The 57,671-nt window shown below is 58.1% G+C and carries 50 protein-coding genes and 1 rRNA gene (1 of these 51 running past the window's edge); 16 read left to right on the top strand and 35 right to left on the bottom strand.

What is annotated here, in order from left to right; all coding sequences use genetic code 11:
- The 4 genes in view from HW452_RS09720 to HW452_RS09705 are tightly spaced (each overlapping or abutting the next) and all read right to left on the bottom strand, a layout consistent with a single transcriptional unit that may run on beyond the window.
- A protein-coding gene (locus tag HW452_RS09720; RefSeq protein WP_224105909.1) for a hypothetical protein crosses the window boundary here: on the bottom strand, positions 1 to 389 show its 5' end (the start). Its footprint begins 1,000 nt before the window's first position; only the first 389 of its 1,389 coding nucleotides appear in the window; it begins with the start codon at positions 387 to 389; the stop codon falls past the left edge of the window.
- Positions 386 to 856 carry a PaaI family thioesterase gene (locus HW452_RS09715; RefSeq protein WP_224105908.1) on the bottom strand — a complete coding sequence of 157 codons (471 nt, stop codon included), beginning with the start codon at positions 854 to 856 and terminating at the stop codon, positions 386 to 388. Before HW452_RS09715 ends, HW452_RS09720 begins: the two co-directional genes overlap by 4 nt.
- Positions 856 to 2,454: a class I adenylate-forming enzyme family protein gene (locus HW452_RS09710; protein WP_224105907.1), complete on the bottom strand. Its 1,599-nt coding sequence runs from the start codon at positions 2,452 to 2,454 to the stop codon at positions 856 to 858. The genes HW452_RS09715 and HW452_RS09710 overlap by 1 nt, the downstream gene beginning before the upstream one ends.
- Positions 2,454 to 3,605, bottom strand: a complete 1,152-nt coding sequence (locus tag HW452_RS09705; protein ID WP_224105906.1) for an acyl-CoA dehydrogenase family protein — start codon at positions 3,603 to 3,605, stop codon at positions 2,454 to 2,456. Before HW452_RS09705 ends, HW452_RS09710 begins: the two co-directional genes overlap by 1 nt.
- A gap of 191 nt (positions 3,606 to 3,796) precedes the next feature.
- Here HW452_RS09705 and HW452_RS09700 point away from each other — a divergent pair, with 191 nt between their 5' ends.
- From HW452_RS09700 to HW452_RS09670, 7 genes are all read left to right on the top strand, one after another.
- Entirely contained in the window at positions 3,797 to 5,320 is a 1,524-nt protein-coding gene (locus HW452_RS09700) for a 3-hydroxyacyl-CoA dehydrogenase (protein ID WP_224105905.1), read from the top strand.
- A gap of 19 nt (positions 5,321 to 5,339) precedes the next feature.
- A complete protein-coding gene (locus HW452_RS09695) occupies positions 5,340 to 6,548 on the top strand; it encodes a 3-oxoadipyl-CoA thiolase (RefSeq protein WP_224105904.1) in 1,209 nt (402 codons plus the stop codon).
- Positions 6,549 to 6,646: 98 nt separating this feature from the next.
- Positions 6,647 to 7,468 carry an IclR family transcriptional regulator gene (locus tag HW452_RS09690; RefSeq protein ID WP_224105903.1) on the top strand — a complete coding sequence of 274 codons (822 nt, stop codon included), beginning with the start codon at positions 6,647 to 6,649 and terminating at the stop codon, positions 7,466 to 7,468.
- Positions 7,469 to 7,548: 80 nt separating this feature from the next.
- The gene (locus tag HW452_RS09685; RefSeq protein ID WP_224105902.1) at positions 7,549 to 8,661 is read left to right on the top strand and encodes an MlaE family ABC transporter permease; all 1,113 of its coding nucleotides are present in this window, start codon (positions 7,549 to 7,551) and stop codon (positions 8,659 to 8,661) included.
- Positions 8,655 to 9,494 (top strand): ABC transporter ATP-binding protein, encoded by an 840-nt coding sequence (locus HW452_RS09680; RefSeq protein ID WP_425348102.1) that lies wholly within the window; start codon positions 8,655 to 8,657, stop codon positions 9,492 to 9,494. The genes HW452_RS09685 and HW452_RS09680 overlap by 7 nt, the downstream gene beginning before the upstream one ends.
- Before the next feature lie 7 nt (positions 9,495 to 9,501).
- Entirely contained in the window at positions 9,502 to 10,443 is a 942-nt protein-coding gene (locus tag HW452_RS09675; protein WP_224105900.1) for an MlaD family protein, read from the top strand.
- On the top strand, positions 10,440 to 11,087 hold the full coding sequence (locus HW452_RS09670) for an ABC-type transport auxiliary lipoprotein family protein (protein ID WP_224105899.1): 648 nt from the start codon (positions 10,440 to 10,442) through the stop codon (positions 11,085 to 11,087). Before HW452_RS09675 ends, HW452_RS09670 begins: the two co-directional genes overlap by 4 nt.
- Before the next feature lie 9 nt (positions 11,088 to 11,096).
- Here HW452_RS09670 and HW452_RS09665 read toward each other — a convergent pair whose 3' ends face one another.
- The 10 genes from HW452_RS09665 to HW452_RS09620 all read right to left on the bottom strand — a co-directional run bounded on the left by HW452_RS09665 (position 11,097) and on the right by HW452_RS09620 (position 23,645).
- Complete coding sequence (locus tag HW452_RS09665; RefSeq protein WP_224105898.1) at positions 11,097 to 12,956, bottom strand: protein kinase domain-containing protein; 1,860 nt, start codon at positions 12,954 to 12,956, stop codon at positions 11,097 to 11,099.
- Between the two features lie 5 nt (positions 12,957 to 12,961).
- Positions 12,962 to 14,218 carry a 2-oxo acid dehydrogenase subunit E2 gene (locus HW452_RS09660; protein WP_224105897.1) on the bottom strand — a complete coding sequence of 419 codons (1,257 nt, stop codon included), beginning with the start codon at positions 14,216 to 14,218 and terminating at the stop codon, positions 12,962 to 12,964.
- Between the two features lie 16 nt (positions 14,219 to 14,234).
- The gene (locus tag HW452_RS09655) at positions 14,235 to 15,212 is read right to left on the bottom strand and encodes an alpha-ketoacid dehydrogenase subunit beta (protein WP_224105896.1); all 978 of its coding nucleotides are present in this window, start codon (positions 15,210 to 15,212) and stop codon (positions 14,235 to 14,237) included.
- 1 nt (position 15,213) lies between these two features.
- Positions 15,214 to 16,416: a thiamine pyrophosphate-dependent dehydrogenase E1 component subunit alpha gene (locus tag HW452_RS09650; protein ID WP_224105895.1), complete on the bottom strand. Its 1,203-nt coding sequence runs from the start codon at positions 16,414 to 16,416 to the stop codon at positions 15,214 to 15,216.
- A gap of 199 nt (positions 16,417 to 16,615) precedes the next feature.
- Positions 16,616 to 17,407: an ABC transporter permease gene (locus tag HW452_RS09645; RefSeq protein WP_425348101.1), complete on the bottom strand. Its 792-nt coding sequence runs from the start codon at positions 17,405 to 17,407 to the stop codon at positions 16,616 to 16,618.
- The gene (locus tag HW452_RS09640; protein WP_224105894.1) at positions 17,397 to 18,362 is read right to left on the bottom strand and encodes an ABC transporter ATP-binding protein; all 966 of its coding nucleotides are present in this window, start codon (positions 18,360 to 18,362) and stop codon (positions 17,397 to 17,399) included. Before HW452_RS09640 ends, HW452_RS09645 begins: the two co-directional genes overlap by 11 nt.
- Positions 18,359 to 19,555 (bottom strand): ABC transporter permease, encoded by a 1,197-nt coding sequence (locus tag HW452_RS09635; protein ID WP_224105893.1) that lies wholly within the window; start codon positions 19,553 to 19,555, stop codon positions 18,359 to 18,361. Before HW452_RS09635 ends, HW452_RS09640 begins: the two co-directional genes overlap by 4 nt.
- A gap of 3 nt (positions 19,556 to 19,558) precedes the next feature.
- On the bottom strand, positions 19,559 to 20,470 hold the full coding sequence (gene osmF, locus HW452_RS09630; protein WP_224105892.1) for a glycine betaine ABC transporter substrate-binding protein OsmF: 912 nt from the start codon (positions 20,468 to 20,470) through the stop codon (positions 19,559 to 19,561).
- Between the two features lie 146 nt (positions 20,471 to 20,616).
- Complete coding sequence (gene cysS / locus HW452_RS09625) at positions 20,617 to 22,011, bottom strand: cysteine--tRNA ligase (RefSeq protein ID WP_224105891.1); 1,395 nt, start codon at positions 22,009 to 22,011, stop codon at positions 20,617 to 20,619.
- An 11-nt stretch (positions 22,012 to 22,022) separates the two neighbouring features.
- Entirely contained in the window at positions 22,023 to 23,645 is a 1,623-nt protein-coding gene (locus HW452_RS09620; protein ID WP_317986343.1) for a glutamine--tRNA ligase/YqeY domain fusion protein, read from the bottom strand.
- On the opposite strand from HW452_RS09620, the gene HW452_RS17650 reads away from it, so the two are divergent.
- The 3 genes from HW452_RS17650 to HW452_RS09605 are packed head-to-tail and all read left to right on the top strand — an operon-like array spanning position 23,571 to position 25,144.
- Entirely contained in the window at positions 23,571 to 23,885 is a 315-nt protein-coding gene (locus HW452_RS17650; RefSeq protein ID WP_224106100.1) for a hypothetical protein, read from the top strand. The two genes, HW452_RS09620 and HW452_RS17650, sit on opposite strands and share 75 nt — an antisense overlap.
- Positions 23,857 to 24,357 carry a peptidylprolyl isomerase gene (locus HW452_RS09610; RefSeq protein WP_224105890.1) on the top strand — a complete coding sequence of 167 codons (501 nt, stop codon included), beginning with the start codon at positions 23,857 to 23,859 and terminating at the stop codon, positions 24,355 to 24,357. Before HW452_RS17650 ends, HW452_RS09610 begins: the two co-directional genes overlap by 29 nt.
- Before the next feature lie 13 nt (positions 24,358 to 24,370).
- On the top strand, positions 24,371 to 25,144 hold the full coding sequence (locus HW452_RS09605) for a UDP-2,3-diacylglucosamine diphosphatase (protein WP_224105889.1): 774 nt from the start codon (positions 24,371 to 24,373) through the stop codon (positions 25,142 to 25,144).
- A gap of 76 nt (positions 25,145 to 25,220) precedes the next feature.
- On the opposite strand, the gene HW452_RS09600 is transcribed toward HW452_RS09605, so the two are convergent.
- The 6 genes from HW452_RS09600 to tig all read right to left on the bottom strand — a co-directional run bounded on the left by HW452_RS09600 (position 25,221) and on the right by tig (position 33,632).
- Positions 25,221 to 27,038 carry a SurA N-terminal domain-containing protein gene (locus HW452_RS09600; RefSeq protein WP_224105888.1) on the bottom strand — a complete coding sequence of 606 codons (1,818 nt, stop codon included), beginning with the start codon at positions 27,036 to 27,038 and terminating at the stop codon, positions 25,221 to 25,223.
- Positions 27,039 to 27,185: 147 nt separating this feature from the next.
- Complete coding sequence (locus HW452_RS09595; RefSeq protein WP_087111465.1) at positions 27,186 to 27,458, bottom strand: HU family DNA-binding protein; 273 nt, start codon at positions 27,456 to 27,458, stop codon at positions 27,186 to 27,188.
- Between the two features lie 190 nt (positions 27,459 to 27,648).
- Positions 27,649 to 30,051 carry an endopeptidase La gene (lon, locus tag HW452_RS09590; RefSeq protein ID WP_224105887.1) on the bottom strand — a complete coding sequence of 801 codons (2,403 nt, stop codon included), beginning with the start codon at positions 30,049 to 30,051 and terminating at the stop codon, positions 27,649 to 27,651.
- A 190-nt stretch (positions 30,052 to 30,241) separates the two neighbouring features.
- Positions 30,242 to 31,522, bottom strand: coding sequence for an ATP-dependent Clp protease ATP-binding subunit ClpX (gene clpX, locus HW452_RS09585; RefSeq protein WP_224105886.1), 1,281 nt, complete (start codon positions 31,520 to 31,522; stop codon positions 30,242 to 30,244).
- A 74-nt stretch (positions 31,523 to 31,596) separates the two neighbouring features.
- Positions 31,597 to 32,214, bottom strand: a complete 618-nt coding sequence (clpP, locus tag HW452_RS09580) for an ATP-dependent Clp endopeptidase proteolytic subunit ClpP (RefSeq protein ID WP_106373911.1) — start codon at positions 32,212 to 32,214, stop codon at positions 31,597 to 31,599.
- 65 nt (positions 32,215 to 32,279) lie between these two features.
- A complete protein-coding gene (gene tig, locus HW452_RS09575) occupies positions 32,280 to 33,632 on the bottom strand; it encodes a trigger factor (RefSeq protein WP_224105885.1) in 1,353 nt (450 codons plus the stop codon).
- A gap of 186 nt (positions 33,633 to 33,818) precedes the next feature.
- On the opposite strand from tig, the gene HW452_RS09570 reads away from it, so the two are divergent.
- The gene (locus tag HW452_RS09570; RefSeq protein ID WP_317986339.1) at positions 33,819 to 36,383 is read left to right on the top strand and encodes an EAL domain-containing protein; all 2,565 of its coding nucleotides are present in this window, start codon (positions 33,819 to 33,821) and stop codon (positions 36,381 to 36,383) included.
- 2 nt (positions 36,384 to 36,385) lie between these two features.
- On the opposite strand, the gene HW452_RS09565 is transcribed toward HW452_RS09570, so the two are convergent.
- The 12 genes from HW452_RS09565 to HW452_RS09510 all read right to left on the bottom strand — a co-directional run bounded on the left by HW452_RS09565 (position 36,386) and on the right by HW452_RS09510 (position 47,590).
- Positions 36,386 to 36,760, bottom strand: coding sequence for a hypothetical protein (locus HW452_RS09565; RefSeq protein ID WP_224105883.1), 375 nt, complete (start codon positions 36,758 to 36,760; stop codon positions 36,386 to 36,388).
- 1 nt (position 36,761) lies between these two features.
- The gene (locus HW452_RS09560; protein ID WP_224105882.1) at positions 36,762 to 37,223 is read right to left on the bottom strand and encodes a flavodoxin; all 462 of its coding nucleotides are present in this window, start codon (positions 37,221 to 37,223) and stop codon (positions 36,762 to 36,764) included.
- A 240-nt stretch (positions 37,224 to 37,463) separates the two neighbouring features.
- Positions 37,464 to 37,763: an integration host factor subunit alpha gene (locus tag HW452_RS09555; protein WP_224105881.1), complete on the bottom strand. Its 300-nt coding sequence runs from the start codon at positions 37,761 to 37,763 to the stop codon at positions 37,464 to 37,466.
- A gap of 63 nt (positions 37,764 to 37,826) precedes the next feature.
- Complete coding sequence (pheT, locus tag HW452_RS09550) at positions 37,827 to 40,208, bottom strand: phenylalanine--tRNA ligase subunit beta (protein ID WP_224105880.1); 2,382 nt, start codon at positions 40,206 to 40,208, stop codon at positions 37,827 to 37,829.
- A 26-nt stretch (positions 40,209 to 40,234) separates the two neighbouring features.
- A complete protein-coding gene (pheS, locus tag HW452_RS09545) occupies positions 40,235 to 41,254 on the bottom strand; it encodes a phenylalanine--tRNA ligase subunit alpha (RefSeq protein ID WP_224105879.1) in 1,020 nt (339 codons plus the stop codon).
- Positions 41,255 to 41,410: 156 nt separating this feature from the next.
- The gene (gene rplT, locus HW452_RS09540) at positions 41,411 to 41,764 is read right to left on the bottom strand and encodes a 50S ribosomal protein L20 (RefSeq protein ID WP_009097607.1); all 354 of its coding nucleotides are present in this window, start codon (positions 41,762 to 41,764) and stop codon (positions 41,411 to 41,413) included.
- A 57-nt stretch (positions 41,765 to 41,821) separates the two neighbouring features.
- Positions 41,822 to 42,016: a 50S ribosomal protein L35 gene (gene rpmI / locus HW452_RS09535; protein ID WP_009724291.1), complete on the bottom strand. Its 195-nt coding sequence runs from the start codon at positions 42,014 to 42,016 to the stop codon at positions 41,822 to 41,824.
- Positions 42,017 to 42,097: 81 nt separating this feature from the next.
- Complete coding sequence (gene infC, locus HW452_RS09530; RefSeq protein ID WP_126951428.1) at positions 42,098 to 42,589, bottom strand: translation initiation factor IF-3; 492 nt, start codon at positions 42,587 to 42,589, stop codon at positions 42,098 to 42,100.
- 60 nt (positions 42,590 to 42,649) lie between these two features.
- Positions 42,650 to 44,572, bottom strand: a complete 1,923-nt coding sequence (thrS, locus tag HW452_RS09525; RefSeq protein ID WP_224105878.1) for a threonine--tRNA ligase — start codon at positions 44,570 to 44,572, stop codon at positions 42,650 to 42,652.
- Positions 44,573 to 44,782: 210 nt separating this feature from the next.
- Positions 44,783 to 45,658: an OmpA family protein gene (locus tag HW452_RS09520; protein ID WP_224105877.1), complete on the bottom strand. Its 876-nt coding sequence runs from the start codon at positions 45,656 to 45,658 to the stop codon at positions 44,783 to 44,785.
- A gap of 292 nt (positions 45,659 to 45,950) precedes the next feature.
- The gene (locus HW452_RS09515; RefSeq protein WP_224105876.1) at positions 45,951 to 46,418 is read right to left on the bottom strand and encodes a DUF2489 domain-containing protein; all 468 of its coding nucleotides are present in this window, start codon (positions 46,416 to 46,418) and stop codon (positions 45,951 to 45,953) included.
- Positions 46,419 to 46,525: 107 nt separating this feature from the next.
- The gene (locus HW452_RS09510; RefSeq protein WP_224105875.1) at positions 46,526 to 47,590 is read right to left on the bottom strand and encodes a COX15/CtaA family protein; all 1,065 of its coding nucleotides are present in this window, start codon (positions 47,588 to 47,590) and stop codon (positions 46,526 to 46,528) included.
- A 280-nt stretch (positions 47,591 to 47,870) separates the two neighbouring features.
- Here HW452_RS09510 and HW452_RS09505 point away from each other — a divergent pair, with 280 nt between their 5' ends.
- Positions 47,871 to 48,086, top strand: coding sequence for a hypothetical protein (locus tag HW452_RS09505; RefSeq protein WP_224105874.1), 216 nt, complete (start codon positions 47,871 to 47,873; stop codon positions 48,084 to 48,086).
- Here HW452_RS09505 and hrpB read toward each other — a convergent pair.
- On the bottom strand, positions 48,083 to 50,515 hold the full coding sequence (hrpB, locus tag HW452_RS09500) for an ATP-dependent helicase HrpB (RefSeq protein ID WP_224105873.1): 2,433 nt from the start codon (positions 50,513 to 50,515) through the stop codon (positions 48,083 to 48,085). The genes HW452_RS09505 and hrpB overlap by 4 nt on opposite strands.
- The gene (locus tag HW452_RS09495) at positions 50,512 to 51,180 is read right to left on the bottom strand and encodes a TetR family transcriptional regulator C-terminal domain-containing protein (RefSeq protein ID WP_224105872.1); all 669 of its coding nucleotides are present in this window, start codon (positions 51,178 to 51,180) and stop codon (positions 50,512 to 50,514) included. Before HW452_RS09495 ends, hrpB begins: the two co-directional genes overlap by 4 nt.
- Positions 51,181 to 51,378: 198 nt before the next feature.
- Between HW452_RS09495 and xdhA the strand changes: the two genes are divergently transcribed.
- Genes xdhA through guaD form a run of 4 tightly spaced genes read left to right on the top strand, consistent with a single transcriptional unit; the run spans position 51,379 to position 57,436 of the window.
- Positions 51,379 to 52,836, top strand: coding sequence for a xanthine dehydrogenase small subunit (gene xdhA / locus HW452_RS09490; RefSeq protein ID WP_224105871.1), 1,458 nt, complete (start codon positions 51,379 to 51,381; stop codon positions 52,834 to 52,836).
- Entirely contained in the window at positions 52,820 to 55,243 is a 2,424-nt protein-coding gene (xdhB, locus tag HW452_RS09485; protein ID WP_224105870.1) for a xanthine dehydrogenase molybdopterin binding subunit, read from the top strand. The genes xdhA and xdhB overlap by 17 nt, the downstream gene beginning before the upstream one ends.
- The gene (xdhC, locus tag HW452_RS09480; protein ID WP_224105869.1) at positions 55,240 to 56,115 is read left to right on the top strand and encodes a xanthine dehydrogenase accessory protein XdhC; all 876 of its coding nucleotides are present in this window, start codon (positions 55,240 to 55,242) and stop codon (positions 56,113 to 56,115) included. Before xdhB ends, xdhC begins: the two co-directional genes overlap by 4 nt.
- A gap of 1 nt (position 56,116) precedes the next feature.
- Complete coding sequence (gene guaD / locus HW452_RS09475; protein ID WP_224105868.1) at positions 56,117 to 57,436, top strand: guanine deaminase; 1,320 nt, start codon at positions 56,117 to 56,119, stop codon at positions 57,434 to 57,436.
- 135 nt (positions 57,437 to 57,571) lie between these two features.
- Here the strand turns inward: guaD and rrf are convergent.
- Positions 57,572 to 57,671 (bottom strand): 5S ribosomal RNA (rrf, locus tag HW452_RS09470); the annotation flags it as partial.

Genomic DNA, 57,671 nt, shown 5'->3' with positions numbered 1-57,671 from the left:
GAGCCAAGCGATAGAATCGGATAGCGGCGGCTTGGAGGCTGCAGCAGCATGCTCTGTCCGCAGCGGCGCACCAGGCGCGAGCGATAGGCCGGCAGGCGCAGCATGCTTAGCGCCACCACAAAGGTGGCGAAGAAGGAAAAGCGGCCTCCGGCCTCAAACAGCAACTGTCCAGGGGCGGGCGAGCGCCAGAGCGCGAGCAGTGTCAGTAGTCCTGCGGCTATCAGCAGCCCCCTGGCCATACGGCTTAACTGCCCGGCCAGGGTAGCCAGGTAGCCTGCGAGCGCGACAATGCCGATGCCTTGGGCGACACTACTGCCAACGACCAGATGGATCAGCGTAGCGCTTGTAACCAGCAGCAGTAGCGAAACCCGCAGGCGGGCCAGGGTCACTCGCGAAACGCCCGCAGCTGCGCAATGGGCAACCCCTCAGGAGATTCGCTGCCCGGGCGGCGCTTGAACGAGCCTTCACCCATGGCGACAAGGTTGCCCTGAGCGTCGACGATATCCGCACTTGCCATGAAGATCTTGCGCCCACCGCCGCGCAACACGCCAGTTGCCCGCAGCACGCCGTACCTGGCCGGGCCCACGAAGGTGGTGCTGAGCGAGAGAGTCACGGCGCGCCGGGCGTTACCCGCCACCGGGCAGTAAAGCCCGGCCAGGCTTAGCGCGTTATCCAGCATTGAGGCGAGCACCCCGCCATGAACGTTGCCGCTGCGGTTCAGGTGCTTCTCGTTCAGTGCAAGCTCGACCACGGCGCGCGCCTCGCTCCACTCGACCACGTAAAAGCCCAGCAGGTCATTGAAACCGCCGGGCTCATCGGTCTGATCGCCGGTTTGTGTCTCATCGGTCAAGCGCATCACTCGCCCTCCTGCTGGGCCAGATCCCGCAGCCGCCCCTTGAGAATCTTGCCGCTGGCGGTCGAAGGCAGCGCGTCCATGAGCACAATCTGCGTGGGACGTTTATAAGGCGCCAGCCGCTCAGCGATAAAGGCTCTGAGTTCAGACATATCGATCTCCACGCCGGGCTCGCACTGCACGAATGCCACGACCTCCTCGTTTCCGGCAATCTGACGGCCTACCACGGCGGTAAGCGTGACCGCCGGGTGTTCGTTGATCACCGCCTCGACATCCGGCGGATAGATATTGAATCCCGAGCGAATGATCAGCTCTTTACTTCGCCCGACGATATACAGCTGGTCGTCGTGATCGATGCGCGCGATATCCCCGGTATTGAGCCAGCCATCCTCGGTCAGGGTGACACGCGTGGCCTCGGGCTGGCGAAAGTAGCCTTTCATGACGTTGGGGCCGCGCACCCACAGCTCGCCCACTTCATCGCCGGACTGCTCGCTCGTGCCGCTATCGCCAAGCGGCTCCAGACGGTACTCGAGTAGCGGCAGCACGCGGCCTACGGTACTGCTGGTGTGGCGGTCATCGATACGCGTCTGGCTGATCGTCGGGCTGGCTTCGGTAAGCCCGTAACCGTTATGCAGCGTCAGCCCGAACGCCGCTTCCACACGGGTCTTGGTGTCGCTATCCAAGGGTGAGCCGCCAGCAGAGATATAAATCAGTTCCGGAGCCTCGAGCGTGCATCGTTCACGCTTGAGAAACTCAAGCGCACGGGCATACATGGCCGGTACGCCCTGAAGAACGGTAATTCGCTCCTTCTTGAGAGTGCTAAGTAGGTGGCTAGCATCAAAGCGCGGCACGGTGTACAGGCAGGCGCCGTTGTACAGCGAGCCCATGCACACCGAGGAGAGCCCGAACACGTGCGACATCGGCAGTACGCCGTACACCCGCTGGCCTTCGCTCAAGTGGCGCATGCCGCCGGAAATCGAGGCAATGTACAGGATGCCACGGTGAGTCAGCATGACGCCCTTGGGCGTGCCGGTGGTGCCCGAGGTATAGATCATCGCCGCTACTTGCTCGGCACCGCCTGCGTATACCGGCTCAGGGTCGGTTTCATAAAGAGATGAAATGGCCAGCCCGCCCAGCCGAGGGTGCTGGTAGCGGCCCGCCCCATGACGCTCGGCGTGTGCACACGCTTCCGGCGAGGCATCGCAGGTATAGAACACCCGCCGGGGCAGGCAGTTGGCTTGAATCAGATCGACTTCCTGGGCAGAAAGGCGCGAATTGACGATCGCCACCCAGACATCCATTCCGCTGGCCGCCAGCAGCAGAACCACCAGGGCGCGGCAATTTTCGCTCACCGTCATTATCCGGTCGCCGGGACGAATATCCATTCCCCGCAGCCAATCGCAAGCGGCGCATATCTCCTGACCAAGTTCTGCGTAACTCCAGCGCACGCTACCGTCGACGAGGGCGGGTTGATCAGCCAGGCGCTGGGCGTTCTCCAGCACTCGAGTGCTTAGTCGTTCGGGCAACTGGGCGATGAGTTCACTGGCCAGGTGCCCGAAGATCGCTTCATCCGGCGCCTGGTAGGTAACCGACAGAGCCATCAGGACGCCTCCCGCACCATGTTCCGGGCAATCACGATCTGCTGAATCTGTGTGGTGCCTTCATAGATACGGAACAAGCGCACGTCGCGGTAGAAACGCTCGACAGCATATTCGGACATGTAGCCCGCCCCGCCGTGCACCTGCACCGCACGGTCTGCCACCCGGCCCACCATCTCGGCGCAGAAGAGCTTGCAGCAGGAGGCCAGCGTCGAGACGTTTTCGCCGGCATCCTTGCGCCTTGCGGCATCCATCACCATGGTCTTGCCGGCGTAGGCTTCGGTCTTGCTGTCGGCAAGCATGGCCTGAATCAGCTGGTGCTCGGCCAGGGCCGCGCCAAACTGCTTGCGCTCCATGGTATAGCGCAGCGACTCCTCCACCAGACGCTCGGCCACCCCCACGCATACTGCCGAGATATGCAGCCGGCCGCGGTCGAGTACCTTCATGGCGGTCTTGAAGCCCTGCCCCTCCTTGCCGCCAATGATGTTCTCGGCCGGCACTCGGCAGTTCTCGAAAATGATGTCGCAGGTATGCGCCCCCTTCTGGCCCATCTTGTTATCCGCCGGGCCACGATGAAGCCCCGGCGTGTCGCCTTCCACGATAAAGGCAGAGATACCGCCAGCGCCTTTATTATCCGGGTTGGTACGCGCCATGACGGTATAGAGATCAGCTTCAGGGCCGTTGGTGATGTAGCGCTTGGTGCCGTTCAGGATGTAGTGGTCGCCATCGCGCACCGCGGTGGTACGCAGGCTGGCCGCGTCGGAGCCGGAGTCAGGCTCGGTCAGGCAGAACGAGCTCAAGATCTCGCCAGTCGCCAGGCGCGGTACGTACTTCGCTTTCTGCTCCTCGGTGCCGTCAATCAGAATGCCCTGAGCGCCGATACCATTATTGGTGCCAAATACCGAGCGAAACGCCGGCGAGGTCTTGCCGATCTCCATGGCAACCAGCGCTTCTTCTTCCATGGTCAGACCAAGGCCGCCGTACTCTTCGGGAATCGAGAGTCCGAAAAGGCCCATCTCTTTCATCTCGGCGAGAATCTCCGGCGGCACGGCGTCCTCTTCGGCAAGCCGTGCCTCGTTGGGAATCAGGCGCTCGCGAACGAAACGGGCAATGGTATCGACTAGCTGGCTGATCAGTTCGGGGTCACGAATCATGGCGGCTCCTGGTGGCAAGGAATGGTTATAATGGGTTGCGAACCGCTATATTCCGCTTTGCGAAATCAGCGTCCACATTACTTGTCAGGCACTTTTGCATAGCCTAGGATGGCAGTCAATAATCGGAATACTATTTTGCAATGCAAAACCACAACGTATAAAAGACATTAATGGCTGCGAGGATCCAGCTTATGGCGTTTGAATCGACCCCCTTTCCCTTTACCACACTCGGCGTTGTAGGCACCGGCGCCATGGGCCGGGGTATTGCTCAGCTTGCCGCTCAGGCAGGGCTCGACGTCGTTCTATTCGATGTCCAGCTGGGTGCTGTCAAAGAGGCTAAAGCCTTCATAGAAGGCTTGTGGGAGCGAAGCGCGGAAAAGCAGCGCATTACTTTTGAAAAGGCGCAGCAGTACAGCAATCAGTTGCGCGAAGCCAATGCGCTGACCGAGCTTGCCGATTGCGATATCGTCGTTGAGGCGATCGTGGAAAAGCTGGAGGTCAAGCAGGGGCTTTTCAGCGAACTGGAAGGCATCGTGAGCACGCAGGCGGTGCTTGCTACCAACACCTCTTCGCTTTCGGTCACGGCGATTGCCGCGGCCTGTCAGCATCCAGAGCGCGTGATCGGCTTTCACTTCTTCAACCCCGTACCGTTGATGAAGATTGTCGAGGTCATCCCCGGCCTGCGCACGCACAGCGATGTTACCCATCGCGTTACTGCACTCGGTGAGGCCATGGGCCACTTTACTGCCCTGACCACCGATACCCCGGGGTTTCTGGTCAACCACGCCGGGCGCGCCTTTGGTACCGAGGCGCTGCGTATTCTGGGTGAAAGCGTGACCGACCCGGCCACTATCGACCGCATCATGGTGGATCAGGGCGGGTTTCGCATGGGGCCATTCACACTGCTGGATCTGACCGGGCTGGATGTCTCCCACGCGGTGATGGAGTCCATCTACCACCAGTTTTATGAGGAGCCGCGTTTTCGCCCTTCTCCGCTCACGCGCCAGCGTTTGAGCGCCAACCTTCTGGGCCGCAAGACCGGCGAGGGCTTCTACCTCTATGTAGATGGCCAGCAGCAGATGCCCGTCGAGCCTGAAATTGCTTCAGTGCCAGCCTGCCCGGTATGGATCAGCCAGGACGACCCGCAAAGCGCGAAGCTGCTCGCCGAACTCGTCGAAAGTGCTGGCTGGACGCTGGAAAGTGGTGAAAAGCCCTCCGCCGAAGCGCTTTGTCTGTTGACCCCCTTTGGTGAAGATGCCACCGGCTGCGCCCTGCGCCAGGGTCTCGACGCCAGGCGGTGCGTCGCCGTGGACATGCTCGCCGGGCTCGAGAAGCGCCGCAGCCTGATGGGCACGCCCATCACCCAACCTGAATACGTGCAAGCCGCCGCACACCTGCTCCACCAAGACGGCACACCGGTAAGCACCCTTTCGGACAGCAACGGCTTCGTTTTGCAGCGCATTACCGCGTGTATCGTCAATGTGGGCGCCGAAATCGCCCAGCAAGGCGTGGCCGACCCTGCCACCATCGACCGCGCCGTGGAGCTTGGCCTGGGCTACCCCTTTGGCCCGCTGAAAATGGGTGACCACTACGGGGCAGCGCGCATCATGACGATCTTGAACAACTTGCTTGAGGCGACCGGCGACCCGCGCTACCGCCCAAGCCCCTGGCTACGCCGCCGTGCCGAGCTTTCGATGTCACTGACAGCGGCTTGATGACAACAAGGAGCCTTACATGCAAGACGCCTACATTTATGACGGTATCCGCACACCCTTTGGCCGCCATGGCGGCAGCCTTGCCGCCATTCGTCCGGATGAACTTCTGGGTCTGACGCTCAAGGCGCTGGTGGCACGTAACCCCTTCGCGCCGGAAAGCTATGAAGAGGTACTGGCCGGCTGCACCAACCAGGCCGGCGAGGATTCGCGCAACGTGGCCCGCCACGGTGGCCTGTTGGCCGGCCTGCCCATTGATATTGCCGCGCAGACCGTCAACCGTCTGTGCGGCAGCGGCCTTTCAGCCATGATGGACGCCGCCCGCGCCGCGCGCCTGAATGAGGGCGAGCTGTTTCTGGCCGGTGGCGTGGAATCCATGTCCCGGGCGCCCTTCGTGCTGGGCAAGGCAGAGTCGCCCTACGCCCGCCACCAGCCCATGTTCGATACCGTCATCGGCTCGCGCTTTCCTAACCCCTGGATTGCCCAAGAGTTCGGCAGCCACAGCATGCCGGAAACGGCTGACAACATAGCCCATGATCTGAACATTGGCCGCGAAGCAAGCGACGCCTTCGCCGCGCGCTCCCAGGCCCGCTACGCGAAAGCGCTGGCCGGCGGCTTTTTTGAGGGCGAAATAGTTGGCGTCGAAGTCCCACAGGGGCGCAAGCAGCCGCCGCTGCTGGTAGACAAGGATGAACACCCGCGCCCGCAGAGTACCGAGGACAAGCTTGCCAAGCTGAGCGCGCTGTTCGAGGGCGGCGTGGTGACCGCCGGTAACGCTTCGGGCCTGAACGACGGCGCCGCAGCGCTGATCGTGGGAAGCAAGGCCGCTGGCGACAAGGTCGGCCTGGCCCCGCGGGGACGCATTGTGGCAAGCGCTGTCGCAGGCGTAGCCCCGCGTGTCATGGGGCTGGGCCCGGTACCCGCTTCGAAGAAGGCGTTGACACGTGCGGGCCTTACGCTTGACCAGATGGACGTGATCGAGATCAACGAAGCGTTTGCGGTTCAGGTGCTGGGCTGCGTGCAGCAGCTTGGCCTTTCATCCGACGACAGCCGGCTGAATGCCAACGGCGGCGCCATAGCCATCGGCCATCCGCTGGGTGCTTCCGGGGCCCGCCTGGCGCTCACGGCGCTTCGGCACCTGGAAGCCAGCGGCGGGCGCTATGCGCTGGTCACCATGTGCATTGGCGTTGGGCAAGGCATCGCGACGATCATCGAGCGCCTGGACAGTTAACGCTTGTTGACGATGTTGTTCGTTGAAGGCGAAAACAGCTGCCCGGATACAGGTATGCGATAATGGACGTCATAAGTCACCTCTTGTTGGAAGATTGAATGCACCCCATCGACACTGAAGCCGATGATTCGCAACTACCTGGAAAAGATCGCAACTTCGTGACCGCGCTTGCGCGCGGTCTCGAGCTTTTGCGTGCTTTTGGCACGGGTGAAGAGTATCTGGGCAACGCCGAGCTTTCCAAACGCACGAGCATTCCCCGCCCTACGGTTTCCAGGCTGACCTACACACTGACCCAGCTGGGTTACCTTCAGCACAATACCCACCTGGAAAAATACCGCCTGGGCCCGGGTGTGCTGGCGCTTGGCTATCGCTTTCTGGCCAACATGGGCATTCGTGAGGTTGCCCGCCCGCATCTGCAGACGTTTGCCGACTCCACCGATTGCAACGTAAGCCTGGGCAGTGCGGACCGTCACGACATGGTGTATCTGGAGACCTGCCACGGTAGCGGCCCCTTGATAATTCGCCTGGATGTCGGCTCACGGTTGCCCATCGCCACGTCCGCCATCGGCCGAGCCTGGCTGTGCGGTCTACCCGCTCCCCGGCGCCAGCAGGTACTTCAGGAGTTGGCAGCGTTTCATGGCAGCGACTGGCCTGCTCTGGAAAAGGGTATTCAGCGCAGCATGGAGGATTACGCCAAGCATGGCTTCTGCTTCTCTGAACAGGATTGGCAACGTGACATCAGCGCCGTTGCCATGCCCCTGATTCTTGAAGATGGCGCAGAAATCATGGCGATCAACTGTGGCGGTTCCAGCCTGCGCCTGAACCATGACCGGCTGGTCAATAGCCTGGGCCCTCGGCTCAAGGAGGTCGCCACCCAGATCAAGCAGGAGTTGGCACCGAGGAGCCGATTGATCGGCTAACTCGCCAAGGCAGCCTTTCCCTAACGCTTGTTTGAATGCATCATAGAGACCAATCGAGGAACAGGCGTATAGGAGCAGGGATGCCGAGCGAATGGATTACGCGCCAGGATGACAAGCTAGTGCTGCAGGGCGAGTGGACACTTGCCCACTTCCCGCAGTTGAAAGATGCGGTTAAACCCTATCTTGAAACCCGGGCCGAGGCTATCTCGCTGGTGGATATCGAGCGCCTGGATACCGCCGGCGCCATGCTGGTCATCGATATCATCGGGCTTGAAAACGCGCAAACGGTCGATGACTGGGCAAGCGAGCTACCCAAGGAGCAGCAGGCGCTTTTACTGCGCGTTGCCGAGGCCATGGGTGCGCCGCTGGATGTCGAGACGCAGTCTGCCAAGCGCCTTACCGACATGCTGGCCAATATCGGTGAGCACATGGCCGGCCTCTGGTCCCAACAGCGTCAGTTGCTGGCCTTTATCGGCCTGGTGCTCACCACTTTATCGCAGATCCTTTTGAAGCCGCGCCACTGGCGTTTGACCGCCACGGTTGCTCACATTCAACAAAGCGGCCTGAACGCGGTACCTATCGTCATGCTGCTGACTTTCATGGTCGGCGCGGTAGTAGCCTTTCTGGGCGCCACTGTGCTGGAAGACTTTGGTGCCACCGTTTATACCATTGATCTTGTGGCCTTTTCGTTTCTTCGTGAATTCGGCGTTCTGCTGGCGGCGATTCTGCTGGCCGGCCGTACGGCCAGCGCCTTCACTGCCCAGTTGGGAGCGATGAAATCCAACGAAGAGATCGATGCGCTCAAAGCCCAAGGGCTCGACCCCATTGAGCTTCTGGTGCTGCCCCGGGTCATGGCGCTGCTGGTCAGCCTGCCGCTGCTCGCCTTTATCGGTATGCTCAGTGGGCTTGTGGGTGGCGCGCTGGTCGCCGTGCTTTCGCTGGATATTTCTGCAGGCCAGTTTTTGAATACGCTGCAAAAGGATGTCTCGGTGGTGCATTTTCTGGTGGGCTTGAGCAAGGCGCCGGTATTTGCCTTCGTGATTGCCGTTATCGGCTGCCTGGAAGGCTTCAAGGTCAGTGGCAGCGCTCAGTCAGTAGGGGCGCATACGACCTCCAGCGTGGTTCAATCCATCTTCATGGTGATCCTGATCGATGCGCTGGCCGCGCTCTTTTTCATGGAGATGGGTTGGTGAGCACTGAACATTCCCCAAAGGACGCGGCAACTGACGACGCCTCATCGACAGCAGCCATCAAGGTGCGTGATCTGGAAAACCGCTTTGGCGATCATGTCGTGCACGAATCGCTGGATCTTGACTTGTTGAGCGGTGAAATACTCGGCGTGGTGGGTGGCTCAGGCACCGGTAAATCGGTACTGCTGCGCAGCATCGTGGGGCTCAAGCGCCCCGATGCGGGCCAGGTCGAGGTGCTGGGCAATGACTTGAGCGAACTGGACGATAAAGAGCGTAGCCAGATCGAGCGCCGTTTTGGCGTTCTGTTTCAGCAAGGGGCGCTGTTCAGCTCGCTCAACCTTCAGGAAAACGTGGCGCTGCCGTTGATCGAACACGCCAAGCTTGAAAGAGAGGATGCCGAACGCATCGCCCGGGTGAAACTTTCCCTGGTCGGCCTGGAGCCGGAAGCGGCCTTGCAGTACCCGGAGTCGCTTTCTGGCGGGATGATCAAGCGCGCCGCTCTCGCCCGCGCGCTGGCACTCGACCCGGACATCCTGTTTCTTGACGAACCCACGGCGGGCCTTGACCCGATCGGTGCGGCCGCCTTTGACCAGCTGCTGGTTACCCTGCGCGATGCACTGGGCTTTAGCGTGTTTCTGGTGACCCACGACCTGGATACGCTGTACGCCGCCTGCGATCGCGTCGCGGTGCTTTCGCAAAAGCGCGTGCTGGTGGTAGACACCATCGACAAGGTGGCCGACACCGACGATGAGTGGGTTCAGGATTACTTTCATGGCCCCCGCGGCCGGGCGGCGGAACAGTCTGCCACCTCTTCAACGTCTCAGCCCAAGGAGTGAGTAGCACATGGAAACGCGCGCTCATCACGTTTTAATTGGCTTGTTCACGGTCATTATCGCCGCGGCCGCGCTGCTGTTTGCGCTCTGGATGAGCCAGGCCGCCGGCCAACGCGACTACCAAGCCTATCGTATTCTGTTTGAACGCAGCGTCAGCGGCCTCGCTGAGGGCAGCACGGTGCAATATAACGGTATCGAAGTAGGTGACGTTACCGAACTTACCCTCAACCCGGCGGACCCGCGCCAGGTCATTGCCAGAATTCGTGTGGTAGAGGATGCCCCGGTCAAGGTAGATACTCGCGCAAAACTGGCATTTGCCAATATTACCGGCAGCATGTCGGTTCAGCTTCACGGCGGCACACCGGAAAGTCCCCGGCTGATTGACCAAAGCGATGAAGACGAGCCATTCATTCGCGCCGACCCATCTCCCATCGCTACATTGTTCGAAGAAGGCGAAGAGCTGATCGAGAACGTCACCGCCGTCATGGAAAACGTCAATCAGCTGTTCAACGACGATAACCGCGAGCAGGCGGGCAACATACTGACCAACGTGGCGCAGATTACCGAGATGATTGCCTCGCAGCAGCAGGCGCTGGATGAGAACATGGCGTTGTTTGGCGACGTGTCGCGTCAGGCAACGGCCACGCTTGAAAGCATCGACGAGCTAAGCCGCGAGGCCAACGAGCTGCTCAGACAAGACGGCCAGCAGGTCATGCAAAGTGCCGCCGATGCCAGCCGCGATGTCGCACGTGCCGCCCAGCGAATGGAGCAGTTGATCGATCAGAACGCCGGTGCCGTTGAAAGCACCCTGCAGGGTACCCGTGACATTGCCCCGGCACTTTCCGCACTGCGCTCAACGCTCAATACACTTGACCGCATTACCCGCCAGCTGGAAGAGAGCCCCAGAGACTTTTTATTGGGCCGTGATCAGATAGAGGAGTTTCGCCCATGAAAGTACGCCATCTTGCCATCGTGTTGACGTCGCTTGCGCTCATGCTGAGCGCAGGCTGCTCGATACTGCCTGAAAACGATCCGCCGACGCTCTATCGCTTGCCTGCCTTAGATGAAGCTCACGCTAGCACGTCTACTGCCTCTAGCCGAATGGACGCCACACAATCGGCTACCAAACGTCTGGGAGTGGCCGCCCCGGAAGCGGGTTACCTGTTGAGCAGCAGTCGGATCGTGGTCTACCCCGAGAACACACAGGTGAAGGTATACGAAGGTGCCCGCTGGCATGAAGACACGCCGGAACTTCTTCAGGCCCGATTGATCGATGGTCTTCAGCAGAGCGGCCTGTATGCCGGCGTAGGCAGTGATCACTTGCCATCGGACCTTTTACTGCTCAGCGAGCTGCGCCATTTTCAGAGCGTGTATGAAAACGGTCGGCCAAGCGCGGTCATCCAACTGGATGTACAGCTGGTGGAAGCCGACTCCCGCGCCAGCATTGGTTCGCAGAGCTTTCGTACCTCGAGCCAGGCGGCAGACGTCGAGATACCCGCGGTGGTCGATGCCTTCGGGCGCGCCAGCGATACCCTGGTCGAGCAGTTGACCGCGTGGCTCTCGGAGCAGCGTACCGGCGTTGAAGCACGCAATTAAATCACGCGGCTAAGATACGCTCGCTTTCCTGGCCTGCTCTCGTGGGTCGCGTGGATAGTAGCGTTCGGGCTGGTTTTCCAGGTGAGTGAAAAAGCGCGTGTCCTTGTAGGGCATTTTCATGAATCCGGATACGCCAAGCCCTTCTATCTGGCACACGGATGCCAGAATACTGGCCAGCAGTGCGCGAAATTCCTGCTCTTTTGCAGGGTCCAGCAGGCGGTAGTAGCTGTGAATCTTGAGGTGCTGGGGCAGCGCCTCGAAGATGATCATACCGGTATGGTGAATCTCGTTGAGCGCCTGTAGCCCGCGCATGATGGCCGCGGGCAGTATCAACAGCTCCTCCGGGTCGGGTCCATCCTCGAAGTAGCTATGCTGGCGGGTGCGGTTTTCAAGCTCGGGCATGGCGCTCAGCTCGTAGCCGATGGCCAAGGTGGGGTCAGGAATGAAAGCCTTCTCCGGTGAAGCGCGCTCCAGATGCAGGGTTTGCCGGGCGTTGAACAGGCAACTCTTGAAGACTCCTTGGCGGTGAATGGCCCTGGCCAGATGCACCGTGTTGTTGACGGCTTCGATGAAGGCAGGCTTCAGGTCCGGGTCGTGCAGGTTGAGCGATGAGTCGATATACACGCCGTCGCGCTCCCAGCGTACCGCCAGGCCACCGACTACCGGATATTTGCCCAGCCGGCTGACCGAGGCCAGAAAGGCCTTCTCCGTTTCGCCCATGCCCTGCATGAACTGCTTGTAGTAGCGGTCCAGCTGCACGTCGTTGACCTCGTTCAAGGTTTCCTGAGCGTTGGCTTCTCTCAAGAATGCCTTGCGCGAGCTGTACACCACCGTATCGATTTCCTGGTGGGCCGAGCGTGACCATACCGGCACCAGCGGCGATTGCGGTGCCAGCGGCAGATCGATCATGACGACACGAGCCATGCGGGGCATGGCGTCGAGAAAATAGTCCCCCGCACGGCGCCTCACCTCGGGGTCGGGACTCAGCATGCCGTCCAGTGTGCGGGCAAACTCCATGGGCAGGCCCAGCGAGCTTGCAGGGATGGCCCGGTGGCCAAACCGGCAGGACTGGGCCGAGGCCAGCGCATAGAGAGTGCCTGCCACGCCCTGTTCATCGAAACGCGGCGAAGAGAGCGCGCCGTTGAGCTGCTCTTCGCCGATAAAGTACACATCTCCCAGCCGTGCATTGGTCTGCTGCAGGTTGTCGGACATCAGCTCCATCACATTGGCGCCGACGAACTGAAGCCGGGCATCAAGCTGAGCAAATACCGAAGAGCCCCAGTCGATCAGCGCCACCGATTCCGTTGGCGGGTCGAAGACCAGATTGGAAGGCTTGATGTCACCATGTACCACAGGGCGAGCATTGGGGCCGGCTTCCTGGCGCAGTGCGATGAGCAGCTCGGCGAGCTGGCGGGCAATATGCACGACCAGCCGGGGCGACAGGCGCCCATGTTTCAACGATATCTGCTCGAGATTCCAGCCAGGGGCGCGCTCCATTACCAGAATCGACTGCCCGCGGGCGCGCTGATAGGTAATCAGCTGGGGGATGCGCGGGTGTGAGACCTGATCCAGCATGAACGCCTCCTCCTCGAGGCGCTCCTGCAGGTGGGCGGGCAGCGTAATGCGCGAGAACTTGAAAACATGCTGGGCAGCCCCCTCACTGTCGGAGCGCTGGGATAGCGGGGTGCCAGCAAACACGAAACCATAGGCGCCCTTGCCGATCAGTTCGATATCTCGATACCCCAGCTGGGCAAGCTGTGCCTGGCACAGCGCCACCCAGTCCTTCAGCTTTCGGGCATCGTGGTGGCTGAGCAGATAGACCGACTGCTCTTCAGGAATATAGAACTGCTGCAGAGGCGCCTGGGACATACCGGTCAGGCCAGATGAAGCAGCATGGTTTCCGGCGCCTCCAGAAAGCCTTTCCAGCAGTTGCAGAACCGAGCGATGGTGCCACCATCGATAAATCGATGATCCCCCGCCCAGGTAACGGTCATGATGGCGCGGCGCTGAACTGCCCCATTGGTATCAAACCGCGGCAGCCACTGAGTCTTGCCGATGGCGACGATGGCCGCTTCCGGTGTATTGATGATCGGAGCGGCGTATGTGCCGCCAAGGGCACCGATGTTCGAGATGCTGATAGTGCCGCCCTTGAGATCAGCCTGCTCCACCCTTCCTTCCCGGGCGGCGGCGGTCAGGCGGCCGACTTCCCGAGCAAGCGCCAGAAGCGACAGGCGCTCTACCCCTTTGACATTGGGCACCAAAAGCCCCGCCTGGCTGTCCACCGCCATTCCCACGTTGCACTGCGAGTAGTAGTGAAGCTCGTCGCCCGCCTCATTGAGCTGGGCGTTGAGGATGGGGGTTTCGGCAACGGCCAATGCCAACGCCTTCATGAAAAGCGGCATCAGCGTGAGCCGTTCGCCCTGGGCGTCGGCCAGCGGCTTCAACCGTTCGCGCAATGCCAGAAGCTCGGTAACATCGATCTCTTCGCCGTAGTGAAAGTGTGGAATGGTGGTTGCCGACGCCACCATCCGCCTGGCCATGACCGCGCGCACGCCTCGCAAGGGCTCGATACGCGGTGCACTATCCGCGTGAAGATGGCGGGCCTGAGGCGCAGGCGCGTCAGACGCAGAAGCCGTCGTGCACTGCTCCAGGTGCGCCAGCACGTCCTCTTTCAGCACCCGGCCGGACTTGCCGCTACCCGCAATGGCATTGAGGGCAAGGCCATGCTCGCGAACCAGACGACGCACGGCCGGGCTTGCCGGCACTTTGCCCAGCGCACGCTCGCTGGGCTGAGAAGCTTTTGCGCTTTCCACCGGCGAGGAAGGCTCAACCGCTGGCGTTTGCTCGTCAACGCTTGAAGCGACAGCCTCAGTTGCCGTATTCCCGTTCCCTTCACCTTCTGCCTGGTAGGCGTATAGCGGCGCGTGTACCTTGGCAATCTTGCCCTGGGGCACATAAAGTCTTGTCACCACGCCGGCTTCGGGGGCGGTAATTTCTACCAAGGCCTTGTCGGTCATCACCTCGACGATCGGCTGGTCCTCTTCGATGGCATCGCCTTCTGCCACACGCCACTCGACCACTTCGCACTCGACGATACCCTCGCCGATGTCCGGTAGTTTGAAATCGCTCATGGTTGTTCTCCTGGCGCTAGAAATTAACGCTTTCGCGAATCGCTTCGAAAATTTTCAGGTGATCGGGCAGGTACTCTTTTTCCAGTGCCAGTGGAAAAGGCGTATCCAACCCGGTAACCCGCCTGATCGGCGATTCCAGATAGAGAAAGCAACGCTCTTGAACGGTGGCCGCTATTTCACCGGCAAAGCCGCCGGTCAGCGGCGCTTCATGGCTCACTACCAAGCGCCCCGTCTTGAGCACGGATTCGACAACGGTGTCGGCATCCCAGGGCAGCAGCGAGCGCAGGTCGATCACCTCACAGGCAATGCCCTGCTCTTCGGCAAGCTCCACCGCCTTGCCGATCACTTCCATCTGCGCGCCCCAGCCCACCAGGGTGATATCGCTGCCCTCCTTGATCACGTCAGCCTCGCCTATCTGAAGCTGGTAATCGTCTTCGGGCACCTCGCCGACGGATGCGCGATACAGGCGCTTGGGCTCCAGGAACAGCACGGGGTCCGGGTCGCGAATGGCGGCCAGCAAAAGTCCTTTCGCCTGGTAGGGGTTGCGTGGCACGACGACTTTCAGACCCGGCGTATGAGTGAAGTAGGCTTCCGGCGACTGGGAGTGGTAAAGCCCGCCGGCGATGCCGCCGCCATAAGGCGTACGAATGGTCAACCCGCCCACGTTGAACAGATCCCCGGATCGGTAGCGGTACTTGGCGGTTTCGTTGACGATCTGATCAAACGCCGGAAAGATGTAGTCGGCAAACTGGATTTCCGCCACCGGCACCGACCCCTGGGCGGCGAGCCCGTTGGCAAAACCGATGATGCCCTGCTCGACCAGTGGGGTATTGAAACAGCGCGCCTTCCCGTACTTTTCCTGCAAATGACTTGTCGCCCGAAAGACGCCGCCAAAGATACCCACGTCTTCGCCGAAGCAGATGACCTTTTCATCTTCGGCCATGGCGATATCCAGCGCGTTATTGATCGCCTGCAGCATGTTCATGGTCGCCATGTTACGCATCTCCCTGCGCGTCGTTTGCGGTATCTACGTCAAGGTCGAGTGAGCGCGCGCCGCGCGGATAGGCCTCTGGATAGCGGCGGATATGCTTTTTCAGCTGGTCAAACTGGCGCTGAAGCTCTGGGGTAACGTCGGCGTAGACATCGCTTACCAGACTCTCGAGCGGCGGTGCCGTGCGCTTTTCGGCGCGCTTCATGGTATCCAGCACCTCCTGACGCCGCGTCTCCTGCTCGCGGGTTTCCTCCTCCTCGCTCCACCAGCCTTTCTTCATCAACCACTTCTGCATGCGCAGCACCGGGTCCTTGAGCCGCCAGGTCTCCTCTTCGCTTTTCAACCGGTATCCGGACGGGTCGTCCGAGGAGGAGTGTGCCGCCAGACGGTAGGTCATGGCTTCGATCAGCACGGGCTGGTTCTGCTCAACCGCAATCTTGCGCGCCTGGCGGGTAGCTTCAAACACGGCGAGCACATCGTTGCCGTCTACCCGAATAACGTGCATGTGATAGCCAAAGGCGCGCGGGGCGATACCGTCGGCGGCAAACTGCTCGACCGCGGGTGTGGAGATGGCGTAGCCGTTGTTGCGACAAAAGAAGATGACCGGCACCTTGTGTACCGAGGCCATGTTCAACGCGGCGTGGAAATCGCCTTCCGAGGCCGCGCCTTCGCCAAAGAAGGTCAGCGTGCAGAGGCCGTCGCCGGCCAGTTTCTGGCCGTAGGCGTAGCCCGTGGCCTGGGGGATCTGGGTCGCCAGCGGCGAGGAAATGGTCATGTAGTGAAGCTTGCGCGAGCCGTAGTGAACCGGCATCTGGCGGCCCTTGCCGTAATCCAGCTCGTTGCCGAACAGCTGATTCATGAACTCGTCGATGGAGAAGCCGCGATACATCAGCGCGCCCTGCTCCCGATACTGCGCCATGATCATGTCGGCATCGTCAAGTGCGGCGGTTGCTCCAATCACGGCGGCTTCCTCGCCGACACACTGCATGTAGAAACTGAGCCGCCCCTGGCGCTGGGCGGCCATCATGCGTTCATCGAGAATGCGTGTTGCCAGCATTGCCTGATAGAGCCTGCGCGCGTGGTCGCGCTCAAGGGCAGGCTCGCTGGCGCCACGGTAGAGCTCGCCTTCGGCATCCAGCAGGCTGAAGGTGTCGATCGAGAACTCATCACCGGTCATGAAGGCCGGCTGGTGAACGTGGTTCGTCATCATTATTATCCTTGTTTTACCCCTTTTGAGGGCAGTGTTGTTGGTGTTGACCGTTTTCGCCAGTGGATTTATCTGACGTAAGTCAACGCAACTACTGCGACAGTAACGCAGCACAAGGACTTTAGGGATACCACTTAAGACGAAGAGTGCAAGACCCTGCATCGAGGTCATGGCCCGGCCAGGCACCGGGCTTCAATGGCTATCGCGGAAAAGCGGAGAGACGCTGACGCAGACGGGTCTGCAGGCTATCGAACAGGCTATCCAGCGTCAGTGCCAACAGAGCGATAATGAGCGCTCCCTGTATCACATAGGCCATGTTGCCGTTGATGATACCGGCAATGATCGGATCGCCCAGGTTGCTGGCCCCCACCGTGGCCCCCAATGCCGCAGTGGCAATATTGATGGTGACCGACGTACGGATACCGGCCAGTATGACTGGCGCAGCCAGAGGCAGCTCCACCCGCTGGAGGATCTGTACAGGCGTCATGCCCATGGCTCGGGCGGCCGTCTTGATATCGCCCTCGACCTCTTGAAGGCCCGCCAGGGTATTGCGCACGATAGGTAAAAGGCCGTACAGCATCAACGCCATGATGATGGGGAGCGTGCCGAATCCGAGAATGGGCACGGCCAGCGCCAGCACCGCGACGGGCGGAAAGGTCTGTCCCAACGACGCCAGCTGGGCCACCAGGGGCAGGAAATCTCGGCCGCGCCGGCGGGTAACGGCGATGCCGGCGCCAACGCCCACGGCAATAGTGACAACGGCCGCCGCGCCAACCACCAGCATATGGCGGCCAAGCAGCGCATAAAATGGGGCACGCTGATAAATTACCTGCCGAGCGTCAGGCTCCAGCCAACGAAAGAGCCCCTCGGCGTAGGGGATTCCTGCCACGCAGATACACAGCAGTACGCCCCAGAGCAGCGGACGCGTCCAGAATCGTTTTTGGCCAGCGTGTGGAACGCGCCGTTGACGGCGGGTTGCGCTATGCGTCACGCGATGTTCCCTTTTCCAGCTGTGCTTCCTTCACGATTCTGCGCAGCGACAGTTCACCGATGGGCACGTCGTGCTGATCGACCACGGTGAGACGGTCGGCATGATCGCGCAGCATGACGGAGAGCGCTTGACGCAACGAACAGTCGGCCGCAATACGATACTGGGATGGCAGGGTCGGCCCAAGCGAGGACATATGGTCCTTGACCCGGCTCAGCGCCGCTTGCTTCAGGCCCCGCTCAAGCCCTCCGAGAAGCGATTCGACGAACGCATCCACGGGGCGTTGTAGAAGCGAAAGCGGCGTGCCCTGCTGCACGATCTGGCCCTCGCGCATTACCACCAGATGGTCGGCAAGCTTCAGCGCTTCGTCCATGTCGTGGGTAACGAACACCACCGTCTTGTGCAGGCGCGCCTGAAGGGCTGCCAACTCATCCTGGAGCTTGATACGTGTAATCGGGTCAAGGGCTCCGAAGGGTTCATCCATCAACAGGATATCGGGGTCGGCTGCCAGGGCTCGCGCTACCCCTACCCGTTGCGCCTGGCCTCCGGACAGCTGGTGTGGGTACTTGTGTGCAAACTCTTCAAGGGGCAGGCCCAGAAGGCTCATCAACTCCCCCACCCGGGCTTGGATGTCATCTGCCGACCACTTCAAGAGCCGTGGCACCAAACCGATATTGCGGGCAACTGTCCAGTGTGGAAAGAGCCCGGTGCTCTGGATGACGTAGCCAATGCGGCGGCGCAGCTTGACAGGATCGTACGCTTCAATGGGCTGGCCATCGAGCAGGATATCCCCGCTGCTACGCTCGATGAGACGATTGATCATGCGCAGCGTGGTCGATTTACCGCACCCGGAGGTCCCTACCAGAGCACAGAACTTGCCTTTGGCGACCTTGAGATTGATGGCATCCACGGCGGTTTCATCGCCAAACTGCTTGGATACCTGCGAAAGCTCGATCATTGAACGCCTCCAGGGCGCAGTACTTCTGTCAAGGCACTGAGTGCAGCATCTACCATCAGCGCCAGTATCAAAATGGGCAATGCACCGAGTAGCACCATGTCCATGGCCGCCTGCCCAAGTCCTTGAAAGATGAACGTCCCCAGGCCGCCGGCACCAATCAACGCAGCCACCGCGGTAAGGCCAATTGCCTGAACGGTCGTGATTCGCACGCCCTCGAGCAGCACCGGCAGCGCCAGCGGCAGGCGCACCTGCCAGAATCGCTGGCTTGCGCGCATGCCCATGGCGCTGGCCGCCTCAAGAGTGTCGGCACTGACTTCTTCAAGCGCAATGTAGGTATTACGGACCATGGGCAGCAGGCTGTAAGCGACCAGTGCAATCAGCGCTGGCGTATTGCCGATGCCGCTCACGCCCAGTTCGGCAAGCACCGGTACGTTGGCCGAAAGCCAGGCCAGCGGCGCCAGCAACAGTCCAAAGAGCGCCAGGCTAGGAATGGTCTGCAGGAAATTGAGTACGGCAAAAGCCCCCTTCTGGAGCCGTGCGTAGCGACGCATCAGCAGCGCCAGCAGCGTTCCCAGCACCACACTGATACTCACCGCCACGCCGACCAGTACTACATGCTGGCCTACTGCGCGGATCAGTTGCTGGTCGCGGGCGCGGTACTCCTGCACCAGCGCCAGATCGCCAAGCCAGAGCCAGGCGCACAGCCACCAGAGAAGCCCTACGCCTGCAAGAATCAGCATCGGCCAGAGGCGTGTCAGCGCAAGGCGCAAGCGCAGCTCGATCAGGCACAGCAACAGAACGAACAGCACGACCCAGTAGCCCGCCCCGATACCAAGACGCGCCTGAGGCAGCGCCGGGTCGATCAGAAAGTGCCCGGCCACCATCAGGCCAAAGGGCATCAGTGCCAGTATCAGTACCACCACACCCAGCGCCGCCGAGTAGTTGGTAGGGTTTGGCCGAAAGGCCAGCGTGCCAAGTGCCAGTACCAGCAGCGAGGCCAGCAGCGCGCCGGGCCAGCCCAGCGCCTCCATTACCCCCGCCCCGGCACCTTGAACAATACGGTTGGGAGCCATGCTTACCGCATCGAGCCCCCAGATCGCTGCCAGCATTACCGCACTTAAACTGACCAGAACGACATTAGGGTAACTGCCCCGCTCCAACCTGGGCGTAGGTAGCGCATCCAGCAGCGACATTAATCAGTCATCCAGGCTATCGAGATAATCGCTGGCCACCTGGTCGGCCGAAAGACCATTAACGGCAACGTCTGCGTTGAGTTCCTGTAGCGTGACCTCATCCAGGCTCGAGAAAACCCTTTCAAGCAGCAGCGCCATATCCGGGTAAGCGTCAAGCACGCTCTCGCGCACTACCGGCGCCGGCTGGTAAACGGGCTGCACGCCTTTGGTGTCTTCGAGCACCAGCAGGCCCAGCGCGCTCAATCCTCCGTCGGTGCCGTAGGTCATGGCGCCGTTGACACCGCTGGTCTGCTGGGCGGCAGCGCGCATGGTCGCCGCCGTATTGCCACCGGAAAGCACCAGCAGTTGGTCGTCGCTCAGCTCGAACCCATAGGCCTGCTGAAACGCCGGCAACGCCTGCGCAGATTCGACAAACTCGGCACTGGCCGCAAACTTGAACTCGCCGCCTTCGGCAATGTAGGCCGCCAGATCTTCGAGCGTTTTCAGGTCATGCTCATTGGCCACATCCTGACGGATGCTCATCGCCCAGGTGTTGTTGGCGCTGGCAGGCGCAAGCCATACAAGGCCATCTTCGGCGTCCTTGTCGCGTGCCGTCTGATAGGCCTGGTCGGCATTTTTCCATACGTCGCTATCGGCCATATCGTGGAAAAAAGCGCCGTTACCGGTGTACTCGGGATAGATATCGATTTCACCTGCACTCAGCGCGGTGCGTACCACGTTGGTAGCCCCGAGCTGCAAACGGTCTTCGGTAGGAATACCGTTGCGCTCGAGCGTCTGAATGATCAGCTCGCCAAGCACTGCGCCTTCGGTATCAATCTTGGAGGCGACCACGACGGGGTCGTTGGCATTCGCCGCCGAGAGGGTAAGCAGCGAGAGACTGACGGCAGAGAGTAGCGGTTTCAGCATAAAGCGCATCTTGGCAATCCTTTCGTAGACGTCTTTTATTGAGCATTGATCAAGCGTTAGACAGCGGACGCTGGCGCCCGCTGTCTATAAACCTCAGTATAAGAGGCATTCAAAGGGTTACCAGACGCCGCCCCCAGTACCTGACAATTGCACACTTACTGGGGTGATTCGATAACCCAGGTAGTCCCCTCTCTTGAATCCTTGAGGATAATGCCGAGTGCAGCCAGCTCGTCGCGAATGGCGTCTGCCCGAGTAAAATCCTTATCCGCCTTCGCCGCCTTGCGTTGCGCAATCTTCTCCTCGATTGCCGCCTCGTCAAGTGCAACTCCCTGCTGCTGGGCGCCTTTCAAGAACGCCTGGGCCGATTGCTGAAGCAGGCCCAGCACATCCGCCAGTTGCCGCAATTCCGCCGCCAAGGCGGGCGCGTTTTCCGGTGTGTCGCTCTTGGCCCGGTTCACTTCCCGTGCCAGGTCAAACAGCACGGCAAGCGCTTCGGGCGTGTTGAAGTCATCATCCATGGCGGCGGTAAAGCGCTCGCGATAAGCGCTTGCCGCTTCTACCTGAGCCTCAGCCTCGACACCATCGAGCGCAGTGTAAAGGCGCGTCAGCGATTTACGTGCCTCGACCAGGGAATCCACCGAGTAATTGATGGCGCTACGGTAGTGGCTTGCCACCAGCAGATAGCGCACCACTTCAGGGTCGTGCTCCGCCAGTACGTCACGAATGGTGAAGAAGTTGCCCAGGGATTTGGACATCTTCTCCTGGTTCACGCGTACTGCGCCGGCATGCATCCAGGTGTTGACGTAGGTCTTGCCCGTGGCGGCTTCGGACTGGGCGATCTCGTTTTCATGGTGCGGAAAGGTCAGATCGGGCCCGCCGCCATGAATATCAAAGGTTTCACCCAGGCAGCAGGTCGACATCGCCGAGCACTCGATATGCCAGCCGGGGCGACCGTTACCCCAAGGCGAGGACCAATGAGCCTCACCCGGCTTGGCCGCTTTCCAGAGCACGAAATCGAGCGGGTCCTCTTTATGAAGGTCTACCTCTACCCGTGCGCCTGAGCGCATGTCGTCCAGCTGGCGGTTATTGAGCTTGCCGTAGTCTGTGAACCTGCGCACTCGGTAGTACACATCACCATTATCGGCCGGATAGGCATAACCTTTATCGATCAGGGTTTCGATCATCGCCACGATATCGCCGATATGCCCCGTTGCGCGGGGCTCCTGGCTTGGTGGCAGCACGTGCAGCCGCGCTTCGTCTTCGTGCATGGCCGCGATCATGCGCTCGGTGAGCGCCGTGATGCTTTCGCCGTTTTCATCGGCACGCTTCAATATCTTGTCGTCGATATCGGTGATATTGCGCACATAGGTGACGTCATAGCCACGGTGACGCAGGTAGCGGGTAATCACGTCAAATGCCACCATGACGCGGGCGTGGCCAAGGTGGCAATAGTCATACACCGTCATGCCGCAGACATACATGCTCACCTTACCCGCGATTAGCGGCGTAAACGGTTCCTTGCGACGTGTCAGCGTATTGTAAATTTGCATATGACGATTCCTTAACCCTTCTGTTTGATTTTCGCCCAGCTGTCTTTCAGTCCTACGGTACGGTTGAACACCAGTTGACCCGGCTTGGAAAGGTGACGATCAGCGCAGAAGTACCCCATGCGCTCGAACTGGAAGCGATCTTCCGGCGCGGCGTTGGCAAGGCTCGGCTCGCCGATGGCCTGACAGATGACCAGAGATTCCTTGTTCAAGTGTTCCAGGAAATCGACATCCTTGTCACGGTCCGGCTGCTCGACCATGAACAGGTTGTCATACAGACGTACTTCCATGGGCACACCATGCGTGGCGCTGACCCAATGAACCACGCCTTTTACCTTGCGCCCTTCCGGGTTCTTGCCAAGGGTGTCGAAATCCACCGAGCAGCGCAGCTCGACCACCTCGCCGGCGTCGTCCTTGACCACTTCATCACAGCGGATGACGTAGCTGTTGCGCAAGCGCACTTCCTTGCCCGGCGCCAGGCGGAAGAACTTCTTGGGAGCATCTTCCATGAAGTCGTCCTGGTCGATGTACAGCTCGCGACCAAACGGCACCTTGCGCATCGCCATATCGTCACGCGCAGGGTGACCCGGCACGTCGTACACCTCTTCGTGATCTTCGGCCACATTGGTCAGCACGATCTTGAGCGGTTTCAGCACGCACATGGCGCGGGGTGCGTTATCTTCAAGGTCCGAGCGAATCGCGTGGGTCAGCATGGCAATATCGACAAGCCCGCCATCGGCCCGAGTCACGCCGATCATTTCGCAGAACTTGCGAATCGAGGCCGGCGTATAGCCACGCCGACGCATGCCGGAAATGGTCGGCATACGCGGGTCATCCCAGCCGTCCACGATCTGCTCATCGACCAACAGCTTCAGCTTGCGCTTGGAGGTCAGGGTATAGTCGAGATTCAGGCGGGCAAACTCGATCTGGCGCGGCTTGCTGGGCACCGGCAGATTGTCGAGGAACCACTCATAAAGGGGACGGTGGTCTTCGAACTCCAGGGTGCAGATCGAGTGCGTGATCCCCTCGATGGCGTCGGACTGACCGTGCGTGAAGTCGTAGGAGGGGTAGATCTTCCACTTGTCGCCGGTCTGGTGATGACTTGCATGACGAATGCGATAAAGAATCGGGTCACGCAGATTGATGTTCGGCGAGGCCATATCGATCTTGGCACGCAGCACTTTTTCACTCTCGCCGAACTCGCCCAGGCTCATGCGCTCCAGAAGGTCCAGATTTTCTTCGACGCTGCGTTCGCGGTAGGGGCTTGGCTTGCCAGGCGCCGTCAGGGTGCCGCGGTATTCGCGGATCTCGTCCGGCGACAGGTCGTCCACGTAGGCCTTGCCTTCACGAATCAGGTGCTGTGCCCAGGCGTAGAGCTGGTCGAAGTAGTCTGACGCAAAACGTACCGGCCCCGCCCACTTGAAGCCCAGCCAGCTGACGTCTTCCTTGATCGCATCGATATACGCCTGCTCCTCCTTCGCCGGGTTGGTGTCGTCAAAACGCAGATGACACTCGCCACCCATCTGCTCCGCCAGCCCGAAGTTCAGACAGATCGACTTGGCATGGCCGATATGCAGAAAGCCGTTTGGCTCTGGAGGGAAACGCGTCACGATTTTGGTGACCTGGCCGCCCTCGATCTCGTCGCGTACTTGGTTGCGAATGAAGTTCGGCGCTGGGGTGGTCTCGTTGGTCATGGTGGTGTTGAAAACCTCGTGGTGGATGGCGTGCCGGGCAACCAATGCCTACCCTTGAAGGTAGCGCTTCGCGGTGCCGAGCAAAACCGCTATTATAGCGTGACGCCGATGCACAGCGCCAAGGCGAACGCCTTTATTGAACAGGAATTTATCTATGATCGTATTACAGACGAACTTCGGTGACATCACCATCGCGCTCAACCACGAAAAAGCGCCAGCAACGGCGGCCAACTTCGAGCAGTATGTAAAGGAAGGATTCTACGATGGCACCCTGTTTCACCGGGTCATCGATGGATTCATGGTGCAAGGCGGCGGCTTTGATCAGGATTTCAACCAGAAGCCGACCCGCGACCCGATCGAGAACGAAGCCGACAATGGCCTGAAGAATACCGTGGGCACGCTTGCCATGGCGCGCACCCAGGACCCCCACTCCGCAACGGCTCAGTTCTTCATCAACGTGGGCGACAACAGCTTCCTCGACCATAGCGGCAAAAGCCTGCAGGGCTGGGGCTATGCAGTGTTTGGTGAAGTAGTAGATGGCATGGACGTGGTCAACACCATCAAGGGTGTCAGCACTACCCGCCGCGGCATGCATGCCGACGTTCCTGCTGAAGACGTGGTCATCGAGCGCGCCTACGTCAAGGATGCGGAATAACTCCGGGAGCTTTATGCGCACTCTGCTTGTAGCCGATATGCACTTGAGCAGCGATACCCCTGAGATCAATCAGGGGTTCTATCGCTATCTGGAACATACCGCTCAGGGGGCAAACGCTCTCTACATACTGGGCGATCTTTTTGATGCCTGGATAGGCGATGACCTGCTCGATACGCCCCATCCCTTGGGTACGGTGGCACACGAAGTGATCCAACGCCTCAGGGCCTTGAGTGACAGCGGCACGGCGGTGTATTTCTGTCACGGCAATCGTGATTTTCTGCTGGGTGAGCGGTTCATCACTCAATGCCGTGCGACGCTGTTGTCCGATGTGCAGGAAGTCGAGCTTGAGGGCATGTCCGTGGTACTGCTTCACGGTGACACCCTTTGTACCCAGGACGACGCTTATATGGCATTTCGTCGGCAATCGCGCGACCCGCAGTGGCAGGCGCAGATTCTTGCCATGCCGCTTGAGCAGCGGATGGAGCTCGCCAAGAGCCTGCGTATGCAATCAGGAGATGCAAACGCCGGCAAGGCCGAGGCAATCATGGATGTAACTCCCCAGGAAGTAGTGGCTGTCATGGAGCACTTTGGGGTAACCACCATGATCCACGGTCATACGCACCGCCCCCATGTCCATGAACTGACTGTCGAAGACGTACCTGCCAAACGGTTCGTGCTAGGTGATTGGGATACGCAACACGGCTGGGACATCGTCGTCGATTCGTCAGAGCATCCCCCTGCGGTCGCGCTGCGTCAGTTCCCGCTGAGCACCCCGCCCAGCACCTGACGTTCAGCGCAGCTCGAGCGTGCAGCAAAAAGCCGATCAAACATGATCGGCTTTTTGGTTATGGCAATACCTGCAACTAGCGTTCGATATCTGCGTCGCGGTAAAGCTCCGCTATCAAGCCTTGAATGACCGTCTGAGCACGCAATTGCTCGGCCATCTGAGCAACGAAACCCTGCATCTGCTCGTCAATGTCGCCATCGGAGACTTCATCCAGCGCCACGACTGCCACGCCCTGCGGTAGATTGATCGCCCGATAGCGACTCTCCCCCGCCTCGGGATGAGGCATCTTGAACACTTCCTGAACCAGCACCTGCGGCAACGCAGCTTCGGACTGCCGGGTGACATTGTCCGCTTCGAGCCAATCTACGCCAAGGGCCTCTCCTGCTTCAAGCCGTGCGGTCATGGCCTGAGCCTGCTCGAGTAACGCCTGCTGTCGCTGCTGCGACGCAACCGCCTGCTCGACGTCGTCGCGCACGTCTTCGAGTCCGATCAGCGTAGCCTCGCGATGTTCGGCTACCCGCAACACCAGGCGGCGATCGTCGTCCAGCTCGATGACTTCACTGTTGTAGCCGTTGTCGAGCACTTCTTCGTTAAACGCTTCATCGAGGACACCCGGCTCGGACAACACGCCCTCGCCCTCACCACGAGCAAGCCAGTTGGTCTGATGGAGCGTCAGCCCCAGGTCATTCGCCACACTCTGCAGATCATCGGCAGCGAAGCTTTCGTCGATGAGCTGTTGCACTTTGGCATTGAAATCGTCATTGACCTCATTCAAGGCAACGTTCTGACGCAGCATATCGCGCTGCTCTTCAAACGAGGGTGCCTCGATCTCGGTGACCTGAACAATATGGAAGGCACCATCCATTTCCACGATGTCGGATATCTGCCCTTCTTCCAGCGAGAAAGCGGCGTTATCGAACGCATCACCAAAGATGCCGCGCGAGATGACGCCCAGGTCGCCAGCCTGTTCTGCACTGGCCGTATCGTCTGAGTAGCGTAGAGCGGTATCGGCAAAGGATTCGCCTTGCTCCAGTGCCTCGCGAGCCGTAGTGGCAATCTCCTGCGCCTCTTCACGGGTGCGCTCATCGCCAAACGTTACCATGATGTGCGAAACGCGCCGGTCTGCATCGCGGTTCTGTTCGCGCCACGCATCTCGCAGCGTCTGTTCGTCTACATCACTTTCAGACGCCATGGCCTGACGATCAATCATCACGTACTCGACGCGAACCTGCTCGGGGCGTTCAAACCGCGCCTGGTTGGCGTCGTAGTATGCCTGCATCTGCTCATCGGTAACATCGATATCAACATCGATATCGGTGCTATCGAGCAGCACATAGCGGAAGCTGCGCGCCTGGCGCTGCAGCTCGGCCAGCCGTGCCTGCTCACTGGGCAGGCTGAAGTCACTGAACGCCAGACCCTGCTGAAGCTGCTGACGCTTGATATCAAGGCGCAGGTCCTCACGGAAGGATACCGGCGAATAGCCAGCCCCCGCCAGGCGGTTACGGAAGATATCAGCAGAAAAACGGCCGTTCTGATCGTGAAACTCGGGAAGATTCACAATGATCTGGTCCAGCTGGGCATCCGACACATGAAACCCACCGTCGTCTGCATACTGGGTCAAAAGCTGCTGAGTGATCAGTTGGTCGAGCATGTCGTTACGCAGGGCACGCTCCTGCTCTGGCGGCACCTGACCCGAGCGCAGCGCTCGCTGCACTTCAAGCTCAACCTGCTGGCGCATGATGGGCTCGCCGTTGACACTGGCGACCTCATTGGGATCACTGCCAAATACGCTGAACAGGGATTCAACACCGAACAGCGCCATGGCTGCCACCATGAGACCGATAATAATTTTGGCGCCCCAGCTTCTGGAGCCATCTCGAATACTTTGCAGCATGCTAGCCTCAGATCAACACAGCCATACAAATACACCCTTGTCGTCCGAAAAGCGTTTTCGGATAACCCCTTAAATACCCGCCCAGAAAATAACATGGGCGCATCGCGGATGCGATGCGCCCATTAGCTTACCGTAAACGCGGGTCAATTAGTTGACGGCGTCTTTCAGAGCCTTGCCTGCTTTGAAGCCAGGAACTTTTGCTGCCTTGATTTCGATAGGCTGGCCAGTCTGCGGGTTGCGGCCAGTACGCGCAGCACGCTCTTTGATCGCGAAGGTACCAAAACCTACCAGCGAAACGCTTTCACCTTTCTTGAGGCTATCGGTGACAGACTCCACCATGGCATCCAATGCGCGGGTTGCCGCTGCTTTAGGAATATCGGCAGATGCGGCAATGGCTTCAATCAGCTCGGACTTATTCACACTTCACCCCTTAACTGTTTCAAAAAATGGCTCTGAACGGCACGGTCACCAGAAAGTACAACCTCAAAGCGTAGCTGCGTTTTATAGCAATGCCTTGAAACCCCTGTCAAGCAACCGCGCCGTGAAATGCCCGCCACATAAGGCGTTGGGCAAATTTACTAAGTAAAATTAAAGACCGATGGCTTTAACATCAATGGGTATTGGCGACCGTCGTGGCGTTGAACGATGCTTCAGTGGTTTTTAAGGACGCACTGTCACCGTTTTCATCACTCACCAGCGCCACCGCCAATACATCATCTATCCAACGTACCGGGCGAATATCCAGTGGTCCCTTGATATTTTCCGGTACTTCCTTGAGATCACGGCGGTTTTCTTCAGGAATCAGGACGGTCTTTATACCACCACGGCGGGCTGCCAGCAATTTCTCCTTTAGCCCACCAATCGGCAATACCTCACCGCGAAGGTTCACTTCGCCGGTCATGGCCACGTCGCAGCGTACCGCTCGCTGCGTGTAGGCGGATACCATGGCCGTTACCATCGCGATGCCGGCACTCGGACCATCCTTCGGCGTGGCGCCTTCGGGTACGTGGATATGCAGGTCTTCGCTTTCAAAACGCGCCGGGTCGATACCGAAGTTTATCGCACGTGCCTTGACAACCGTTTGCGCCGCGCTGACCGATTCTTTCATTACATCGCCGAGCGAGCCAGTCTTGTTGATACGCCCCTTGCCCGGTGTTACCACTGACTCGATGTTTAGAAGCTCCCCGCCTACGGAGGTCCAGGCAAGGCCCGTCACGCGCCCTACCTGGTCGTCCTGCTCGGCCAGGCCGTAGCTGTAGCGCCGAACGCCTGCATACTCTTCGATCTGCTCTGCCGAAAGGGTCTGGGTCTTGTCGAGCTTCTTTTTCTCGAGACGCTCGCGCAGTACCTTGCGGCTTACCTTGGCCACCTGGCGCTCGAGCTCGCGCACCCCCGCTTCGCGGGTATAGTAGCGGATCAATTCGAGCAGGGCGTCATCATTGAGCACCAGCTCGCTATCCTTGAGTCCATTGGCAGCCAGTTGCTTGGGCAACAAGTAGCGCTTGGCAATCGCCAGCTTCTCATCTTCGGTGTAGCCCGGCAGACGAATGATCTCCATGCGGTCCAACAGCGGCCCCGGAATATTCATGGAGTTGGCCGTGCAGATGAACAGCGTCTCGGAAAGATCGTAATCGAGCTCCAGGTAGTGGTCGCTGAAGCTGTTGTTCTGCTCCGGGTCCAGCACCTCAAGCAGCGCCGATGCTGGGTCGCCACGATGATCCATGCCGAGCTTGTCGACTTCATCAAGCAAGAACAGAGGATTCTTGACGCCCGCTCGGCTCATGCGCTGCATCAGCTTGCCGGGAAGGGACCCGATGTAGGTGCGCCGATGACCACGAATTTCCGACTCATCGCGAACACCGCCCAGTGCCAGACGTACATATTTGCGGTTGGTGGCACGCGCAATCGACTGGCCAAGCGATGTCTTTCCGACCCCGGGTGGCCCCACCAGACAGAGCACCGGCCCCTTCATCTTGCGCACGCGCTTTTGAACGGCCAGGTACTCGAGAATACGCTCCTTGACCTCTTCAAGCCCGTAGTGGTCTTCATCGAGCACTTCCTGAGCCTTGACCAGGTCATGCTTGACACGGGTGCGCTTTTTCCACGGAATCGCGATCAACCAGTCCAGATAAGAGCGGACTACCGTCGCCTCGGCGGAGTTGGTCGCCATCATCTTGAGCTTGTTGAGTTCTTGCGTCGCCTTGTCGGAAGCCTCCTGAGGCATTCCCGACTCCTTGATCGCCTGTTCGTACTTTTCCGCCTCGTTAGGTACGTTATCAAGCTCGCCCATCTCTTTCTGGATGGCTTTCATCTGCTCGTTGAGGTAGTACTCGCGCTGGGTCTTTTCCATCTGCTCCTTGACCCGGGAGCGAATGCGCTTTTCAACCTGAAGCAGATCGATTTCGGACTCGATGAGCGCCATCAAATGCTCGATACGATCGCGCACTCGATCCATTTCCAGAAGTTCCTGCTTGTCGCCGATCTTGAGCGACAAGTGAGCGCAGATGGTGTCCACCAATCGGCTTGGGTCTTCGATACCGGAAAGCGAATTGAGCACCTCATTAGGCACTTTCTTGGACAACTTGACGTACTGCTCGAACTGATTGAGCAGTACGCGAACCAGGGCTTCCTGCTCGCGGGTGGTCAGTGGCTCACTTTCACGCGGGGAAAAGAACGCTTGAGTATAGCCTGCCTCGTTCTCTTCGATGTCAAGCACGTCCGCCCGGAAACTGCCCTCGATAAGCACCTTGACCGTACCGTCAGGTAGCTTGAGAAGCTGCATGATATCGGCCACGGTACCCATGGCATAAAGGTCGGTATTGTCCGGCTCGTCTTGAGAAGCTTCGCGTTGAGCCACCAGCATGACGCGTTTATCAGCCTCCATTGCCGCTTCGAGGGCCTGGATCGACTTTTCACGTCCTACAAACAGGGGAATGACCATCTGCGGATAAACCACGACATCCCGCAATGGCAATAGGGGTAGACATTGAGTCTGTTCGGCGTTCTGCTGCATCGCAGACGTTCCTCAACAAATCGGATGCGCACTTGATTAGACAACGGATCAAGTACATCACTGTATGAAAAGTACTACGCAGTGTAGAGCATGCTACGCAGTGACACCTTATGAACAACAAGGGGTCGCATAGGCGACCCCTCGTGGTAGCGCAAGCGGCTGACGCTAGGCCGCAACTAGTAATCCGTCATCAGCCGTCAGTACCGTCGACCCGAGCCTCTTCCTGGTTCGAATACATCAGCAAGGGCTCGCTTTCGCCGGCAATCACCGACTCATCGATGACCACTTTGCTGACATTCTCCAGCGAAGGAATTTCATACATGCTGTCTAGCAGTACTGACTCGAGAATGGAGCGCAGCCCGCGTGCGCCGGTCTTGCGCTCCATGGCCTTGGCGGCCACAGCACGCAGTGCCTCGTCTCTGAACTCGAGCGTCACGTCTTCCATCTCGAAGAGCTTGGAATACTGCTTGACCAGCGAGTTCTTCGGCTCCGTCAGAATCTGGATCAACGCATCCTCGGTAAGCTCGGTCAGCGTGGCGATGACCGGCAGGCGGCCCACGAACTCGGGAATCAGGCCGAACTTGACCAGATCGTCGGGCTCGACACCCGCCAGAAGCTCGCCCACTCCGCGCGAGGACTCCTTGCTCTTGACGCTGGCATTGAAACCGATGCCGCCCTTTTCTGCGCGGTCACGAATGACTTTATCCAGACCGGCAAAGGCACCGCCGACGATGAACAGGATATTGGCAGTATTTACCTGCACGAATTCCTGCTGCGGATGCTTGCGCCCGCCCTGAGGCGGCACCGAGGCAGTCGTACCCTCGATCAGCTTGAGCAGGGCCTGCTGTACACCCTCGCCGGATACGTCGCGAGTAATGGACGGATTGTCGGACTTGCGTGAAATCTTGTCGATCTCGTCAATGTAGACAATGCCGCGCTCGGCTTTCTCGACGTCGTAATCGCACTTCTGCAGAAGCTTCTGGATGATGTTTTCTACATCTTCACCCACATAGCCTGCTTCCGTCAGCGTGGTGGCGTCGGCAATGGTAAAAGGTACGTTCAATAAACGCGCCATGGTTTCCGCCAGCAACGTCTTGCCGCTACCGGTGGGGCCGATGAGCAGAATATTGGATTTACCTAGTTCAACATCGCCATCACGCACGTCGCTCTTCAGACGCTTGTAGTGGTTATAAACCGCGACGGACAGCACCATCTTGGCGCGGTCCTGTCCGATGACGTAGTCATCGAGTGTATGGCGAATTTCGCGAGGCGTAGGTAAACGCTCCTCATCGCTCTCGGCATCGGCTTCGAGAACTTCCTCGCGAATGATGTCATTACACAAGTCGACACACTCATCGCAGATATATACGGACGGGCCAGCAATCAGCTTACGTACTTCGTTCTGGTTTTTTCCGCAGAACGAGCAGTAGAGTAGTTTGCCACCTTCATCCTTGCCTTTGCCGTCGGCCATTAGCGTACCTCTGTCACTGCGGCGGCTTGCACCGCCATAAAAGCTCGTTAGAAAAGCAAAACCTCATCACGCTATCAGGATGTAGGCCGCTTATCCAGCACTGCGTCAATCAAGCCATACTCTTGAGCTTTATTGGCGCTCATGAAGTTGTCGCGATCCGTGTCACGGGCAACCGTTTCCAGATCCTGACCGGTATGATGAGCGAGGATCTGGTTAAGCTTCTCGCGGATACCCAGAATTTCACGCGTATGTATCTCGATATCAGACGCCTGGCCTTGATAGCCGCCCAGCGGCTGGTGAATCATGACACGCGAGTTGGGCAGACAGTAACGCTTGCCGGCAGCCCCTGCCGTCAGGAGCAGTGCGCCCATGCTGGCCGCCTGACCGATACACACGGTAGAGACGTCAGGCTTGATGAACTGCATGGTGTCATAGATCGACATACCCGCGGTTACCGAGCCGCCTGGCGAGTTGATGTACAGATGAATATCCTTGTCGGGATTTTCCGACTCGAGGAACAGCATCTGGGCAACGACCAGGTTGGCCATGTAGTCTTCGACGGGGCCAACCAGGAAAATGACACGCTCTTTCAGCAGACGCGAGTAGATGTCGTAGGCTCTTTCCCCTTTGGCGCTCTGCTCAACCACCATGGGCACTAGACCGCCGGCGTTTTGAATATCAAATTCACTCATTCAGGTGATTCCTTGCGTCCGGTGAGGGAAAGGCGCACCGCGTGCGATGCGCCGCTGACGGGTACTTAGGCGTTTGCCTGCTCGCCCTCTTCGGCACCCTCGTCTTGCTCAGCCTGCTGCTGAGCGGCAGCCAATGCTTGCTGATAAGACATTTCAACGTCTTTAACGTTCGTTTGTTCAAGCAGCTTGTCAACCGCCTTCTCTTCGAGAATGGCAGATTTCACCTGGGTTTTCAGCTGCTCGTTGCTCATGTAGTACTCGATCACCTCGGAAGGATCCTGATACTGTTCGGCAAGCTCTTCGACCTTCGCCTTGATGGCGCTGTCATCGGCATCAAGCTCGTTGGACTTGATCACTTCCGCCAGCAGCAGACCTACCTGAACACGGCTCTTGGCCTGCTCTTCGAACAGCTCGTTAGGCAGTTGACTGACATCGAAGTCTTCGCCCAGACCGAACTGCTGCGCTGCCTGGCGCTTCATGGCGTCGGTTTCCTGCTGCACAAGCGCGCTCGGTACCGGAATATCGTTGGCGCTCTTCAGCGCATCCAGCACCTGCTGCTTGACGCGGTTGTCGACTGCCTGTGACGCTTCACGCGTCATGTTCTTCTTGATCTCGGCACGGAATTTTTCCTGGTCACCGTCTTCGACACCAAAGCGCTCGATGAAGGCAGCATCCACTTCCGGCAGCTGCTGGGTGCTGACCTTGTGCACGGTCACCTTGAAGCTTGCTTCCTTGCCGGCCAGATGCTCAGCCTGGTAATCCGCCGGGAAGGTTACGTTGAGCGTTTTCTCTTCACCGGCCTTGGTGCCGATCAGCTGCTCTTCAAAGCCCGGGATGAAGCTGTTGGAACCAATGACCAGTGCGTGGCCTTCGGCGCTACCGCCTTCAAACGGCTCGTCGCCAATGAAACCCTGGAAATCGATGGTGACCTGATCGCCATCGGCCGCCGCTGCATCGGTTTCCTGCCAGTCGGCGTTCTGCTTGCGCAGCGTTTCGATCATTTCATCAACGTCGGCATCGCTTACGTTGACTACCGGGCGCTCGACCTCGGTACCTTCGATAGAAGCCAGCTCGACTTCAGGATAGATCTCCATGGTCGCCACGAACTCGAGATCCTTGCCTTCCTGATTCACTTTCGGCTCGATCTGAGGATAGCCAGCAGGATTGAGGTTCTCATCAGTAATGGCACGCACGTAGCGCTCGCGCATTACCTCGCCTACCACTTCGCTGCGTACGCTGTCACCGTAACGCTGACGAACCACTGCCATCGGAACCCGGCCCTGGCGAAAACCATTCAAACGAACGTTTTTCGCGGTATCTTTCAAGCGAGTGCTGACAGCCTCGTCGATTTCGGCAGCCGGTACCTGAATAGTGATACGGCGTTCGATCTGGGAGGTTGTCTCGACGGAAACTTGCATGAATTGTCCTCTAGCGGCTGGGCGTCATGTTGACTGTGTTTAATAAGATCAAAGGGGCAATTTTAAGAACCCTGGCGCACCGTGGCAAGCGCCATGCTCGCAAGATGGGGGCACAGGTATCAATTACAAGGCAATAAGTGACTTATTTGTCACTTTTAGACCGAGAATCACTTCAATCACTGCCTGATGCGATATCCTGTCTCTTTCAACGATCTTTTGCCAGCCATCGTATCGATACTCATGTCTATTCATCAAGACTTACCCATTTCACGCGTCATGCAAACCGGCATTCTTCAGTGCACGAAAGATACACCGCTCAGCGAAGCCGCAAGACGCATGACCGATCGTTGCTGCAGCTCGATTGTCATCATGGAAAATCATAAGGCGGTGGGAATCTGGACCGAACACGACGCGCTGTCGATCAACTTCAGCACGCTGTCAGCGCTGAACAAGCCAATCGCGACGTTCATGTCACAGCCGGTGCACACCGCCTCCGGGCAGATGCTTTTGAGCGAAGCCGCCCTGCTTCTCAATACACACAAGGTGCGCCACCTGGTCGTTATCGATGAGGCGAGCCGCCCTGTGGGTATCATTTCGCAAACCGATATCGTCATGAACCAGGGACTTGAGCCCTACCTGCGCCTGCGTGAAGTGCATGCCGCCATGCGGCGCGACCCGCTGCTCATCGAAGGGTCGCTCAGCGTAGCCGATGCAGCAGCCCGCATGCGCACCCACCAGCAGGATGCCGCCATCATCGTTGACGACCACCAGCTAGGCATCGTTACCGAACGCGACCTCGTATCGTTTATCGCCAATCGATCAGACGACACCCCGGTGATACAGCTGTCGAGCAAGCCGTTGCTCAGCGTCACGGAGTCCACCCCACTGATCAATGCGCGTGACCTGCTGATCAATCACCGCATTCGCCATCTGGTCGTACGTGACAGCCAGGAGAAGATCGTTGGCTTGCTGGGCTTTGGCGACATCCTGTCAGGAGCGGAGTACCTGTACCTGGCCGATCTGCGTGAGGCATTGACCCAGCGGGATCAAGCACTGGCACGTTCGCGCCAACATCTGCAGCTGGCCGAGCGGGTCATCGACTCTTCGCTTGAAGGCATCATCATTACCGATGCCGATGCATGCATCGAGTTCGTTAACCCGGCCTTTACTCACCTGACCGGCTATACGCTCGAGGAAGTGGCGGGCAAGAAACCCAGTATACTGGGTTCAGGCCGCCAGGATGCCGACTTCTACGAGCAGATGTGGGCCTCTTTGAAAGTCAGCGGATACTGGCGCGGCGAGGTCTGGAACCGGCGTAAATCCGGCGAGCTCTATCTCGAGCTCTTGACCATCACGGCCATAAAGGATGATAGCGGCGTTACCCAGCACTACGCCGGGCTTTTCTCGGACATCACCCATGTACGCGAAAACGAGGAACAGATTCGGCACCTCGCCTATTACGATGTTCTGACTCGTCTCCCCAACCGCCGCTTGCTCGAAGATCGTATCACCCTGGCCATTCGTCACGCCCACCGTGAGGCTCAGCAGATAGCCGTCATATTTATCGATCTTGATCATTTCAAGCAGGTCAACGATACGCTGGGGCATGCGCTAGGCGACGAGCTGTTGCTCGAGGTTGCCGCCCGAATGACTCTCAGGCTGCGCGAGGACGATACGCTGGCCCGCCTGGGAGGCGATGAGTTCATTGCGCTGCTGCCCGACATCAGCGGGTTTACAGAAGCATCCAGCGCGGCGCAGCGGTTGATCGATGCCGTCAGCGCACCCTATACGTTAAAGGGGCACAGCTTTCGAATCGGGTGCAGTATCGGCATCAGCCTGTATCCAGACGATGGCGATACGCCGGAAGTGCTCATCCAGCATGCCGATGCTGCGATGTACCGCGCCAAGCGCGAAGGCCGCAATACATATCGCCTCTATCAAGCCGATGTAGACCGCAAGCTGCGCGACCAGTTGAGCATGGAAACGGCGCTGCGCAACGCCGTCGACACCGGCGACGGCCTGTACATGGCTTACCAGCCGCTAGTAAGCCGCAAGACACGCCAGCTGGTTTCAGCCGAGGCACTCGTTCGCTGGACTCATCCGGTGCGCGGCAATATCGGCCCGGATGACTTCATTCCCCTGGCGGAAAGCTCCGGGCTTATTCTGCCTCTTGGGGATCGCGTCATGGATCTGGTGCTTGATGATATGCACCAATGGCGCGCCAGCGGTAAATCACTGGTACCGGTCGCCATCAATTTGTCTTCAGCACAGTTCTGGCAGCCCGATTTCGTCCAGACGATCGCTCAGAAGCTTCAGCATCACGCCATTGCGCCCTCGCTGATAACCTTCGAGCTGACCGAAAGCATACTGCTCAACCGTCAGGCGGAGGGAGCCGCCGTGCTCCACGAGTTACGCGCCCTGGGCTGCAAAATTGCACTGGATGACTTCGGAACCGGCTATTCGTCCCTGAGCTACCTGCACAACATCCCGGCTCATGCACTTAAGATTGATCGAAGCTTCATTGAAGTCTTGCACGATGAAACCCACAACAGCCAGGCCATCGTGGCTGCCATTGCAAGTCTTGCCCGAGAACTCGATTTGAAAGTGGTCGCAGAGGGGGTCGAGACAGAGCAGCAGTGGCAGCAACTAGGCGAGTATGGGATCGACATCATTCAGGGGTACTACATCGCCCGGCCACAGCCCGCCGGGCAATTTGTCGAGCTTCTCGGCACGCTTACGCATGAACGGTGACTTTATGGTGGTGGTTCAGATGCCCACCACAGACTTAGCGTATGAAGCAGCAAGCCGCAGGTGGCGGCATGAGAGATAAACACCTCCCAGCTGATCCAGGAGGTGAACAGCGCGTGCCAGGCGCCCATTATCAACGCGCCCAAGGTGAACATGGCCACAAGACGAAGGCATAGGCGCGGTAACAGCCTGCGCTGCTCGGCAGCTAAAAGACGCCACTGAACCACGCTGGCCACGGCTACCAGCACCACCCCCATCATGATCAGGGTTTGCCGCGTTTCGTGACCACTTGCCATGAAACGCGGCAAGGCAGCCAGCATCAATACGCAAAGCCCAAGCGCCACGCTTATGCGCTCTGCCGAATAAGGCCTGACCTGCATATCAGGCCCCCTTGAGCTGCTGTTCATCGATCCAGGTTTCTACCCAGGGAACCGCTGCATCGTCGGCCATGAAGGTTTCCATGGCATCGATTTCCAGACGCTCACCCAGGCGATGCGCGCCATGCTCTTCGAGCAAAGCATCCAGTTGCCGCCCGGCACCACAAAAGGTGTCAGCGTAGGAGCTATCGCCCAGAGCAATCAGACCATAGCGTAAAGACGCAAGCGAGGGGCTCTTGTCATTCAGGCTGCGCACGAAGGGGACGAAGTTACCTGGGTAATCCCCACTACCCGTGGTCGAGATCACGAACAGGGAAATGCCCTCATCACTGGTCACATCGTCCAGGGTAGGCTGCTCGGCGATACTCACATCGAACCCGGCGGCTTCAAAGAGCGGCTTGACCTGCTCGGCAACATCCAAGGCACCGCCGTACATGGTACCCACCAGTATATTCAGCTGAGGCATCACTACCTTCCTGTATTCAGAGTGTTCCAAGGCCGGCTTAGAGGATCAATCAGGGCCTTCAACGTCGCCCGAATAGTAACATACCGCATCAGAAAGGCGCATTTCACTGGCCCTGCTGGCAGGTGGTGCGTCGACCTGGCCACCGATACGTCCCGGCTGTTGACGGCGCCTGGCATGATCAGTTCGCATAAAAAAATGGAGCGCACGAAGGCGCTCCATTTGTATCGCTATAGGTGAGTCCTACTTGCTCTTCACGTAGTGCTCGACCTGCTGCTTCAGCTTTTGACCCGGGCGAAAGGTCACCACGCGACGCGCCGAAATGGGAATTTCTTCGCCGGTCTTGGGATTGCGCCCAGGCCGCTCACGCTTATCACGCAAGTCGAAGTTGCCAAAACCTGACAGCTTGACCTGCTCGTTTTCCCGTAAGCAGGCTCGAATCTCTTCGAAGAAAGCTTCGACCATTGCTTTTGCTTCCCGCTTGGACAGCGCCAGCTCGGTATGTAAATGCTCCGCCAGCTCTGCTTTGGTCAACGCACCCATAAGACCCTCCTTGTAGCAAACGCATTGCCAAGAACGTGATAAGCGTCGTGTCGCGTATTGTTATCAGCCGCGCAGCTCAGCCTCAAGCTGGACACGCACTTGTGTCACGATGGAATCTATCAACTGATTGATTTCTTCGTCGTTTAGCGTGCGTGAAGGATGCTGCCAGGTCAAGCCCAATGCAATACTCTTGTGACCTTCCACGACGCCCTTACCAGCATAGACATCAAATAGCGTGATGTCTTTCAGGTAATCGCCAGCCTCGGCCCTGACGCAATCCAGCAGTGCCTGCACCGGTACGTCGTTCTTGAGGGTAAACGCCAGATCACGGCGCACTTCCGGATAGCGCGACAGAGCCTCGAAGGCAGGGATACTGCCCCGGCTCAATGCATCCAGGCGCACCTCGAACAGTACCGCATCGACTTTCAGCCCAAGCGTGGCGCGCACCTGGGGATGCAACGTACCAATCCAGCCTGCGTGCTCGCCATTGAACAGGATCTCGGCACTCTGCCCCGGATGAAGCGCCGGATGCTCGGCAGGTTCGAAACGCCAGGCGTCAAGATTTCCCCCCAGCGCCAGCAGGCTTTCGAGATCGCCTTTCAAGTCGTAGAAATCGATACGTTCTTTTGTACCGCTCCACCCTTCCGATTCACGGCTACCACAGGCCAGAGCCCCCATCATGGGGATTTGCGACAGCTGATCCAGCTCACCGTTGAACACAAGCCCGGTCTCGAAAAGACGGACGCGGGTCTGCTGACGATTCAAGTTGTGTTCCATGGCGCGCACCAGACCGGGAAACAGACTGGCGCGCATTACCGAGAGATCGGCGGAGATCGGATTGGCCAGCACCGGAGACACCGCATCCGGCAGCAGAGCGGCCTGGAGTTCGGGCGCGACGAAGCTGTAGGTGACGGCTTCCTGGAAACCACGGGCAACCATCTGGCGGCGCAGCTGCGCCTGAGTCAACTTCGCCTCGTCTGCCGAGCGCAGCGCAAGCCGCGCCGCCGGGCGCCGAACGGGCAGATTGTTGTAGCCATGAATACGCGCGACCTCCTCGATCAGGTCTTCTTCGATGGCCATATCAAAGCGCCAGCTGGGCGCAGTTACCGACCACCCTTCCGCCTGGCGAGACACATCAAGCCCCAGACCCTCGAGAATATCGGTAACGTCGTCGACAGCGAGCTTTTTGGAAAGCGCACTCTCGAGCCGTGAGTCGCGCAGCAGAATAGTACCAGGCACGGGCAGATGGGCGCTGCTTGATGTTTCGCAGACAGGTCCGGGCTCGCCGCCACAGATATCGATCAGCAGCCGCGTGGCACGCTCGACCGCCACACCGGCCAATTGCGGGTCTACACCACGCTCGAACCGATGAGATGCATCGGTATGCAGGCCATAGGAGCGCGCCTGCCCGGCGATGGCAAGCGGGGTGAAAAAGGCTGACTCAAGAAAAATCGACTGAGTAGCTTCGCTGACGCCTGAATTCTCGCCCCCCATGATGCCCGCCATGGCGAGTGGCCCGGACTCGTCGGCAATGACCAGTGTTTCAGGACGCAGGGCTACCTGTTGGCCATCCAGCAGGGTCAGCTGCTCGCCTGCCTGAGCCAGGCGCACGATGATACGGCCGTTTAGATTATTGCGATCGAAGGCGTGCAGCGGCTGGCCAAGTTCCAGCATGACGTAGTTGGTAACATCCACGACAGGATCAATGGAACGAATGCCGCTGCGCCGGAGGCGCTCGACCATCCACAGTGGCGTTGGAGCCTTGACGTTTACCCCATTGATGACCCGCCCGACATAACGCGGGCATTTCTCAGGCGCCTCGACACTGACGGCAAATGTATCGTCGATGTTCGCTTTTACCGGCTCGATATCAGGCTCGCTGAGCATCAGGCGGTTGAGAACGCCGACTTCCCGTGCCAGCCCCTTGAGGCTCAGGCAATCTCCCCGGTTGGGTGTCAGGTCCACCTCGATGGTCATGTCATCAAGGTGCATGAACTCACGAAAATCAACACCTACTGGCGCGGACTCAGGCAGCACCAGAATACCCGGTGAAGCTTCCTCCTCGAGCCCAAGCTCGGATGCCGAGCAAATCATGCCCCGTGATTCAACGCCACGCAGCTTGGCTTTCTTGATCTTGAAGTCGCCCGGCAGCACCCCACCCACCTGAGCAAATGGAATTTTCTGGCCAACTTCGACGTTGGCGGCACCACACACGACCTGCACGGGCGCATCAGAGCCGTCATTGACCGTGCAGACGTTCAACTTGTCGGCATCCGGGTGCTTTTCCTTGGTCAGCACTTCGGCCACCACAACGCCGCTAAACGAGGCAGCGACCGGCTCGACGGCATCCACTTCCAAACCGGCCATGGTGATCTGGTCGGCAATAGCCTGTGTGCTAAGCTGCGGTGAGACCCATTCGCGCAGCCACTGTTCTGAAAATTTCATGATCGTTCCTGTATCCGGCGGCGGTATTAGGCGAATTGGCGCAGAAAGCGCAGGTCATTTTCAAAGAACAGACGCAGATCGTTGACCCCATAGCGCAACATCGCCAAACGCTCTGCGCCCATACCGAAGGCAAAGCCCGTATAGCGCTCGGTATCGATACCGGAATGGCGGAACACTTCCGGGTGTACCATGCCGCATCCCATCACTTCCAGCCAGCCGCTGTGCGAGCAGACACGACATCCCTTGCCGCTGCACATGACGCACTGAATATCGACTTCTGCAGAGGGCTCGGTAAACGGAAAATAGGAAGGCCTGAAGCGTACCGACAGATCATCACGCTCGAAGAACGCCTGAAGAAAGTCTTCAATGGTGCCCTTGAGATCGGCGAAACTGACACCCTCATCGACCAGCAGACCCTCTACCTGATGAAACATCGGCGTATGCGTCAAGTCCGAGTCACTGCGGTAGACTCGCCCGGGACACACGATGCGCAGCGGAAGTTCGCTGTTCTTCATGGTACGCACCTGCACCGGCGAGGTATGCGTTCTCAATAAGCGAGTGGCATCAAAATAGAACGTATCGGCCATTCCGCGCGCTGGGTGATGGGCCGGAATATTGAGCGCTTCAAAGTTGTGATAGTCATCTTCGATTTCGGGTCCGACTGCCACATCGTAGCCAATGCGCGTAAATAACCCTTCGATACGCTCGAGCGTGCGCGTGACCGGGTGAAGACCGCCTTCGGACTGGCCACGCCCTGGCAGCGTTACATCTATGCGCTCGGCAGCCAGCCGCGCGTTCAAGGCAGCGCTGTCCAGCGCCTGGCGCTTTGCATCGATTTCGCTGGAGAGGGTTTGTTTGGCCTGGTTGATACGCTCACCGGCAGCAGGGCGCTCTTCTGCCGAGAGCTTGCCCAGGCCTTTCAACAAGGCGGTTACTTCGCCTTTTTTTCCCAGGTAGCGAACGCGTAACTCCTCCAGCGCAGGAATGTCCTGCGCTGCCTGAATGGCATCACGAGCTTCAGATACCAGAGTAGGAAGGTGATCCATCCGTTTTACTCCGAATTAAGCGGCTCCCTCTTTTTGAGGGTGTTGCACGTAGAAGATGACAAAAAAACAGGGGAAGAGCGGCTGCTCTTCCCCTGCAGGGTCACACTGAAATGACCGTGGTCACGTTACGCAAGCCAAGCTCGCGCAACGCAAACCTTATTGGGCAGCCTTGGCTTTTTCCACGATAGCAGCAAATGCCGCTTTTTCGTGTACTGCCAGGTCGGCCAGAACCTTACGGTCGATTTCAATGCCGGCTTTCTTCAGGCCGCCAACGAAGCGGCTGTAGGACATACCGTTGATACGTGCACCCGCGTTGATACGCTGAATCCACAGCGCGCGGAACTGGCGCTTGCGGTTACGGCGGTCACGGTAGGCATACTGACCGGCTTTGATGACGGCTTGTTTGGCTACGCGGAAAACACGCGAACGGGCACCATAGTAACCCTTGGCCTGCTTCAGTACTTTTTTATGGCGACGACGGGCAACTACGCCACGCTTAACACGAGTCATAACACACTCCTGACTTTAAGGCTGAGGCCGGTGGCACTCAGAAAAGAAAATTCGACGTTACAGGTTCGGCAGCATGCGCTGGATCAGCGCTTTGTCAGAAGCATGAATCTGCTTCATTCCACGCAGCTGACGCTTACGCTTGGTCGATTTCTTGGTCAGGATGTGGCTACGGAAAGACTGCTTGTGCTTGAAGCCGTTAGCGGTCTTTTTGAAGCGCTTGGCAGCGCCGCTGTTGCTTTTGATTTTCGGCATGAGAAAACTCCGCTCGATATTTTTTAGAAAACCCAGGGCCGGCCACCGCTTACACGGTGGCCCGTTGGCTTCGCCGTTGGATCACTTCTTCTTCGGGTTAAGGATCATGATCATCTGGCGGCCTTCCATTTTCGGGAAAGACTCCACCGCACCGATCTCTTCCAGGTCTGCCGCGATCCGCTCCATCAGCTTACGGCCGATGTCCTGGTGCGCCATTTCACGACCACGGAAGCGCAAAGTGACCTTACCCTTGTCACCACCTTCAAGAAAGCGCGTCAGGTTCTTGAGCTTCACCTGATAATCGCCTTCATCGGTGCCAGGCCGGAATTTGACTTCCTTTACCTGAATTTGCTTTTGCTTCTTCTTTTGAGCCGCTTTCTGCTTCTTCGTCTCAAAAACGAACTTGCCGTAATCCATGATCTTACAGACGATAGGATCGGCATTCGAAATTTGCACGAGGTCCAGACCGGCAGCTTCTGCACGCTCCAATGCTTCGGTGGTGGGCACGACACCCAACTGCTCACCTTCTGCATCGATCAGACGTACTTCTTCTTCGGTAATTCGCTCGTTCATTGGTGGGCGCTTGTCTGCTGGACGCCCGCGCTGGTTGCTTCGCTTGATCGTTCCGTCTCCTTAGGCAATTGACGATGTCGCCAGGGCTGCTCGCTCTGTACTTAGACGCTCGATGAGTTCGTTGATGGTCATCGTACCGAGGTTTTCGCCGCTGCGAGTTCGCACGGCCACTGAGTCAGCTTCGACTTCCTTATCTCCGACCACAAGGAGATAGGGAATTTTCTGTAATGTATGCTCACGGATTTTAAAGCCGATCTTCTCGTTCCTCAAGTCCGCTTTAGCCCGTAAGCCATTTTTTTGCAGGCGCTGCTCGAGTTCGAGCGCATATTCACGCTGCGCATCGGTGATCGTCATCACCACAGCCTGCTGAGGTGCCAACCATAATGGCATAGCGCCAGCGTAATGTTCAATCAAGATACCAATGAAGCGTTCCATGGAGCCTACGATCGCGCGGTGCAGCATTACCGGTGGCTTGCGCTCGCCCTCTTCGGTCACGTATTGCGCACCGAGGCGTTCTGGCATCATGAAGTCTACCTGCATGGTACCTACTTGCCATTCACGTCCCAAGCAGTCCTTCATATGATATTCGATCTTGGGTCCATAGAACGCGCCTTCGCCAGGAAGTTCCTGCCACTCTACGCCACAGGCGTTAAGCGCCCCACGCAAAGCGTCTTCAGCGCGGTCCCAGACCTCATTGCTGCCGATCCGCTTTTCAGGACGAAGAGCGATCTTGATGGCAATATCTTCAAAACCGAAATCCTGGTATACCTTGAGCGCCTGGCGGTGGAAGCTGGTAACTTCAGGCTCGACCTGAGCTTCGGTACAGAAAACGTGGCCGTCATCCTGAGTAAAGGCACGCACGCGCATGATGCCGTGCAGAGCACCAGACGGCTCGTTACGGTGACAGCCGCCAAACTCGCCAAAGCGAACGGGCAGTTCGCGATAGCTACGCAGCCCGGAATTGAACACCTGAACGTGGCCCGGGCAATTCATGGGCTTCAAGGCGTACTCGCGCTTTTCGGACTCAGTGAAGAACATGCCGTCAGCGTAGTTGTCCCAATGGCCGGACTTTTTCCAGAGCGACACGTCCATCACCTGGGGGCAGCGGATTTCCTGATAACCACCCTCTTTATACACGCCGCGCATATACTGCTCGACCTGCTGCCATAGCGCCCATCCATTGGGGTGCCAGAAGATCATGCCGGGCGCCTCTTCCTGCATATGGAACAGGTCGAGCCGGCGGGCAAGCTTGCGATGGTCGCGTTTTTCAGCTTCTTCGAGCCGTTTGAGATAGGCCTTCAGCTGCTTCTTGTCACCCCACGCCGTACCATAGATACGTGTCAACATTTCGTTGGACGCATCCGCGCGCCAGTAGGCGCCAGCAAGCTTGGTCAGCTTGAAGGCCTTGAGGTGGCGTGTGTTCGGGACGTGCGGACCACGGCACATGTCCGTGTACTCTTCGTGATGGTAAAGGCGAATCTCGGCGCCTTCGGGAATATCACGGATGATTTCCTGTTTGTAGGTTTCATCGCGATTCTGAAAGGTCAGCATCGCCTTGTCGCGATCGACATACTCCCGAACCACATCGTATTCACGCTCGATCAATGCCTGCATGCGCTTTTCGATGGCGTCGAGATCTTCTGGCGTAATCGAACGACCAAAATCAATATCGTAATAAAAGCCGTTTTCGATGACGGGCCCAATGGCCATCTTGGCATCGGGGTAAAGTTGCTTGACCGCATGACCAATCAGGTGCGCGCAGGAGTGGCGAATGATCTCTACTCCTTCAGGATCACGCGCGGTAATGATGGAGACGTTCGCATCATTTTCAATGATATCTGCAGCATCCACCAAAACGCCGTCAATTCGTCCTGCTATGCACGCCTTGGCCAAACCAGGGCCAATGGACTCGGCAAGTTGCATGATGGAAAGAGGCGCTTCAAATGTTCTTTGGCTACCGTCGGGTAGTGTAACAATCGGCATTCAGGTTTTCCTTGAGCGCAGTGGTGATCCATACCAAGGATCACATTTCGCTATCAATGAGCAAAAGGTAATACGGAGCTATTATCGCGCGTAGCCTAGCAGACTTGTACGCCATGGAAAATAAAAACGGGAGGCCGAAGCCTCCCGCTGGTACGCATTTCATAGCCAATGACAGTAGTTAAACCACAACTGCTGTCGCTGGGTTATGAATCAGTTCCACTCGTCGAGTTCAACGCGACGGTTCTGCGCACGACCTTCATCGGTGTCATTAGAAGCAATCGGGCGCTCTTCACCGTAGCCTACAGCACGCATGCGGTTCGAACCTACGCCACGCTGGGCGAGGTAGGTGGTCACTGATTCAGCGCGACGCTGAGACAGGTCCTTGTTGTACTGGGCAGTACCACGTGAATCGGTGTGGCCTTCGATACTGACACGTACATCTGGGTTGTTGACCAGACGCTCGGCAACACCGTTGAGGATGTTACGGGCATTGGAGGTCAGCTCGGCAGAATCGAATTCGAAGTTGACATCGTTGAGAACAACGCTATCCGGGCAGCCCAGTGCATTGACCTTGGTGCCGGCAGGTGTGTTCGGGCACTGATCGCGGTAATCCGGTACGCCGTCACCATCGGAATCAATCGGGCAGCCTACTGCATCGACTTCTACGCCAGCCGGAGTACCCGGGCACTGGTCGCGGTAGTCAGGCACGCCGTCGCCATCTGAGTCAAGCGGGCAACCTTCGGCATCAACGGCGACACCGGCCGGTACTTCACCATAGCTTGGGCACTGCGCTGCCACAGGCTCAGGCGTACGGTCTGCACACAGCAGACCACCGATGGCCGCACCTGCTACCGCGCCAGTTGCAGCACCACTCTCTTCGTCGGAAGAGCTGCTGGTGGCGTAGCCGATGCTGCCGCCGATGACACTGCCTGCCAGGCCACAGACGAACGGATGCTGATACCATTCGCGCGCGTTGTTGCTGCTTGCGCCAGCCTGACCAGACGTTTGCGAGGCAGAGCTGGCACAGCCAGAAAGCCCGACAACCAAGGCAGAACCGATGAGCAAGCCAGTCGTAGATTTTTTCATGCAAGACTCCTTCTTGATCCAATGCTGACATGGCCATATGACCAAATCTATCCAATGCTTCTTATTGCGAGAGCATCCATTTTTCGCCTGTTCAATATTACCGCGCGGGCGTTCCCCTGCTTGGCATTGAACGGTTTGCCTATCATTAACGTTTTTGCACTTGAAGGCAACAATGCCGAAATATCAACTTGTTGGCAATATCGACATCACAAGCATAGCAAAGCTGCCATAATCGGCACTAAAAAAACACGCTATTGCGCCAATTTGCCTATCGTTTGCTCCTGACACTCACTTAATGTAGCGCAGAAGAGCCTTGCGCGCGCCATTCGATGACGGCTTCTGCTGCAGCCAGTACGGCCGGTCGCATTTCAGCTTCTACTTCGAGTCGCTGCTTATCCTCGCTCATGCGCTCGCGCGGTGTGAGTTGAGCGCGCGCCGAGTGCGTCTTCAAATGCCGAGTACGCTCATACACTTGACCAAACGCCTGAAATTCGGGGCGCTCGGTCAAGCTTGGGTCAATGATCTCCAACAGCACCTTGCAGCGCCAGGACCCTTCTGTGACGTCTACCTGCCCTTGTACCAAGGCGCCGGTGACAAAGTCCAGATTGTCCAGGCTGTTCTGTATCGCCCGCTGATCCTCATCCAGGCGGAACTTGTCGCGTCGCTTCACTTCTTGGCGAAGCTTCATGGCATAAATTGCCAGGCCCGCAATGATGATCAAGGCCAGAGCAAGTAACAAGAGCGCGACGGTTACATTCATAAAACTCCCTACCACCGACAGAAAATAGCTTAACAGAAATTGTACACCGTTTTGCCAGCGAGCCGAAATGTCTTGCATATTGCCATTCAGGCACGTCTATCCGTGGATTATTTAGATAGGCCAGTAGAAACTCGCCCGGCGCGATCATTCTCGTCAACATGAGCAGCGAGAATATCCCCGCTCTCCAGTCGCCACTGCCACCAAGCGAGCAGCAGCGCAACCGCAAGAAACACGGCGCCGGCGGTATGTATCAGAGCGAGCCAAAGAGGCAACCACATCAGTACGTTCAGCGCGCCAAGAATCACTTGAAGGCAGAAAATACTCATCACCCCACCCAGTACCCGTCTCAGGGCGCGATAATGCCAATATCGATAAAGCAGGATCGCTAGCGACAAGCCCAGCAGCACAGCACCAAGCCGATGGATAAAGTGAATCGCTGTTCTAGCTTCTGCGTGCAACTGGCCATGCAGGTAGTTGGGACCCACCGTTTGCGTCAGGTGGAAGCCTTCTTTGATGTCCATGCCAGGCCACCACTGACCGTTACAGGTAGGAATGCCTTGACAAGCTATACCGGCATAATTGCTGGTGACCCACCCGCCCAAGGCAAGCTGGAGTACCAGTAAACCGGCAGCGATACCCCACCATAACCCAGTGCGTTTGGGGCCAAGCGCTTTCTGTCGGGCAACGCCTCTCAAACGCAAGTGTAGCCAAAGAAACAGGATCAGCACGCTAAAACCGCCCAGCAGGTGCAAGGTAACTACCTGAGGCCAGAGTTTTAGCGTAACGGTAAACGCGCCAAAAGCGCCCTGCACGATGATGACAGCCAGGAGTAGAAGGCTTGTACGCCAAGGGTACTGGTGCCTTTTTCGCAGCGACCAGCCTAACGTTACTGCACCAATCACCAGCATGCCCAGCAGAGTTGCTATATAGCGGTGGGCCATTTCAACCCAAGCCTTTGAAGCATCCAACGGCACATCGGGATGGCGCATGGCAGCATACTCGCTACTGGGCACCACCAGCCGCCCGTAGCAGCCAGGCCAGTCAGGGCATCCAAGACCTGCATCCACCAGACGCGTCCATGCGCCTACCAGAATTACCAGAATGGTCAGCAGTGTCCCTAGCAGCGTCAAACGTAAAAGCCACTTCAAGCGGCTTTCAATCGATTCTTGCATGATGTGTCCTTACACTTTTTCGATGGCGATAGCCGCGATGTCATGAAACGCGCCGATTTCGCCAAGCATTCCCTGCGGTGTATATTAGCATTAAACAAAACGCTGACCTACTTTCCAGCCCCGTGACGCGCCTGCTGGACTGACCCACTGGTTAGAAAACTGAACATTTCAATCACTGCTGGGCGCCGTTTGGCGATTTACAAGCTGCCCGCCCGCGCCCTATAGTTCTCACAACGATTCGAGGTCTTTCAACAAGACCCTATAAAGCAGGGAGTCATGCATGTATAAGCACTACCTTTCGCCAGGGATGGCTGCCATTGTGGCGCTGGTTTCGCTCAGCTCGTTATCGGGCTGCACCACCTACACCTGGCCAGACGGCTCACAGGAAACCGTACTGGGCGTGGCCCCTGAGGATGAGAACAGGCGCTATGAAGAACAGCGTGCCGACGGTGTGCGCTACCGCATTCCAGGCGACGTAACCCAACAGCAGGATTAACGACTTTTGGTCAACGCCGTGGCCTTTGCACTCAAGGGATCTTCAGGCCACGGATGTTTGGGATACCGTCCGCGCATTTCCTTGCGTACCTGAGGGTAGCCGTTAAGCCAGAAGCTGTATAAATCCTGTGTGACCTGAAGCGGTCGACGCGCAGGAGACAGCAGATGAATCATCAACGTTACCTTCTCTTGCACGATGGCAGGCGTCTTCTGCCAGCCAAACGCCTCTTGCAACTTCACCGCCAACACTGGCGGACGACCTTCCAGGCAAGGCAGATAATCAATATCAACACGTTTACCGCTGGGCACTGGTAGCGTTTCAGGTACAAGCCGATCAAATGCCTGTTGCTGCTCCCAGTTCAAACGATTGAATAGAAAAGCGTGCAATGGCATTTTTTCCAATTGGGACAAGCGTGTGATATCGGCCAGGTAGGGCGCCAGCCATTGCTCCAGAGAGTCGAGGAGGGCTTGCGTCGACCAGTCAGGCCACTGCTCGCCCAGGCTTTCGCGCAAGAGCGCCATGCGCCCCTGCAGCTGTTGGAGTGATAGCGTCGTCAATAGGCTCGGACGCTGACGTACGGCGGCCAGTAAAGCTTCGAGGACCTTGTCGGATGGCAGAGTGGCCAAGGGGCGTGTTGCAAGCACTAGGGCGCCATAGGCCAGCACGCTTTCACCGATCAATCCGCCTTGGCGATCAGACCAGCTCACTCGCGTCTGCCACTCCAGGCGGTCAGCATATAGCTGTTTCAACATTTCAAGACTGAATGCTTCAGCAGCATAGACTCTGGCTTCACTGCTGGCGCTCTGTAGATCAACCGCGACGATGAACGGCTGGTGCGCTAGCGGATCGTCCAGTGACAGCACCGCCGTTTTTCCTGATGCCAGTTGAAACCGCCCCGGGCTGATCTGTTTGCCAATTCGCTCTGGGTAAGCGAGCGCCAGCAGCCGAGCCAGAGGCGTCAGATCCACTTCTCTCAACGACACGTTCATCACCGTGGCAAATCGTTTGGCGTCTTGCAACCAGGCCGGAAACGTTTTCGGGGTAGAAAAGCGTTGTTCCAGTGCATGGTGGAGCGAGCACTGTCGGCGCTCAGGGTTTTCCAGCAGGGCAGCAAGCCCGCAAGCCAGCGTGGTTGCATTGAGCTCGTCGGCGCGTTCCAGCATGACGGCCAGCCGTGGCTCTACCGGCCAGCGTGCGCAACGCCGGCTCAAGGGGGTCAGTGTATGCTGTTCGTCCAGCATGCCCAGCTGTGTCAGTAGTGCTCTACCACTTTGCCAGGCACCAGCGGGAGGTAACGTCATCCAGCCAAGCTGATCCGGCGAACCAGCGCCCCAATGCGCCAGCTCCAGCACCAGCCCCGACAGATCGGCCTGTGCTATCTCAGGCTCTCGGTGCGCCACCAGTGGCTGCTCTTGCGCCCATAAACGAAAGCAATGCCCGGACTGCTGACGCCCTGCCCGGCCGCGGCGTTGATCAGCACTTGCTCGGTTAACCCTTCGGGTCGCCAAGCAGGTCAACCCCGTTGCTGGCTGAAATACCGGTACACGTTCAAGCCCGGCATCAATGACGACATTGACCCCTGTAACCGTGACGCTCGACTCGGTAATCGCGGTAGAGACGATAATACGGCGCCTGTTCGCCTCTGGTGCCAACGCCGCACGCTGCTGGTCTAGTGACATACGCCCATGCAGTGAGCGTATTGCTAACGCCGGCAGCGCTTGGCGCAGCATTTGTACCAACCGTTCGATCTCGGCCACGCCGGGCAGGATCACCAGCACATCGGCAGCCCCAGGCTCGGCAAGGGCTTCCTGGATGACGCGCAGCGCTGTCTGCTCAAGGCGTTCATTTGCATGTGCTGGCCGATAGCGGGTGGTTATCGGATACTGGCGACCATCACTGACGATAACTTGGGTATCCGCTCCCATCACACGGCGCAAGGCGTCTATATCCAGGGTGGCTGACATCACTATCAGGCGAAGGTCGTCACGCACGCTGGTTTGAACATCGAGCGCAAACGCCAAGCCCACATCACTGTCCACACTGCGCTCATGAAACTCATCGAAAACGATTCCCGCGACCCCTTCCATCAGCGGATCATCCTGCAGTATGCGTAGCAGGACGCCCTGGGTAACCACCTCTAGCCGGGTATGCTCTCCTGTCCGGCTTTCGCCACGCATCCGATAGCCTACTGTCTGGCCCAGCGGCTCGCCCAACTGCTGGGCCATGAAGCTGGCGGCCAACCGGGCAGCTACACGCCGCGGCTCCAGCAGCAGAATCTTCTGCCCGGCCGCCCACTGGCTTTCCAACAGGGCGAGCGGCACGCGAGTGGTTTTGCCGGCACCCGGCTGCGCCATCAAGATAAGTCGATTATGCCTTTCAAGCCCACTTTTGATCGCTGCAAGGTGTGACTCGATAGGAAGCTGGCTCATGGTTCAGACGCCCCACCGCTTTCGGCGCCTTGGCGCAAAGCGATCCCGCACCCTTTAAGAATCACGTGCTCAAGAAAGTGAATGATGGAAGCCAGATCTTCATCCTCGAGCGCATCGCGGCCAATGACGCGCGTCACCTGGGCACTGTACTCGGTGTAGTGTTGTGTGGCCGACCAGATCAGGAAGATAAGCCAGCGTGGATCGACATCATCCATTCGGCCCTGTGCGGACCACTGACGAATGATGGCTGCGCGGGAGGCTACCCATTCGCGAAGCTCGCCCGCCAGATACTCATTCAAGAACGGCGCACCGGCTAGAATTTCGGCGGCAAAAAGTCTGGAGCCATCAGGATAGCGTTGCCCGAGCACCATTTTAGTGCGAATGAAGCTGCTCAAGACCTGCCCTGGGTCGCTGTCTGGAGTAATATTTTCCAGTACTGCGTTCCAGCGCCGCATCATGCGATTGAGCAGGCGAATATAAAGCGTCTGCTTACTGCCCATGTAGTACAGGATATTGGCCTTGGGTAACCCGGCCTGGTCGGCAATGGATTGCAGACTTGCGCCCCGATAACCGTGCTTGGCGAACACCTGTTCGCCCGCATTCAATATTCTCTGCTCGATGCGTTCGCGCTGCGCGTTTTCGCTGGTTACAGTTTCTGCTGGCATATAGAGCCTTCTCGGGTAGACATGGTAGACACGTGTTCTACGTCACACGGCGCCGCTCAAATTCGCACTAGATATTAACATTTTAGGTAACTTCGCCCCATAAAGGTGCACTCGATCACTACTTGCGCAGCGTGCTTTTTTGTCTCAAGCTCAGATGATATTGACCGATTGGTCAGAACAATCATAACGGAGTTGGGCATGGCGAATATTGAGTTCTTTCTCAATGGCACTCCCCGGCAGTGCCATGTGGCCCCGGACACAAGCATATTGGTGTTACTGCGCGAACATCTGGGCGCCACGGGCACGAAAGAGGGGTGTGCATCAGGCGATTGTGGCGCATGCACCGTGGCCATTGTTGATCCTCATGCGCCTGCTCCTGCGTATAAATCTATCAATGCCTGCATGACACCGGCACATCAGTTGCAAGGCATGGCGCTGGTTACCGTCGAAGGGCTCGCGTCGAATGGCCGCTTACACCCGGCGCAGGCTGCCATGGTCGAGTGCCACGGAAGTCAGTGCGGTTTCTGTACACCTGGGGTGGTCATGTCGCTGTTCACTCTCTATGAGACGTCGGTTGGCGAGCAATCGCTCCCAAGTCCCGAGCAGCTCGACGCTGCCTTGGGTGGCAACCTTTGTCGCTGTACCGGATATCGGCCCATTCGCGATGCAGCACTACAGATGCTGACTCGCGACCAGCCTGCTGGCTGGACGCATGAGGGCTCCCTCGGCCTATCATCGGCCCAGTCATCAGTGCCACCGCCCACAGATGATGCTGTCTTCTTTTATCAGCCAGATTCACTCGAGGAGTTGACCAAGGCCCGCGCGCGTTACCCACAGGCCCGCCTGGTAGCTGGAGCAACGGATCTCTGGCTTGAAACGACGCAGCAGTTAAAGCCGCTGGATCAACTGATCGATATAACGCGGGTCAAGGCGCTCTCGGATATCGAGACCGCTAATTTCAATGCTCAAAAGGGCTGGTGGATAGGTGCCGGGGTTACCTATACCCAGCTTGAACCATTGCTGAACGACCACTTCCCTTCCTTTGCCCACCTGCTGCATCGCCTGGGCTCGCAACAAATTCGTAATCGTGGCACGCTGGGCGGAAATATTGCCAATGCATCACCGATTGGCGACACCCCGCCGGTGCTGTTGACACTGGGAGCCTGGGTAGAGTTGGCAAGCATCTCTCAAACTCGGCAACTACCCCTCGAGGACTTTTTCCTGGGCTACAAGAAGACGGCGCTCGCCGCTGATGAAATTGTTTCTCGGATCTTCATCCCCCGTCTTGGCGAGCATACTGCATGCCATGCGTGGAAGCTCTCCAAGCGCCGCGAGGACGATATTTCAGCAGTGCTCGGTGCTTTTGCCTACCGCCTCGAGAATGGCCGGCTCCACGATGTGCGCATCGCTTTTGGAGGCATGGCGGCAATCCCCAAGCGCGCCCTGAAAGCGGAGCAGGCTCTTGAAGGCAAACCCGCCGATGCCAACTGTTTTCGCCAAGCCCAGGCTGCTCTGGAACATGACTTTTCCCCCATGGACGATGTACGCGGCAGCGCGCAATATCGCCGGCTGGCGGCCGCCAATCTATTCGAGCGGCTCTATCTCACGCTTTCAACACCCAGTCAGGAGGTAATGCTCCATGCGTACGCTCACTAGGCTGGATACCCAAAACCGTCACGCCCGTCGCGAGCTCGATGATAAGATCAAAGGCGATGGGCCGTTGGCACGTCATACCGTGACCATCAATGGACGGTGTCATGCAGGTCAGTCCAGTATTCATGAAAGTGCAGAGAAGCATGTCAGCGGAAAAGCTGCCTATATCGATGACCTGGTACTGCCAGCCGATGCACTTCATATTGCACTAGGCCTGTCACCGGTCGCTCGCGGCATGCTGACCCGTCTGGATCTTGATGCCGTCAGACTAGCGCCTGGTGTCATTGACGTCATCACTTTCCACGAGGTACCGGGCCATACCGACATAGGCCCTGTCTTCCCGGGTGACCCGATTTTTGTGGAAACTGACATCAGCTATGCCGGGCAGTGCCTATTTGCGGTCGCGGCTACGTCGCTGCACGCCGCCAGGCGTGCAGTCAAGCTGGCAATAGTCGACATCGACGAGCAGCCCGCTCGTCTTGATCCGGTTGCCGCTACACAATGCGAAGAGCTTGTTCGCCCTACTCACGTTCAGGAGCGCGGCAACTGTCAGGAGGTCTTGCAACAGGCTGATCAGGTCATCGAAAACGATTTGTTCATTGGCGGCCAGGAACACTTCTACCTGGAGGGACAGGCATGCGTTGTGCTCCCCACGGAAGACGATGGCGTCATTGTGCATACCTCCAACCAGCATCCAAGTGAAACACAAAAACTGGTGGCCGAGGTGCTGGGCATTGCCCTTCATGCCGTAACGGTGGAGGTTCGCCGCATGGGTGGTGGTTTTGGCGGCAAGGAAACCCAGGCTTCCCCCTGGGCTTGCATCGCGGCCATCATTGCCAGACGCACGGGCAAAGCAGCTCGTCTTCGCCTGCCACGCAGCGAGGATATGCACGTCACGGGCAAGCGGCACCCTTTTCACAATCGCTATAAACTCGGTTTCGACGACCAAGGCGTTATTCAGGGCGGCGAAATATCGTTGATCGGGAACTGCGGCTATTCACCGGATCTTTCCGATGCGATCGTCGATCGCGCCATGTTTCATGCTGACAATGCCTATTCGTTGGGCAGCGCCCGCGTGACGGGCTACCGCGCCAAGACGAACACCGCTTCCAATACGGCATTTCGAGGTTTTGGCGGCCCGCAAGGCATGATGATCATCGAGGCGGCCATGGATGACATCGCTCGCCATACCGGCACGGATCCGCTGACGATTCGCAAACGCAATCTCTATCGCGAAGGGCGCAATATTACGCACTACGGACAGACGGTCGATCAGTGCCAGTTGCTGCATACTTTGATCGAGAAACTCGAAACCGACAGCGCGTACTGGTCGCGACGCAAGGCGATTGCTCAATTCAATGCGACAAGCCCGGTCCTCAAGAAAGGGCTGGCGCTCACACCAGTCAAGTTTGGCATCTCTTTCACCGCCCAACATCTCAACCAGGCGGGGGCACTGCTGCATGTCTATACCGATGGAAGCGTAATGGTGAACCATGGCGGCACAGAAATGGGTCAGGGGCTGCATACCAAGATTTGCCAAGTCGTTGCTCTTGAGCTGGGGCTCGATCTGGCTCAAGTACGCATTACCGCGACCCGAACCGACAAAGTGCCTAATACCTCACCGACAGCCGCCTCCAGCGGGGCGGACCTGAACGGCATGGCGGTCCGTGATGCGGCTATCAAGTTACGCGAGCGGCTGTTTGATTTTGCTGCTGCGCACTTCGAAATCGGTCTGGATCGAGAAGGTATGCACCTGGAAGACGGCATGCTGGTTGCGGGCCTGGGTGAAAGTGAACGCAAGATTCCGTGGGGCGAACTGGTTCAGACGGCTTATCTCAACCGGATTTCGCTTTCCGAAAAAGGCTTTTATGCGACCCCACTGATCCACTACAGTCGTACGACTGGCCAGGGCCGCCCTTTTTACTACTACGCTTTCGGCGCGGCAGTAAGTGAAGTCAGCATTGACACCTTGAGCGGCGAATACCAGGTCGATCGTGTCGACATCCTTCACGATGTCGGTAATTCGCTCAACCCAGCCATCGATATTGGTCAAGTGGAAGGCGGGTTTCTTCAGGGCATGGGCTGGCTGACAACAGAAGAACTCAAATGGAACGACAAAGGCGTTCTGGTCAGTGATGGCCCGGCCACCTACAAGATACCCACCTTCGGCGATTTACCGGATACCTTCAACGTATCGTTACTCGAAGGACACCCAAATTCAATGGCCAGCCTGTATCGCTCGAAAGCAGTCGGCGAGCCGCCTTTCATGCTGGCGATCAGTGTATGGTCAGCACTGCGGGATGCGCTTTCAAGTCTCACTGACTATAGGATATCCCCCCGCCTGGATACGCCAGCCACTCCTGAGCGCATACTCCTGGCGTCTCAGGCTTTAAGGGTAAAAACGCTGTGAGCACGGATTCACTACCAGCTACCTGGCATGGCGCCCTGCACCGCTTGCAAACAGCGGGGACGCCGCATGTATTGGCCACGCTGATTACCTGCCAGGGATCAACCCCGCGTGAGCCGGGTGCCAGAATGGTCATTACCAACGACGACTGTTTCGACACACTCGGGGGTGGTACCTTCGAGTGGCAGACGATGCAGGCAGCACGGGGGCTCTTGAATACCCGGACGTCTGGATTTCATCTGGAAACTTTTTCGCTGGGTGGACGTAGTGGGCAGTGCTGCGGCGGATACGTCAACGTTCTACTCGAGGTTTTCCTGGGTAGCAACATTCAGCTCGCGATCTTTGGTGCCGGCAATGTAGGTTGCGAGATCGTTTCGCTATGCGCACCGCTGCCCTGGCAGTTACACTGGTACGATAGCCGTCCAGATGCATTTCCTGCAGAGTCTCATCATCAGCCGCGCCTTGCCTGCCATGTGCTTGACGATCCTCTCACAGGCATTGCCGCACTGCCGCCCCATACGCATGCGCTGGTCTTGACTCATGATCATGCCGAAGATTATGCCCTGACTGCCGCGCTGCTTACCCGAGATGATATCGCCTCTATCGGCCTGATCGGCTCCGAGAGTAAATGGGCCAGCTTCTCAGGACGGCTCAAGCGAAACGGGTATTCCGAAGAACGCATAGGACGAGTAAGAAGCCCCATTGGCTGCGTTCAGAATGCCAAGTTACGCGACAAGACTCCCTACGCAATCGCGCTGACGGTCGTGACTGAACTGCTCTGGCTTGCAGATGCATCGTTCGTGCAAGAAACCCGTGGGCTCGACCTGCCTACGGCACGCAAACTCCTTACCAACCTCCCAATGACCACGAGCTGATATGACCGTTATGACGCACACGTTCATTCGTGCTGAATTGATTAGCTTTTCCCAAGATCCAGGAAACGAGAACCTGCCCAGGCCCGAAAGCTTGGTGCATTACGCCGATGGGCTTCTATGGTTGGAAGGCCAACATATCCATGCAGTGGGTAATTTCGCCGAACTCCTGCCTTCGCTTCCCGAGCATGCCGAAATTCTCGATTATCGCGATAAGCTCATCATGCCGGGCTTCATTGATACTCATGTGCATTACGTTCAGCTCGACATCATGGCGTCCTATGGCCGCCAGCTACTTGATTGGCTGAACGACTATACTTTTCCCGAAGAGTGCCGTTTTGCCGATCACGCCCATGCCGAAGCGCTTTCGAACGCTTTTCTCGATGAGATGCTTCGTGCCGGCACTACGACGGCCCAGGTTTTTGGTTCGAGCCATCCAAACTCTGTCGATGCCTTTTTCACCGCCTGCCAAAAGCGAAATCTGAGAATGCTGGCGGGCAAAGTCTTGATGGATCGTAATGCACCACAGGCGTTACTAGATGGGGCTTCGGGTATCGCCGATACCGAGCGCTTGATTGAAGACTGGCACGGCCGCGAACGCCTTGGCTATAGCGTAACGCCTCGCTTTGCACCTACCTCCACCAAGGCCCAGATGGATGCTGCTGGTGCACTCTTGCGTAATGATCCGAGTCTCTGGTTGCAAACCCATCTGGCCGAAAACAGTGGCGAACTCGACTGGGTGGCCGAGCTGTTTCCCGGTAGTCGCGATTATCTGGCCGTATATGAACAGGCAGGCCTGGTAGGCCCACGCAGTACTTTTGCCCACGGCATTCATCTGGACGATGGCATGCGTCAACGCCTGGCCGAAAGAGGAGCCAGCATCGCGTTCTGCCCCAGTTCCAATCTATTTCTGGGCAGTGGTCTTTTTGATCGGGCGGCAGCCAACGACACCGGTATGTCGTACAGCTACGCCACTGATATTGGCGCAGGCACCGATCTTTCGGGCTTCGGCACGCTGAAAAGCGCCTATCAGGTTGGCCAGTTGCTGGGGCAACCGCTTACCGCATGGCAGGGGTTTTATGGCTTGACGCATGGCAACGCCAAGGCCCTTTCACTGCACCGCCACATAGGTCAGTTAGCTCCCTCCTTCGAGGCGGACCTGGTCGTTATCGACCCCCGCTCAACGCCTCTCTTGGCACGTCGCATTGATCACTGCAGTACGTTGGGCGAGCGCCTTTTTGCGCTGATGATGCTCGCCGATGATCGCTCGGTCTTTGAAACCTGGGTAGCTGGGCGACGCCTGCATCAGAGGGATAGTAGCTGATCAGGCAAGAAGTCAGCTGATAGGCATGGGGTGTGATGTCTTTATTCACACCTCGTGAATCGCACTCGCGATACAAGATTGGAGCATAAAAAAATCCCCCGAGGCGCGAGCCCCGGGGGATTTTTCATAATAAGTGCCTGACGATGACCTACTCTCGCATGGGGAGACCCCACACTACCATCGGCGCTAAGCGGTTTCACTACTGAGTTCGGCAAGGGATCAGGTGGTTCACGCT

Origin of the sequence: Vreelandella aquamarina, from assembly GCF_020075495.1 — a bacterium.
GTDB lineage: Bacteria > Pseudomonadota > Gammaproteobacteria > Pseudomonadales > Halomonadaceae > Vreelandella > Vreelandella aquamarina_A.
The sequence above is the reverse complement of the archived record's forward strand: the minus strand, read 5'-3'. Positions and strand labels throughout refer to the sequence as shown.

What these genes read in the sequence shown, in the direction of transcription:
- HW452_RS17650 (WP_224106100.1), top strand. Translation starts at nt 23,571, where the DNA reads ATGGCCGATATGCAGAAAGCCGTTTGGCTCTGGAGGGAAACGCGTCAC.
- HW452_RS09700 (WP_224105905.1), top strand. Translation starts at nt 3,797, where the DNA reads ATGGCGTTTGAATCGACCCCCTTTCCCTTTACCACACTCGGCGTTGTA.
- HW452_RS09710 (WP_224105907.1), bottom strand. Translation starts at nt 2,454, where the DNA reads ATGGCTCTGTCGGTTACCTACCAGGCGCCGGATGAAGCGATCTTCGGG.
- HW452_RS09650 (WP_224105895.1), bottom strand. Translation starts at nt 16,416, where the DNA reads ATGACGAACCACGTTCACCAGCCGGCCTTCATGACCGGTGATGAGTTC.
- HW452_RS09705 (WP_224105906.1), bottom strand. Translation starts at nt 3,605, where the DNA reads ATGATTCGTGACCCCGAACTGATCAGCCAGCTAGTCGATACCATTGCC.
- osmF (WP_224105892.1), bottom strand. Translation starts at nt 20,470, where the DNA reads ATGCGCTTTATGCTGAAACCGCTACTCTCTGCCGTCAGTCTCTCGCTG.
- lon (WP_224105887.1), bottom strand. Translation starts at nt 30,051, where the DNA reads ATGCAGCAGAACGCCGAACAGACTCAATGTCTACCCCTATTGCCATTG.
- HW452_RS09510 (WP_224105875.1), bottom strand. Translation starts at nt 47,590, where the DNA reads ATGCAAGAATCGATTGAAAGCCGCTTGAAGTGGCTTTTACGTTTGACG.
- HW452_RS09660 (WP_224105897.1), bottom strand. Translation starts at nt 14,218, where the DNA reads ATGAGCGATTTCAAACTACCGGACATCGGCGAGGGTATCGTCGAGTGC.
- HW452_RS09505 (WP_224105874.1), top strand. Translation starts at nt 47,871, where the DNA reads ATGTATAAGCACTACCTTTCGCCAGGGATGGCTGCCATTGTGGCGCTG.
- HW452_RS09690 (WP_224105903.1), top strand. Translation starts at nt 6,647, where the DNA reads ATGCACCCCATCGACACTGAAGCCGATGATTCGCAACTACCTGGAAAA.
- rplT (WP_009097607.1), bottom strand. Translation starts at nt 41,764, where the DNA reads ATGACTCGTGTTAAGCGTGGCGTAGTTGCCCGTCGTCGCCATAAAAAA.
- HW452_RS09605 (WP_224105889.1), top strand. Translation starts at nt 24,371, where the DNA reads ATGCGCACTCTGCTTGTAGCCGATATGCACTTGAGCAGCGATACCCCT.
- clpX (WP_224105886.1), bottom strand. Translation starts at nt 31,522, where the DNA reads ATGGCCGACGGCAAAGGCAAGGATGAAGGTGGCAAACTACTCTACTGC.
- HW452_RS09635 (WP_224105893.1), bottom strand. Translation starts at nt 19,555, where the DNA reads ATGTCGCTGCTGGATGCGCTACCTACGCCCAGGTTGGAGCGGGGCAGT.
- hrpB (WP_224105873.1), bottom strand. Translation starts at nt 50,515, where the DNA reads ATGAGCCAGCTTCCTATCGAGTCACACCTTGCAGCGATCAAAAGTGGG.
- HW452_RS09515 (WP_224105876.1), bottom strand. Translation starts at nt 46,418, where the DNA reads ATGAATGTAACCGTCGCGCTCTTGTTACTTGCTCTGGCCTTGATCATC.
- HW452_RS09655 (WP_224105896.1), bottom strand. Translation starts at nt 15,212, where the DNA reads ATGGCGACCATGAACATGCTGCAGGCGATCAATAACGCGCTGGATATC.
- pheS (WP_224105879.1), bottom strand. Translation starts at nt 41,254, where the DNA reads ATGGATCACCTTCCTACTCTGGTATCTGAAGCTCGTGATGCCATTCAG.
- HW452_RS09695 (WP_224105904.1), top strand. Translation starts at nt 5,340, where the DNA reads ATGCAAGACGCCTACATTTATGACGGTATCCGCACACCCTTTGGCCGC.
- HW452_RS09495 (WP_224105872.1), bottom strand. Translation starts at nt 51,180, where the DNA reads ATGCCAGCAGAAACTGTAACCAGCGAAAACGCGCAGCGCGAACGCATC.
- xdhA (WP_224105871.1), top strand. Translation starts at nt 51,379, where the DNA reads ATGGCGAATATTGAGTTCTTTCTCAATGGCACTCCCCGGCAGTGCCAT.
- tig (WP_224105885.1), bottom strand. Translation starts at nt 33,632, where the DNA reads ATGCAAGTTTCCGTCGAGACAACCTCCCAGATCGAACGCCGTATCACT.
- HW452_RS09675 (WP_224105900.1), top strand. Translation starts at nt 9,502, where the DNA reads ATGGAAACGCGCGCTCATCACGTTTTAATTGGCTTGTTCACGGTCATT.
- HW452_RS09670 (WP_224105899.1), top strand. Translation starts at nt 10,440, where the DNA reads ATGAAAGTACGCCATCTTGCCATCGTGTTGACGTCGCTTGCGCTCATG.
- HW452_RS09570 (WP_317986339.1), top strand. Translation starts at nt 33,819, where the DNA reads ATGCGATATCCTGTCTCTTTCAACGATCTTTTGCCAGCCATCGTATCG.
- HW452_RS09715 (WP_224105908.1), bottom strand. Translation starts at nt 856, where the DNA reads ATGCGCTTGACCGATGAGACACAAACCGGCGATCAGACCGATGAGCCC.
- cysS (WP_224105891.1), bottom strand. Translation starts at nt 22,011, where the DNA reads ATGCAAATTTACAATACGCTGACACGTCGCAAGGAACCGTTTACGCCG.
- clpP (WP_106373911.1), bottom strand. Translation starts at nt 32,214, where the DNA reads ATGAGTGAATTTGATATTCAAAACGCCGGCGGTCTAGTGCCCATGGTG.
- infC (WP_126951428.1), bottom strand. Translation starts at nt 42,589, where the DNA reads ATGAACGAGCGAATTACCGAAGAAGAAGTACGTCTGATCGATGCAGAA.
- HW452_RS09565 (WP_224105883.1), bottom strand. Translation starts at nt 36,760, where the DNA reads ATGCAGGTCAGGCCTTATTCGGCAGAGCGCATAAGCGTGGCGCTTGGG.
- HW452_RS09685 (WP_224105902.1), top strand. Translation starts at nt 7,549, where the DNA reads ATGCCGAGCGAATGGATTACGCGCCAGGATGACAAGCTAGTGCTGCAG.
- guaD (WP_224105868.1), top strand. Translation starts at nt 56,117, where the DNA reads ATGACCGTTATGACGCACACGTTCATTCGTGCTGAATTGATTAGCTTT.
- HW452_RS09640 (WP_224105894.1), bottom strand. Translation starts at nt 18,362, where the DNA reads ATGATCGAGCTTTCGCAGGTATCCAAGCAGTTTGGCGATGAAACCGCC.
- pheT (WP_224105880.1), bottom strand. Translation starts at nt 40,208, where the DNA reads ATGAAATTTTCAGAACAGTGGCTGCGCGAATGGGTCTCACCGCAGCTT.
- HW452_RS09665 (WP_224105898.1), bottom strand. Translation starts at nt 12,956, where the DNA reads ATGTCCCAGGCGCCTCTGCAGCAGTTCTATATTCCTGAAGAGCAGTCG.
- HW452_RS09555 (WP_224105881.1), bottom strand. Translation starts at nt 37,763, where the DNA reads ATGGGTGCGTTGACCAAAGCAGAGCTGGCGGAGCATTTACATACCGAG.
- thrS (WP_224105878.1), bottom strand. Translation starts at nt 44,572, where the DNA reads ATGCCGATTGTTACACTACCCGACGGTAGCCAAAGAACATTTGAAGCG.
- HW452_RS09610 (WP_224105890.1), top strand. Translation starts at nt 23,857, where the DNA reads ATGATCGTATTACAGACGAACTTCGGTGACATCACCATCGCGCTCAAC.
- HW452_RS09600 (WP_224105888.1), bottom strand. Translation starts at nt 27,038, where the DNA reads ATGCTGCAAAGTATTCGAGATGGCTCCAGAAGCTGGGGCGCCAAAATT.
- rpmI (WP_009724291.1), bottom strand. Translation starts at nt 42,016, where the DNA reads ATGCCGAAAATCAAAAGCAACAGCGGCGCTGCCAAGCGCTTCAAAAAG.
- HW452_RS09520 (WP_224105877.1), bottom strand. Translation starts at nt 45,658, where the DNA reads ATGAAAAAATCTACGACTGGCTTGCTCATCGGTTCTGCCTTGGTTGTC.
- HW452_RS09560 (WP_224105882.1), bottom strand. Translation starts at nt 37,223, where the DNA reads ATGCCTCAGCTGAATATACTGGTGGGTACCATGTACGGCGGTGCCTTG.
- xdhB (WP_224105870.1), top strand. Translation starts at nt 52,820, where the DNA reads ATGCGTACGCTCACTAGGCTGGATACCCAAAACCGTCACGCCCGTCGC.